We start from the raw sequence: 56,910 nt of genomic DNA, 5'->3' as shown, positions 1-56,910 counted from the left end.
CCTCGTTGAACTCGGCCGTGCCGGTGAGCTGACGAATCGGCCGGACCTCCACGCCGTCCTGGTGCATGGGGATGAGCAGGAACGACAGCCCGTGGTGGCGTTTGCTGCCCGGCTCGGTGCGGACGAGGGCGAAGCACCAATTGGCGACGTGAGCGAGGGAAGTCCAGACTTTCTGGCCGGTGATCACCCACTCGTCGTTGCGGAGCCGGGCTTTCGTGGCGACCGCGGCGAGGTCGGACCCCGCGCCGGGTTCGGAGTAACCCTGGCACCACAGCTCGTCGACGGCGAGGATCTTCGGCAGGAACCGGCGTTGCTGCGCTTCGGTGCCGAACGCGATGAGCGCCGGCCCCAGCAGCTCCTGCCCGAGGTGCCCCACCCGCGCGGGCGCGTCGGCGCGGGCGTACTCCTCGTGGAACGCGACCTGCTGCTCGATCGTCGCACCGCGCCCGCCGTGCGCGGTCGGCCAGCCGATCCCGTTCCACCCGGCGGCGCCGAGTTTCCGTTCCCAGGCCCGGCGTTCCGCGAAGGCTTCGTGTTCACGGCCGGGCCCGCCGAGGCCTTTCAGTTTCGGATCGAGGTGCTCGGCCAGCCAGGTGCGGATCCGCGTCCGGAACTCGTCCACCGCGTTCTCCTCTCTGGCCCCGGGGCTCGTCAGTAGGTTACCCTACCAAGCACTTGCTAGGGAGGTCTGCGATGACGCTGACGGTCCCCGCAGCACTCGACGCGGCCGCGGAGCGGGACCCCACGGGCGAAGCCGTGGCCGACGGCGACGTCCGGCTGACGTGGGCCGCGCTGCGCTCCCGCGTGCGGGTCTTCGCAGGCTTCCTGTCTTCCCACGGCGTTGGCCTCGGTGATCGGGTCGCGGTGTGCTCCCCCAACACTTGGCACTGGGTCGTGGCCGGCCTGGGCGTGCTGTACGCGGGCGCGACCCTCGTTCCGGTGAGCACCCGGTTCACCGCGCGGGAGACGCTGGATGTGCTTTCTCGCGCCCGGGTCTCGGGTTTGGTGATCACGGGCCGGTTCCTCGGCACTTCGCGGCTGGCTGCGTTGGACTCCTTACCACCGCTCGTCGTGCGGGTTCCTGTCGAAGGCGTGGAACCTCCGGTGCCGGGCGTCGTCGAATGGTCCGATGTGGACGGCACTTGCGATGCCGCGGCGGTGACCCCGGACGACGTCAGCGACATCCTCTTCACCTCCGGCACCACCGGCCGCAGCAAAGGCGCCATGAGCGCACACCGTCAAGCCCTCGGGGTGGCGGCCGCGTGGGCTTCGTGCGCCTCTCTGTCCGCACCGGACCGATACCTGGTGGTGAACCCGTTCTTCCACAGTTTCGGTTACAAGGCCGGCATCCTGGCCTGCGTCCTGACGGGCGCGACGATCGTTCCGCAACGCGTCTTCGATGTTGTTACGACGTTGCAGCTGATCGAACAGGAACGCATCACCGTGCTCCCCGGCGCCCCGACCGTCTACCAAATGCTCTTGGACGCCCCCGACCGCTCACGCCGTGACCTGTCCACTCTTCGCCTGGCCGTCACGGGCGCAGCCACCGTCCCCGCGTCGTTGGTGGCCCGCATGCACTCCGACCTGGGCTTCGACACGGTACTCACGGCCTACGGCCTGACCGAAGCCGTCGTCGCCACCATGAGCCGGCCGACCGATCCGCTGGACGTCATCGCCCACTTTTCCGGCCTCCCCACGGCCGGCATGGAAATCCGCCTCGGCGCCCACGACGAGATCCTCCTGCGCGGCCCCAACGTCATGCTCGGCTACCTCGACGACCCGGCCGCCACCGCGTCCGCCATCGACCCCGCCGGCTGGCTCCACACCGGCGACGTCGGGCACTTGTCCCCCGACGGCCACCTCCGCATCACCGACCGCCTCAAGGACCTCTACGTCACCGGCGGCTTCAACGTCTACCCCGCCGAGGTCGAGCAGGTGCTCGCCACCCACCCCGCCATCGTCGACTCCGCCGTCGTCGGCCACCCCGACCCCCGCCTGGGCGAGGTGGGCCGCGCCTACATCGTCCCCCGCCCCGGCGTCGCTGTGTCCGCCGCGGAGGTTCTGGCTTACTGCAAGGAGAACCTGGCGAACTACAAGGTTCCGCGCTCGGTCGAGTTCATGTCCGCCCTCCCCCGCAACCCCTCGGGCAAGGTCCTCAAACGTCTCCTGCGCGACGCCCCACCCGACCCCGCCTCTGCTACGCCCACCACCCCGGTCCCACCACAGGAGCGCCCGCATGCCTGAGTCCTCGCACCGGGCGTGCCGGCCATCACGGCCACGTCGCGCAGACCCGACGTCCTCCAGTCGGCACTTCGCGTGCCTTAAGCGCGGCACGAACACCGCCGCGCCATCCCGAACCGGCCGGCGCGCTGAAACCGCGAAGAGCGCACCCATGACTGAAGCCTCCGACAATCCCTGCGCCTCGATCGCCCTCGTCACGGGACCGGCCCGGCCCACCGCAACGGCGCGAACACCGATGCCGGAAACCCTCCACCAACACCACGGCGCCACCACCCTCGTCACCGTGAACCGGCCGACCCACCACAACCGGCGAAGACCGCACCAATGTCCGAAGACGATCGCGCACACCGTGGCCCGATTCCCTTCTGACTGTGAACCCACCACAGCAACCGGAAATCACAATGGCTGAAGAAGCGCACGAAAGTCGTGTCCTTGTCCCCATTCTCGCCGCGGACCAGGCCCACCACCGCAACCCGGGAGACCACAATGACTGACGACACGCACAAAAGTCATGCCCTCATCCCCATCCTCGCCGGGTACGGGGCCGACCACAGCAATCGGGGAGGACTCACCGATGTCTGAAGTCCTCTACGAACGCCGCGGCCCGACCGCCGTCGTGACCATGAACCGGCCGGAGTACCGCAACGCCCAGAACTCCGCGATGACCTACGCCCTCGACGATGCCTTCACCCGCGCCGTCGAAGACTCCGACGTCAAGGTCATCGTCCTGGCCGGCGCGGGCAACCACTTCTCCGCCGGCCACGACATCGGCTCCCCCGGCCGCGACGCCGACGTCTCGTTCCCCCGCCGCGCAGTGACCTGGTGGGACCACGTCGACGCCCCCGGCGCCGACCAGCGCTTCGCCCGCGAGTCGGAGGTCTACCTCGGCATGTGCCGCCGCTGGCGCGACCTGCCGAAGCCCACCATCGCCGCCGTCCAGGGCGCCTGCATCGCGGGCGCCCTCATGCTCGCCTGGACGTGCGACCTCATCGTCGCCTCCGACGACGCCTTCTTCGCCGACCCCGTGGTCCGCATGGGAATCCCCGGCGTCGAGTACTTCGCCCACCCCTGGGTCCTCGGCCCGCGCGCCGCCAAGGAAGTCCTCTTCACCGGCGCCCGCTTCTCCGCCGACCAGGCCCTGACATGGGGTATGGTCAACCGCGTCGTCCCCCGCGCTGCCCTGGAATCCGAGGCTCTGTCACTGGCCGCCCAGATCGCCGAGATGCCCCGCTTCGGCCTCGCGCTCGCCAAAAAAGCCGTCAACCAAGCCGAAGACCTCATGGGCCTGCGCAACGGCATGGACTCCGCATTCGCCCTCCACCACCTCGCCCACGCCCACAACGCCGAAACCACCGGCGACTCCCTCGGCGGCCACACCGCCCGCTCCATGCGCCACCCCACACCGCCAACGCCCCACGCTGCGCCAACCCCCGCCGCCGACGCCACCTCAGGCGCCAGCAGCCCCGACCCCACAAATCACAGCCCCGCAAGCAACACTGGTCCCACATCCGCAGTCCGCCCTGCCTTAGCCTTCACCACCTCAGCCTTCACCAGCCCGGATTCCACCGACCACGCCACGAATCCCGGCATCTCGAGCAACACCAACCCCGAATCCGCTGGCCACCCCACGGATCACGGCACCGCAAGCAACATCGGTCCTGATTCCTCTGGCCTTCCCCCTGACCACCGCCCTACGGCCGTCGCCAATCCCACCGGCCAGCCCACGGGTCGCCGCAGCGCCAGCAAGACCAGTCCCGAACCCCCTGGCCCTCCCACAGACCGACACCCTCCAGCCGTTACGAATCCCGAACCAGCCGCCCACCCCACGGATCAGCGCAGCGCCAGCAACACCAGTCCCGAATCCTCTGGCCCTCCCAGAGATCACCGCCCTTCAGGCGTCACCAGTCCCGAATCCGCCGGCAGCCCCGCAGATCACGGTGCCGCAAGCAGGACCGGTCCCGAACCCACCGGCCAGCCCACTGGTCGCCGTAGCCCAAGTAACGTCAGCCCCGAATCCGCCGACCGCGCCACGACCCGCAGCAACTCGGCCAGCTTTGGACCCGAGCCCACTGACGGTGCGCCCGAAAGCGGAGCGTGAGCCCAGTGGACCTCGAACCCGGCCCCGCTGCCGAGGCATTTCGCGACGAGGCGCGCGAGTGGCTGGCCACGCACGTGCCGCGCGAGCCCTTGCCCTCGTTCGACACGGCCGAGGGCTTCGCCGCACACCGCGCTTGGGAAGCGGCGCTCGCCGACGCGCGCTGGTCCGTCGTCTCCTGGCCCCGCAAGTACGGCGGCCGCGACGCGAGCCTCCTCGAGTGGGTCCTGTTCGAGGAGGAGTACTACGCCGCCGGCGCGCCCGCGCGGGTGAACCAGAACGGCATCTTCATGCTCGCCCCCACCCTCTTCTCCCACGGCACCCCCGAGCAGCTCACCCGGATCCTGCCCAAAATGGCGCGCTCACAAGAAGTGTGGGCCCAGGCGTGGTCCGAACCGGAAGCCGGCAGCGACCTCGCCTCCCTCCGCAGCACTGCCACCCGCACCGACGGCGGCTGGCTCCTCAACGGCCAGAAGACCTGGAGCTCCCGCGCCGCCTTCGCGGACCGGGCGTTCGGCCTGTTCCGCAGCGAACCCGGCTCGGCGCGCCACCGCGGCCTCATTTACCTCATGGCCGACCTCCGCGCCCCCGGCGTCACTGTGCGCCCCATCTCCCAGCTCGACGGCGAGCCCGGCTTCGCCGAGATCTTCTTCGACGACGCCTTCGTCCCGGACACCGACATCATCGGCACCCCTGGCGACGGCTGGCGCGTCGCCATGACCACCGCCGCCAACGAACGCGGGCTCTCCCTGCGCAGCCCCGGCAGATTTCTTGCCGGCGCACGACGTCTCGCCGACCTCTGGTCCGCCTCAGGCCGCCCCGACGCCACAGCCGCCCAGGTCGCCGACGCCTGGATCGGCGCCCGCGCCTACCAGCTCCACACGTTCGCGACCGTCACCCGCCTCGCCGACGGCACCCAATCCGGCCCGGAAGCCAGCGTCACCAAGCTTTTCTGGTCACACCTCGACCTCTCCCTCCACGAAACCGCACTCGACCTCCTCGGCCCGTCCGCCGAACTCCGCGGCCCTTGGCCCGACGGCTGGCTCTTCTCCCTCGCCGGCCCCCTCTACGGCGGCACCGACCAAATCCAGCGCGGCATCATCGCCGAGCGCCTGCTCGGCCTCCCGAGAGGAGACCGATGAGGTTCACCCTCTCCCCCGACCACCTCGACTTCGCCGCCTCCCTCACGGCCCTGCTCACCACCCTCGACTGCGACACCGCCACCCGCGCCTGGGCCATCGGCAACCCCGGCCCGGGCCTGAAAATCTGGCGCCGACTCGCCGACCAGGGCCTCCAATCCCTCACCATCCCCACTCACCACGGCGGTCTCGCCACCGCCAACCGCCCAGCCGATGATCACACTCCAGCCGGCGCCGGCGGTTCAGGCGCGGACGTCGTCGATGCCGTCGTCGCCTTCGAGGTGCTCGGCCGCTTCTGCCCACCCGGCCCGTGGGCCGACGCCGCGGTGCTGCCGCTGCTCATCGACGACGGAGTGCTGACCTCCGTGGCCACCGGCGAAACGCTCGTATCGCTCTCCTTTCCTCCTCACGTTCCCTTCGCCCTCGACGCCGACCTTGCCGACGCGCGCTACCTCGCCGACGGCCCGCGCCTCCGCACCTTCACACCCGGCGCCGCCCTCTCCTCTCTCGACGCAGCACGCCGCCTGTTCGAACCCGTGCCCGGGACCGACGTCGGCCCCGCGCTCGCACCGGAACGCGCGTTCGATCTCGGCGCCCTCCTCACCGCGGCCCAGCTCCTCGGCGCCGGCCGGTGGCTCCTCGAAGCCTCGGTCAGCCACGCCCTCACCCGAAGCCAGTTCGGCCGCGAGATAGGCCGCTACCAGGCCGTGCAGCACCTCCTCGCCGACGTCGCCACGGCCCTCGAGCTCGCGACCCCCCTCCTCTACGGCGCCGCGGTCACCGGCGAACCCGCCGACGTCTCCGCCGCCAAGACCGCCTGCGGCGACGCCGCCCACCTCGCCGCCCGGACGGCGCTCCAGGTCCACGGCGCCGTCGGCTACACCGCCGAACACCCACTCGGCCTGCGCCTCACGCGCGTGCGCGCCCTCGCCGGCGCCTGGGGCACCCCGGCGGAACACCGCCGACGCGTCCTGGCGGCGATCGCACCGTGACGTTCACACCCGAGCAGGACGACCTCCGCGCCAGCGTCCGCAAGCTCCTCGACCGCGAGGCCGAGCCGTGGCCTGCCCTGTGCGCCCAGGTGGGTGCCGCAGCCCTCACCGTGCCCGAACGGTTCGGCGGGTTCGCCACCGAACCGGCGACCCAGCCGGCAGATCCGGCCGACCCGATCGACCACTCCGGCCCGATCCGCCCGCGCCAGTCGGCCGCTCCAGGCTCTCCGGACAACGCCATCGGCATCACCGAGGTGCAGATCGTCGCGGAAGAACTCGGCCGCGACCTCACCGACGTACCGTTTCTCGGCTCCTCCGTCCTCGCCGTCACCTCCCTCCTCGCCACCACCAACACCAACACGAACGCCACCGAGACCGACTCTCCGGTCCTGGCCCGCCTGCTCCCGGCCCTGGCCGAGGGCATCGTCGGCGCTCTCGCCTGGACCGCCGACGGGCACTGGGACCCTCTGCAGCCCGCCTTCACCGCTGACGAGTCCACAGTGAACGGAACCGCCCACTACGTACTTGACGCCGCCGGCGCCGACGTCCTCCTGGCCGCCGCCCGAACCCCGGACGGACCCGCCCTCTTCGAGGTCGACCCCGCGAACCCCGGCGTCCGGTGCGAACCCGTACCGACGATGGACGAGACCCGCCACCTCGCCACCGTGACGCTCGACCGTGTCCGCGCGCGTCCGCTCGGACGGGTCGACCTCGCACGAGTCCGCGACGTCGCCTGTGCCGTCCTCGCCGCCGAACAGGCAGGCGCCGCAGCCCGGGCACTGGAGCTCACCGTGGAGTACACGCGGCGGCGAGTGCAGTTCGGCCGCCCGATCGGGAGCTTCCAGGCGCTCAAGCACCGAATGGCCGACCTCCACGTGCTGGTCGAGACCGCACGCTCAGCCGCCTACGCCGCGCCGAAGTCACCCCGGCTCGACGCGGTGGCGAAAGTGCACTGCAGCGAGGTGTTCGCCGCGGTCGCCGCCGAGATGATCCAGCTGCACGGCGGCATCGCCATCACCTGGGACCATCCCGCGCACCGGTACTTCAAACGAGCACACGCCACCTCGCAGCTTTTCGGCGCACCCCATCACCACCTTTCGCGCGTCCACCCCTAGCGGGGTAGGGCCACCCCCCGTGCGGGTTCTGGGGTCTGCCGGGTTCTGCTCGACCGGCTTCCCCGAAAAACTCGACGAGGTGACCACAGACAATCTCGTCCTCCCGGCCGCGGCCGGCCCGGGCAGCGACTTCGCCCGCCTTTCCCGTCGCATCACCGACGCGGGGCTGCTCGCGCGGCGCCCCGGCTACTACACGGCCAGGATCGCCGTGGTGGCCACGCTGTTCGCCGGCGGCTGGGTCGCCTTCGCGCTCCTCGGGGACTCGTGGTGGCAGCTCGCCGTCGCCGCGTTCCAGGCCTTCATGTTCGGCCAGATCGCCCTGCTCTCCCACGACCTCGCCCACCGCCAGGTGTTCCGCACGCGACGCCCGACCGAAGCCGCCGGGCTCCTCGCGGGCAACCTGGGCGTGGGCATGAGCTACGGCTGGTGGATGGACAAGCACACCCGCCACCACGCGAACCCCAACCACGAGGAGCTGGATCCCGACGTCGACCCCGACATCCTCGTCTGGTCGAAGGACCAGGCCCGCGCCAGCCGCGGCGTGCCCCGGTTCATCGGGCGGCACCAGGCGTTCCTCTTCTTCCCGCTGCTCACGCTCGAAGGCCTGAACCTGCATTGGTCCGGCATCCGCGCGGTCGCCCGGCCCGGCCTGCGCCGGCGTGGCCTCGAGGCCACTCTTCTGGCGCTGCACTTCGCGACCTACCTCACCGCGCTGTTCGTCGTCCTCCCGCCGGGCTTGGCCCTGCTCTTCTTCGCCGTCCACCAAGGACTGTGGGGTGTCTACATGGGATCGATCTTCGCGCCGAACCACAAGGGCATGCCGACGCTCACCGGCCGCCCCCAGCTCGACTTCCTTCGCAAGCAGGTGCTCACCTCGCGCAACGTCCGCGGCGGCGCGATCGTGGACGTCGCCCTCGGCGGCCTCAACTACCAGATCGAGCACCACCTCTTCCCGAGCATGCCGTCGGTGCACTTGCGACGCGCGCAACCGATCGTGCAGGGCTACTGCGCCGAGCTCGGCATTCCCTACCTGCAGACGAGCCTCGTGGAGTCCTACCGGCAGGCGCTGACCCACCTCCACGAAGCTGGGGCTCCTCTCAGGAAGCGTTCGTAGACTCGGGGGCATGCTCAGGAAAACTGTCTCGGCACTCGGTGACCTCCCGGTGGCCTTCGGCGCGAAGGCCACCGGCGCGCGTGCCGAGCGGATGCGTCGCTCGCCGCAGTACGCCGACGGCGTCTTCCACAACGCCTCACCCACGCGCTCGTCCCCGTCGCCATCGGCCGCCGGCGGCATCCTGCGCGAGCTGCTCTTCGGCGACGACCGCGACCGCCGCAAGCCGACCGGAGAGATCCCGCTCGTGGCCGATGCCGGCGCCGATTCCTCCGAAGGGCTGTTCCTCACCTGGTACGGCCACGCGTCGACGCTCGTGGAGATCGACGGCGCCCGCGTGCTGTGCGATCCGGTGTGGAGCGACCGGGTCTCGCCCGCCGCTTTCGTCGGCCCGCGCCGCCTGCACGCCGCGCCGGTGCCGCTGGACGCCGTCGGCCGAATCGACGCGATCGTGATCTCGCACGACCACTACGACCACCTCGACCTCGCCACCGTGCGCGCCCTGCTCGAGGCGCACGACGCGCCGTTCCTCGTGCCGCTGGGCGTCGGCGCGCACCTGGAGCGGTGGCACGTGCCGGCTTCGCGGATCGTCGAGCTCGACTGGCACGAGGAAGCCGAGGTCGCCGGCATCCGGTTCGTGGCGACGCCGGCCCAGCACTTCTCCGGCCGCGGCATCGGCAATGACAGCACCCTGTGGACGTCGTGGGTCATCGCCGGGCCGCAGCACAGGGTGTTCTACAGCGGGGACACCGGCTACTTCGACGGCTTCGCCAAGATCGGCGAGGAGTACGGCCCGTTCGACGCCACGCTGATCCAGGTCGGCGCGTACGCCCCGCACTGGCCGGACATCCACATGACGCCCGAAGAGGGCATCGCCGCGCACATCGACGTTCGCGGTGGGCTGCTCGTGCCGGTGCACTGGGCCACGTTCTCCCTCGCCATGCACCCCTGGGGCGAGCCTGCGGACCGGGTGTGGCGTGAGGCGAAGGCGAACGACCTCACCCTCGCCGTGCCGAATCCCGGTCAGCGGATCGACGTGGCGAACCCGCCCGCGGTGGACGGTTGGTGGCAGACGCTGGGATGACGCCCTGGGTCTTCGCTCGCCGTCCTTGAGGCGGTGCTCGGGTCTCCGGTGCGAACGAGCTTGTTTACGCGCCACCGAATCGACCTCTGCTGCGTACATCGCTGTTCCGTTCTCTCGTGAATGTGCCGGTGTGCTACTCGAGTGTGTGCTGCTCGAGTGCAGAAATAGTTGCCGCTGAAGGATTTCCGCGCCGAGGAGGACGGGGCGGAGTCGCACCGCGTCCGGCTGCTTTTGATGAATCCGACGTTAGCGTGCCTGAGGCGGCAATCGCCGCCCTTCACCCGAGTGACCACCCGATCGTGCGAACGTGTGTGCGAGTCGATGACACCCGGGGTGCGCCAGACTTGGTGGCAGGGTCCGAAGTTTCCCGGTCACGACGGCAACGCCTCGCTGTCGAACTCGACCCGTTCCGTCACACCTACAACATCCTGCGGCCCCACCAGGCCCTCGCCGACAGGACGCCGCGACAAGCGCACGCACCGGCACGGGGACCCGGTGAACCACCGGGTCCGACCGTCCCGTTGACGGGATCCCTTGCGCATTCAGCGCTTGGTCTCGTACCTGGCCAGGACCACACCGTCGGGAAACGTCCGGGTCTCCAGCAGGGTCAGGTTCACCCAGTTGTCCAGGGCCGTGAAGAACGGCGTGCCACTGCCCACCAGGACCGGCGCAGTGGCCAGCACGTACTCGTCGATCAGCCCGGCCCGCATCGCCGCTGCGGCGAGTGTGGCGCCGCCGATGTCAATGGGGCCGCCGTCCTCGGCCTTGAGCCGGGTGATCTCGGTGACCGCGTCGCCGGCGACCAGGCGGGTGTTCCAGTCGACCGTGCCGATCGTGGAGGAAAACACCACCTTCGGCATATCCCGCCAACGGTGGGCGTACTCGATCTCCGCCGGTGTGACACCGGGTTGCTGGTCGGCGGTCGGCCAGTGGGAACTCATCACCTCCCACAGTTTGCGTCCGTACAGCGCCAGGTCGGTCGCCCCCACCCGGTCGGACCACCACTGGAACAGCTCGTCGCTCGGCACGCTCCAGCCGAGGTCGTCGCCGGGTGCGGCGATGTAGCCGTCCAGGGACACGTTCATGCCAAAGGTCAGTTTCCGCATGGCGCCAGCCTCCCGTGAGTCGGTATTGCGCGTACAGACCGGCACGGCGCCAAAAAATCATCGGTCGGCCACCCGATCGTGCGAACATGTGTTCGAATCGATGACACTAGTGGATCACCGTGGGCATGATGGAACGGTGCTGCTCCAGTGATCCTTACTCGTCGCCCATGTCTGGGCGCCCGCCCGCTGTAGATCCCGCGTCGGCGAGCCGTTCCTGCAGCCTCGCGTGCCGGAACTGATACACCTCGCCGACCTGCCGCAGCACCCCGCGCCGGTGCGCGTCGGCGAGGAAAGCCATGAATCCCCAAGGAATCCGACCCCGCGACGCCAGCCAGAGCCGCGTGAACGCGAACGCGCCCCACGCCCGCGCCAAACACACACTCACACCGACAGAAAGGCCGAACAGACCACCACCCACCACTGCCTGCGCCGCACTCGTCGCGGGCACGAACACCTGACCGCCGATGACCGCGCCGGCGATCCCGTAGGCGACACCACCCAGGTTCGCCACGAGGTACCGCCCCAGCAGCCCGGCGGCCACCCCGCCCGCCAGGCCGAGCACCACGTCGTAGTGCCCGTTCAGCACCTCGAAGGTGGACTCCGCGGGGGTGAGGGCCAGTGCCAAACCGTAGAAGAGACCCAGGGAGACCATGAATGACAACGTGAACGAGAGGGCCGCGGCGCGATCGTGGCGCAGCACGGTCTCCGGGCTGGAGACCCGGTTCGCGTCCAGCGGTGTGCCCAGCCAGACGTGCACGCCGATGGCCAGGCCGAACACGAGCGCGAGCAGGCTGATCACCCAGGCCGGGAGCGACCAGCCGAGGCCGAGGCAGACTCCGATCACGGCGCCCACCGCGAACCGGCGGGCGAAGCGGCCGGCGGTGCCCGCGAACCTCGGTTCCACTCGCAACGGGCCCGGGCGGCGCCCGACGCTGTGGGTGACGCAGCCCGCGATGGCGAAGGAGCCTCCGTAGATCGCGCCGATCACCGGGCCGGCGGCCAGCCAGCCGGTGAGGGCGAACAGCACCGCGGGCGGCAGCCCGAGGTACAGGCCGACGACGAGCCTCGGCACGGATCGGTCCAGCTGCCACCAGGCGAGGTCGCGGGTGTGTTCGTGTTCGAGCCGGCGCGCGAGGAAGGTGAGCCAGCGCTCGGCCTGCGTGGGGTCGTAGTCGCGCGGCCGGTGTGGGCGGGCGAGCTGAGCGGGAGGTGCGGGTTTGCGGGTGTAGACGGCAGGGAGGTACGCGTCGAGGAGGTGCCGTTCGACGGACGCGCGATCCGGAAATCGCGTGGGGTCGCAGAGTTCGCCGGGGTCGGTGGCGGGGTTCGCGTAGGCGGTCCTGGCCAGATCGACCATCAGGGGCGTGCGCAGGGCTTGGGCGAGGGGCCCGGTCGGCTCGCGCCGCAGCCGGCGGACGAGCGGGTCCCAACGGGTCTCGCCGGAGCGTCGGCGGGCGGTGAGGAAGTCGATCGTGTCCTCGATCTCGACCGGCTCGATCTCTACCACCGCGGCGCGGGTCAGGAAGGAGCCCGTTCGGCGGACCGCGAGCTCGTACTCGGCGCTGCGGCAGGTCACCACGAGCGGGCGGCCGGCGCCGACGGCCTGGTCGAGCGCGTCGATCGCGGCGGTGTGGAGGCCGGGCGGGGTTTCGTCGAGACCGTCGAGGACCGGGATGATCCGGCCTTCGAGGACCAGGCGCAGGCCGGCGTCCTCGCCGTAGGCGGCGGTGTTCGCGAGGCCCGGGTACTCCTCGACCAGCTTGCGCGCCAGCCAGGTGTGCAGGTGTTCGCGGTGCGGGTTCCAGGAGGCGAGTGGCAGCAGCACCGGCACGGGCTCGCCCGGTGGCGGGTCGGTGAGCAGACCGAGAGTGAGGAGGATCGCCAGCACGGACTTACCGGCGCCGGGCTCGCCGAGTACCACGAGCTGCCGGGCCGGGACCTGGCGGAACTTCGCGACGAGGTCGGTCAGGTCGCCGCTCAACACGAGGCGGTCCGGGCCCTCGCCGGGCCGGCCGCCGAGCACTGCTGACGCGGCTGCGGCGACCTCGCGCTCGGTGCTCGACCAGTTCAACGGCACGGGCTCCGGCCGCTTGAGCGAGCGCAGCTCGGCTTCGGCTGTCCACTGCCGGGAGATCGCCGCGGCGAGCTCTTTCACCGCGCGGTCGAGCTCGTCCGGCGGTGCGGTGCCGGGCACAGTGGCGGCCAGGCGGTTCTCGCCGCGGAGGATGCGTTCGTGCAGGTCGCGAACGTCGTGGCCGGGGTCGATGCCCAGCTCCTCGGCGAGGTCGGCGCGCAGGCGCTGGAACACCTTGAGCGCGTCCGCCTGCCGTCCGGAGCGGTCGAGCGCGAGCATCAGCTGGGCGTGCGGCCGTTCGCGGAGCGGGTGCTCGGCGACGACCTCGGCGAGTTCGTCGACGACCTCGCGGTGCTGGCCGAGCGCGATCTGCCAGTCGACGCACGACTCGAACGCGTCGAGGCGCTGCTCGTCCAGCCGGGCGGCGCGGCTGACCAGCGCGGGGGTGTCGAGGCCGTCGAGTGCGGGGCCACGCCAGAGTTTGAGCGCGGTGCGGATCTCGCGCACGCCGTCGCGCAGGGCGCCCTGCTCGGCGAAGCGCTTGGCGTCGGCGAGGCCTTTGGTGAAGCGGAGCAGGTCGAGCTGGTCGTCGGCGACGGTGATCCGGTAGCCGGGACCGTCGGTGACGATGAGGCGCTGCTCGGCGTCACCGAGCCGTTCGCGCAGGGCCGACACGCAGTTCTGGACCTGCTTGGTGGCCGTGGCGGGCGGCTCGCCCTCCCACGTGGCCTCGATGAGCCTCGCCATCGGGACGACGGCGTTGGGGGTGAGCAGCAACGTCGCCAACACCCGCTGGTGCCGGGTTCCCGGGAGGGGCAGCCGTCCCCCGGCCGTCCAGATCTCCAACGGCCCCAGCACACAGAAGTCCATCCACGTCCCTCCCCGGACCGTGATCATACCTGCGCTGACCTGCGTGAGGACGGCGTGATGACGACACGAGGACGGAGCTCGGCACGGTTGAGCCATCCGGTCGCCCACTCCGGGGGCGGCCGCTGAAGGGGAGAGAACCGCCATGTCGAAGATCCGTTCCGTCGCCGCGATCGCGGCCGCCATCGCCGGTGTCGCCGCCGGCACCGTGCTCGCCGCGGCGCCGGCCTCCGCCGCGACCGCGCCGTGTCCGGCGAATAACTACTGCTTCTACGAGAACGCGAGCTACACGGGCTGGCACCTGAACTACAACTCCACCCCGTCGGGAAGCTTCAACAAGCCGCCGGCGTCCAGCGGTGACAAGCGCAGCCAGCTGTCGTCGATCATCAACAACGGCAACCGCACCATCTGCCTCTACAACCACCGCGGCGTCCTGGGCGACAAGCTGATCCTCAAGGTCAGCCCGTTCAAGGACTACAAGAACCTCGCCGACATCCCGGGCACCAACGACAAGGCCGACTCCTGGAAGATCAACGCCTGCTGATCCCCCGCTCCGGACCGAGCCGCCGGCGCCGTGAGGGGTGCGCCGGCGGCTCGGTCCGGTCGTCGCGCGAGGTGCGCGTGGCACGCTGGACGGCATGAAGCTCAAGCTCGACCTGCACGACATCTACAACCGCAGCGGCGAGATCGACCGGGCGCTGCGGGCGGTGATCGACGAGGCCGTGGCGAAGAAGGCGCCGCTCGTGGAGATCATCCCGGGCAAGGGATCTGGGCAGCTGAAGAAGCACGTGCTGCGGTTCTTGGAACAGAAGGAGATCAAGGCGCTCTACCACCGCGTGGAGAAGGACAAGGACAACTTCGGGCGGGTGTTCGTGCATTTCAGGTGGAAGTAGGCGCGTTAGAGCCAGTCGTCCGGGCGGGGCCAGGGCAGGAGGGCCGCGAGCGGGTCGGGGACGGGTTCCGTGACGGTGTACTGGCCGCGGTGGAAGAGGAGCGGCCGGGCGTCGGAGGTGTCGCCGAGTGCGGTCACGCGGCCGATGACGACGTGGTGGTCACCGGCGGGGTGCACGGTCTCGAGGGCGCAGTCGAGCCACGTGAGGGCGCCGTGGATCAGCGGAGCCCCGGACGGGGCGGGATGCCAGGCGACGGTGGCGAACTTGTCCTCGCCGCGGCTGCCGAAGGTGGTGCTGATGTCGCGCTGGTGCTCGGCGAGGACGTTGACGGCGAAGCGACCCGTGGCGGCGAGGATCGGCCAGGTGCGCGACGTGCGGGCCACGCAGAACAACGCCAGCGGCGGATCCAGCGACAACGCCGCGAACGACTGACACGCGAACCCTACGGGCGCGGCCCCGTCGTGGCCGGTGACGACGGTGACGCCGGTGCAGAAGTGCCCGAGCACGGCGCGGAATCGAGACGGATCGAGTATGGCGGTCATCCCGGTCTCACCGACGTTTCGGTGGGACGCCAGGTCGCCGGCTGATTCGAGGCATACGTGCGCGGGAGCGGGCGGACAAGGCTGCTCAGCACCGCAGACGCCGGGAGCTCGCGGTGAAGTCGCGAGTCCAGAGGGGCGCTGCGGAGTGGCCGCGCGCGGCGAAGGCTGCGAAGCAACGTGGTCATTGGCAACCGCCCACTAGGTCGCGGCCATGGACCGGCACCGCGGTGCCGCCGCGCGGAGAGAAAACTGCGCAGCGACGCGGTCAACGGCAACCGCCGACGAGGTTGTGGCCCTGGACCGGCACCGTCGGGCCGCCGCGTGGGGAGAAAACTGCGCAGCGACGCGGGCATTGGGGACCGACGCTGAAACCGTGGCGCCACGGGGGCACCGCGGTGCCGGTGCGGGCCGAGAAAACTGCGAGGGGCCGCGGCCGTCGGGAACCGGCGCTGAAGTCCTGACTCCACTGCGATACCGCGGTGTCTCCCCGCGCGGAAAAGATCGCGCGGCAACGCGATCGTCGAGAACCGATGCTGAAATCGCGGCCTCACTGAGACACCGCGATACAGGCCAGGGCTAACAAGCCCGCAGAGCATCGTGGCCATCGGGAGTTGACGCCGAAGTCCTTGCCCCGCAGAGACACCACGGTACCGGCGGCGGCCGAGAGGACCGCGAAGCGCCGTAGCCATGGGGAGCTGACGCTGAAGTCGTGGCCCCGCAAAGACACCGCTATGCCGACGCGGGCCGAGAAGACCGCGAAGCAGCGTGGTCATCGGGAGCCGACGCTGAAGTCGTGGCCCCACAAGGACACGGCGGTGCTTTCGCGGGCGAGCCAGGTGGTGTCGTCGACTTGGCGGCCTTCGCAGCCGTATTCGAGGTCGAAGCCGCCGGGGGTTTTCATGTAGAAGGAGAGCATGAGGTCGTTGACGTGGCGGCCGAGGGTGGCGGACATCGGCACCGAGCGGCGGTGGGCGCGGTCGAGGCAGAGGCCGACGTCGTCGGTGGATTCGACTTCCAGCATGAGGTGGACGATGCCGCTGGGGGTGGGCATCGGGAGGAACGCGAGGCTGTGGTGGCGGGGGTTGCAGCCGAAGAAGCGGAGCCACGCGGGTGGGCCGTCGGCGGGGCGACCGATCAGCTGGGGCGGCAGGCGCATGGAGTCGCGGAGGCGGAAGCCGAGGATGTCGCGGTAGAAGGCGAGTGCGGCGGCGTCGTCGTGGGTGGAGAGGACGACGTGGCCCAGGCCTTGGGGGCCGGTGACGAAGTGGTGGCCGTAGGGGCTGACGACGCGGCGGTGCTGGAGCGCGACGCCGTGGAAGACTTCGAGCGTCGTGCCGGAGGGGTCGGCGAAGGTGATCAGTTCGGCGACGCGGCGGTCGGCCAGTTCGTCGGGAGTGCCTTCCTTGTAGGGCACGGAGGCGGCGGCCAGGCGGGTGCGGATGTCGTCGAGTTCCGCGGCGTTGGCGGCTTCCCAGCCGACTTGCGCGAGGCGGTCGGCGGGGCCTGGGACGATGACGAGGCGGGCGGGGAAGTCGTCCATGCGCAGGTACAACGCGTCGGGGTTGGGGCCGGTGCCTTCGACCAAGCCCAGGACCTTCAACGCATAGACGCGCCAGGCGGGGACGTCGGTCGCTTCGATGCGGAGGTAGCCGAGGGAACTGATGGCCATTACGCCCTCCCGAAGAGATCGGCTGCGACACGGAGATGGCCCAGGGAACCGATCGCCCTCACGCACGCCTCCAAGAAGCCGACGGCAACACGGAGACAGCTCCGGGAACCGATGGCCATCACAGGCTCCCCAAGAAGGCGACGGCGGTACTGAAGCAGCTCAGCGAACCGATCGACATCACGGACTCCCCAGGAAGTCGACGGCGACACGGAGGCGGCCCAGGGAACGGATCGCCATCTCGCTCCGCCGAAGAATCGGAGCGAGGCGGAGACCAAGCGAACTCATCGTCATCACCAACTCCCCAACGAGCCGACGGTGACACGAAAGCCGCCCAGCGAACCGATGGCCATTACGCACTCCCGAAGAGAACGACTGCGACACGGACATAGCCCAGGGAACCAATCGCCGTCATGCATCCCCCACCAAGCCGACGGCGGCACGAAAGCGGCCCAGCGAACCGACCGCCATCACGAGCTCCCCAGGAAGTCGAGGGTGAGGCGGTTGAACTCGTCGAACTTTTCCACCTGCGCCCAGTGGCCGCAGTTGCCGAAGACGTGGAGGTGGGCGTGCGGGATGGTTTTGAGGGCGAGGAGGGCGCCGTCGAGGGGGTTGACGCGGTCTTCGCGGCCCCAGACGAGCAGGACGCGGTGGCGGAGGCGGTGGGCGTCGCGCCAGAGGAGGCCGTCGGTGGGGGACGTGGCGAAGGAGTGGCCGAGGGAGCGCATGGCGGCGAGGGATTCCGGGGTCGAAGCGGCGGCGAAGCGCTCGTCGATCAGGGCGTCGGTGATGAGGGACTGGTCGTGGACCATGATGCGCAGGAAGGCGGCCATGCGGTCGCGCGTGGGGGAAGCGGCGAAGCGGCCGAGGAGGCGCACGCCCTCGGTCGGGTCGGGCGCGAAGAGGTTCACGCTCAGGCCGCCAGCGCCCATCAGGACCAGGCGGCCGGCGCGCGAGGGGTGGTCCAGGGCCAGGCGGACGGCGGCGCCGGCGCCCAGGGAGTTGCCGACGAAGTGGGCGCGGGCGATGCCGAGGGTGTCCATGAGGCCGACGATGGCGTCGGCGCTGTGGCGGAAGTAGTGCGGGTGCTCGGTGGGCTTCGACGAGTCCCCGAAACCCGGCTGGTCGACGGCCAAGGTGCGGTACACCTTGCCGAACTCGGGCAGGGTGCGGCCGAAGTTGGACCACGCCGAGGCGCCCGGGCCGCCGCCGTGGAGGAGGATCACGGTTTCGGCGTGCTCGGGGCCGGCTTCGTGGTAGTGCAGCGAGAGTCCACTCGGGACGGAAACCACAGAACCCATCACACCATCGCATTCTCGACGGGCAGCCCGAAGGCGCCGGTGCCGAACATGACGTATGCGCGCTCGGCGTCGTTGGCCGCGTGGACGCGGCCGGCGTGCGCGTCGCGCCAGAAGCGTTGAATCGGCGTGCCGCGTTGGAGCGCGCGGCCGCCCGAGTTTTCGAAGAGGCGGTCGATCGCCGAGATCGCGCGTTCGGTGCCGCGGACCTGGTCGCGCCGCACACGCAGCCGGGTGGAGAACGGCAGCTTCTCACCGCGGCACGCCAGCTGGTACAGCTCGTCGATGTTGTGCGTGAGCTGCAGCCACGCGGCGTCGATCTCGCTGGCCGCCTCGGCGATGCGGATCTTGGCGAACGGGTCGTCCTGCGCCTTCTCTCCCGCGTACGCCGCCCGCACGCGACGGCCCTGGTGCTCCACGTGCGCGTCGTACGCACCTTGGGCCATGCCGATGATCGGCGCGGTGATCGTGCTGGGGTGCACCGAACCGTAGGGCAGCTTGTACAACGGCCCCGGGTTCGCCTCTTGGCCGGGCGTCCGGCACTTCGACGTGGACACAAAGGACAGTGCTCGGTAAGCAGGCACGAAGACGTCCTCGACCACGACGTCGTTGGACCCCGTCCCCCGCAGGCCCACCGTGTCCCACACGTCCACAAGGGAGTAGTCGGCCTGCGGCAGCAGGTACGTGCAGAAGTCCACCGGAGCATCGTCCGCGAACGCCGGCGCGCCCAGCAGCACCCACGTGCAATGGTCGCAACCGGACGAGAAGCTCCACCGGCCCGACAGCCGGTAGCCGCCGTCGACCACGGTCGCCTTGCCCATCGGCGCGTAGGACGACGAGATCCGCACGTCGTGGTCCTCGCCCCACACGTCTTCCTGCGCCCGCGCGTCGAACAGCGCCAGGTGCCACGGGTGGACGCCGAGGATGGACGCGACCCAGCCCGTGGACCCGCACGCGCTCGCCACGAGCTTCACCGCGGTGTAGAACGTGACCGGGTCGGCTTCCAGTCCACCATACGGCTTCGGCTGCAGCAAGCGAAAGAACCCCGTCTCCTGCAACGCCTTGACGGACTCGATCGGCACGCGCCGCGCGTCCTCGGTCTCCTGCGCGCGTTCCCGCAGCACCGGGAGCAGGTCACGCACCCCCGCGATCACGGCAGCCAGCTCGCTCATCGGCCGTCCTCTCGTTCGACGAGACCAAGACTAGAACACGTTCTCGTTTTTGTCGACGCGGCTCGGCTCCAACGCACTGCTCTTCCCCGCCCGGCGCCCGGAAAACACGCAGTCCGCCAACGAGAGACCGCTCACGTAGGACCTGGAACAGATTCCCACCGCGGTCCGTCCCGCCGCGTACAGACCGCGCACGCCGGCCACCGCGCCGGTGTCCTCGTCGACCACGAGCCCGCCCAGCGTCAGCATCGGACACGGGTAACCAAGACTCGGTTTCACCGACACGTCGATCAGTGAAAACGGCGGAGTGTCCAACGGCCGCGCGAACTCCGCCGGCTTCCCCGTCGGATCCGGGCCGGAGCGATACGCGTCGTACGTCACCCGCAGCCCGGCGGGATCGACCCCGGCCCGGCGCGCAACGTCTTCCAAAGAAGCACCTGTGACGCGACCGCGGCCGAGCAGATACCGAAGCTGCAGCCACGCGAACCACTGCCCCTGCTTGCGCCCGTCTCGGCGAGCCTCGGCGACTACCGACGCGTCGACGAACAGCCAGGCCCGTCCGCCGTGCGCGGTGATCATCCGCTCGCCGATCGCCGCGCCGTACCGGGATTCGTCGATGATCCGCCGCCCGTCGGCGTCGACGAGCAAGCCGCCGAGGAACGCGGCGGGCGGCGTGAGGAACCGCCACGCCGAGATCCGGTCCATCTCCGCAACCCGGCCACCGACCGACAAACCCCATCGAATTCCCGATCCATCGTCGGCCGAGGTCCCCAGCGCGAGGCCGCCGCGATACGCCGGCGCGTGCTCGCGCACCAACGCACGGTTCGCGATGAACCCACCCGCCGCGAGCACCACTCCGCGCCGCGCGACGATCCGCACCTCACGCGAATACCGCTCTTCCAGCCGCTCCACCCGACGGTGCAACGAGCGCCGAAGCGGCGGCACATAAATCCCCGGCTTCGCCGCATACGAAGCCAGCACCGCATGCCGCCGGCGCACCCACGAAGAAGCCAAGCGATCCGCGACAACCCCCGTGACCGCACCAGAAGCGTCGACCACAAGACTGCGCGCCCGCGTCTGCGGCACCACCCGCACGCCCCGCGCCCGCGCCGCCGCGAGCAGCCGTGCCATCAGCAGCTTCCCCGACGTCCCCGGCCCCTTGACGCGATGCCCGCGCGGCGCCGGCGCGGCCGCGTCCCGGAACCCGCCCGACGCCTCGCTCCCCGAGTAGTACAGGTAGTACGCGTCGCTGGGATACGACGTCTTGTAGGGACACAAACTTCCCTCGAACGGCACCCCCAGCCCTTCGAGCCACCGGATCATCTCCGGGCTCGTCTCACAGAACCGCCGCAACGTCCGCGCGGACACGACGCCGTCGGTCTCCAGCCGGAGGTACTCGAACATCGCGTCGACGCTGTCGGAAACTCCGGCGTCGACCTGCTGCGAAGTGCCACCCCCGGCGTAAATCACTCCGCCACTCACCCGGCTCGCGCCACCACCCGAGAACCGGTCGAGGAGCAGCACCTCGGCCCCCGCGTCGGCGGCCTCGATGGCCGCGCACGCGCCGGCCGCGCCGGCTCCGATCACGACGACGTCTGCCACGAGCTCGTCCATGTCGGCCACCCTAGAACTGGAACACGTTCTCGTCTATGGTGACAGAAGCTGCTCCGAACAGGCCAGGAACTCGCGATAACACGTTACATGTGAGGTGGCATGGCGAACGAGTACGACGTGGTGGTCGCCGGCAGCGGCGCCGCCGGGGGATGACCGCCGCGCTCGCCGCCGCCCGCCGGGGTCTCAGCGTGGTCGTGCTGGAGAAGGCGGCGTGCTTCGGCGGCTCGACGGCTCGCTCCGGTGGTGGCGTCTGGCTCCCCGGCAACCACGCGCTCAAGGCGGCCGGCATCGACGATCCCCCTGAGAAGGCGCGCGAGTACCTGGCCGCGATCGTCGGCGACGTCGTGCCCGAGGCCAACCGCGAGGCCTTCCTCAAGCACGGGCCCGAGGTGCTGGACCTCATCACCGACCACACGCCGCTCGAGTTCCGCTGGGTGCCGGGCTACAGCGACTACCACCCCGAAGCCCCCGGCGGACGCGCCCAAGGCCGCTCCGTCGAACCGAAACCGCTCGACGCCAAGCTCCTGGGTGCCGACCTGGCGCACCTGGAGCCGCCGTACAGCGCGCCGCCGCTCGGCGTCCCGATCACCCAGTCGGACTACCGCTGGCTGAGCCTGCTCGCCCGCCACCCGCGCGGCCTCGCCCGCGTCGCCAAGCTCGGCACCCGTTGGCTGGCCGGACGGGTCCGCGGACAGCAGCCGATCGCCATGGGGCAAGCGCTTGCGGCCGGGCTTTTCCTGGGGCTCCGGCGCGCCGGCGTCGACGTCCTCCTCAGCACCCCACTCGTCGAACTCACCACGGAAGACGGCCGCGTCACCGGGGTGCGAACCCCCGGCAAGACCTTCGGCGCCCGGCGCGGCGTGCTGCTCGCGTGCGGCGGCTTCGAGCACAACGAGGAGATGCGCACCAAGTACCAGCGCGCCCCGATCGGCACCGAGTGGACCGTCGGCGCCCCCGCCAACACCGGCGACGGCATCGCGGCCGGCCTCAAGCTCGGCGCCGCCACCGACCTGATGGACGACGCGTGGTGGGGCCCGTCGATCCCCCTCACCGGCGGTCCGTGGTTCGCTCTCGCCGAGCGGTCGCGGCCCGGCTCCCTCATGGTCGACGCGCGGGGCACCCGGTTCGTCAACGAGTCCGCGCCCTACGTCGAAGCTGTCCACGCGATGTACGGCGAAGGCGACGGCCCCGCCGAGCACATCCCGACGTGGCTCGTGTTCGACCAGCGCTACCGGGACCGCTACCTGTTCACCGGCATCGGCCCGAGGCAGCCGTTGCCCGGCCGCTGGTACAAAGCCGGCATCGTGGCGAAGGCGCCGACGATCGAAGAACTGGCCACGAGGATCGACATCGACGCCGAAGCCCTGCGAAGCACCGTCGAACGCTTCAACGGCTTCGCCCGCACCGGCGTCGACGAAGACTTCCACCGCGGGCGAAGCGCCTACGACCACTACTACGGCGACCCCCGCAACCGGCCCAACCCCAGCCTCGGCCCGCTGGCCAAACCGCCGTTCTACGCGGTGAAGATCGTGCCCGGCGACCTGGGCACCAAGGGCGGGCTGCGCACCGACGAACACGCCCGCGTGCTGCGCGAAGACGGCTCCGTCATCCCCGGGCTGTACGCGGCGGGCAACACCAGCGCGGCCGTGATGGGCCGCACCTACGCCGGGCCCGGCGCGACGATCGGGCCCGCGATGGTGTTCGGCTACCTTGCGGCCGAGCGGCTGGCGACCGAAGATCGGACCGGCACGGGAGGCAGCCAGTGACGTCAGCACCGCGAGAGACCGTCCGCACCATCGACGTCGGCGCGCCGCCCACGCGCTTCGCCCGCGGCTGGCACTGCCTCGGTCTCGCCGACACCTTCCGCGACGGGAAACCCCACGGCATCGAGGCGTTCGGCACGAAGCTCGTGGTCTTCGCCGACTCGACGGGCCGGCTCAACGTGCTCGACGGCTACTGCCGCCACATGGGCGGCGACCTCACCCAGGGCTCGGTGAAGGGCGACGACGTCGCGTGCCCGTTCCACGACTGGCGCTGGAACGGCGCCGGCAAGTGCGTCTCGATCCCCTACGCCAAACGGGTTCCGCTTCGCGCGCGGACGCGGGCGTGGCGTGCGCTGGAGGAGAACAAGCAGCTGCTCGTGTGGCACGACCCCGAGGGCTACGCGCCGCCCGACGACGTGGTCATCCCCCGCGTCGAGGGCGCCTTCAGCGACGAGTGGAGCAACTGGACCTGGGACTCGCTCCTCATCGAAAACGCCAACTGCCGCGAGATCATCGACAACGTCGTGGACATGGCCCACTTCTTCTACATCCACTACGCCTACCCCACGTACTTCAAGAACGTGTTCGAAGGCCATGTCGCCACGCAATTCCTCAACACCAAGGGCCGTCCCGACATGGGCATGGCGTCGAACTACGGCGGCGAGGACAATCTGCTGCGCTCGGAAGCCTCGTACTTCGGGCCGTCGTACATGATCAACCACCTGGTGAACTCGTTCCAGGGCTTCGAGATCGAGAACGTGCTCATCAACTGCCACTACCCCGTCACGCCGACGTCGTTCGTGCTGCAGTGGGGGATCATGGTCAAGAAGCTGCCCGGGATCTCCGACGAGCACGCGGACAAGATCGCCGCGCGGCTCGCGAAGGGCATCGGGGTCGGGTTCCTCCAGGACGTGGAGATCTGGAAGAACAAGACCCGCATCGACAACCCGTTGCTGTGCGAGGAAGACGGCCCGGTCTACCAGCTGCGCCGCTGGTACGAGCAGTTCTACGTCGACGCCGACGACGTCACCGAGGACATGACCCGCCGCTTCGAGTTCGAGGTCGACACCAGCAAGGCCAACGAGGCGTGGGCCGCGGAGGTGGCGGAGAACCTGGCGCGGCAGCGCGCGGAGGCGGAAGAGGCAGGCGTGTGACGGCCGAGGCCACGGAGTTCCTCACCGCCGGGCTGCGGCCGCACGAGTGCCGCAGCTGCGGAACGTTCGTGCTGGTGAAGAAGAACAGCCTCGCGCACACGAGCATCCAGTGGACCACCGACGCTTCGCGCAGCTGCCCCGTTTTCGCGGCGCACGTGGCCGCCGGACGGCACCCCGCGTTGCTCGACACGTGCGAGAAGCTGGCCGACAGCATCGCCGGCGCCGTGGCCGACGGGAGCCTCGCCGTGGCGGACGAGTCTCGCAACGGGGCGGTGCGCGGTGGCTGACGTCGTGACGCTGACCGTCGCCGAGGTGATCGTCGAGACCGCCGACGCGCGCTCGATCGTGTTCGCCGTCCCGGAAGAGCACCAAGCCGCCTTCGCCTACGCACCCGGCCAGTTCCTCACGCTGCGGATCCCCAGCGACCGCACGGGGTCTGTCGCGCGCTGCTACTCGCTGTCGAGCGCGCCGCACGAGGGCCGGGTGCAGGTCACGGTGAAACGCACGGGGTTCGGCTCCGGCTGGGTCTGCGAAGAGCTGCGCGAGGGCGCGGAGATCGAGGTGCTGCCGCCGGCCGGGGTGTTCGTGCCGGCGTCGCTGGACGGCGACTTCCTGCTATTCGCGGGGGGCAGCGGGATCACGCCGGTGATGTCGATCCTCAAGTCGGCGCTGCGGCACGGCCGCGGGCAGGTCGTGCTCGTGTACGCCAACCGCGACGAAGCGTCCGTTATCTTCGCGCGGCAGCTCGCCGAGCTCACGACCCGGCACCCGGATCGGCTGACCGTGCTGCACTGGCTCGAAAGCCTGCAGGGCCTGCCGTCCGCGCGCACGCTCGAAACGCTCGCCGCGCCCTACCGCGGCCACGACGCGTACCTCTGCGGCCCGGCGCCGTTCATGGCCGCCGCCAGGACCGCGCTGACCGAGCTCGGGGTTCCGCGCGAGCGCGTCCACGTCGAGAAGTTCCACTCCCTCACCGGGAATCCCTTCGCCCGGGCACTACAACCCGAGTCCCCGGAAGCAGGCGAGACGGCCCGGCTCACCGTCGACCTCGACGGCGAGACCCGCACCCTCACCTGGCCGCGGCAGCGGAAGCTGCTCGACCACCTGCTCGCCGAGGGCCTCGACGCGCCGTACTCGTGCCGCGAAGGCCAGTGCAGCGCTTGCGCGTGCCGCCTGGTGTCCGGTGAGGTGAAGATGCTGAACAACGAGGTGCTGGACGCCGAAGACCTTGCCGACGGGATCGTGCTGGCCTGCCAGTCGCTGCCCGTCACGGACGAGGTCTCCGTCAGCTACGAATAGGGAGTACTCCGTGCCCATCGACCCCACGCTCGCGATCGGTGCCGACCTCGGCGAGGTGCGGTTCGCGTGGACGCCGTCCGACGTGCTGCTCTACCACCTCGCGCTGGGTGCCGGCGCCGACCCGGTCGACGAGCGCGAGCTGCGCTACACCTACGAGCAGGACCTGCGCGTGATCCCCACGTTCGCCACGGTCGCGGTCAACCTGCGCACGTTCACCCCGCCCGCGCTCAAGTTCCCGGGCGTGGACATCGATCTCGCGAAGGTGCTGCACGGTACGCAGGAGATCGAGCTGCACCGGCCCATCCCCGTCGACGGCGAAGGGGTGGCGCACACGCGCATCACGGACGTGTTCGACAAGGGCAAGGCCGCCGTCCTCGTGCAGGAGACGACGGTGGCCGACGCCCAGGGCGATCCACTGTGGACGGCCCGCTCCGGCATCTTCGCTCGCGGCGAAGGCGGCTTCGGCGGCGAGCGCGGGCCGGCGCAGAAGCTCGCGTGGCCCGAGCGTGAGCCCGACGCTGTGCTCGACATTCCGACGCTGCCTCAGCAGGCGCTTTTGTACCGCTTGTGCGGCGACCGCAACCCGCTGCACGCCGACCCCGCGTTCGCGAAGGCGGCCGGGTTCGACCGCCCGATCCTGCACGGCCTGTGCACCTACGGCGTGGTCGCGAAAGCCCTCACCGACGCCTTCCTCGACGGCGACCCCACCCGGATCCGCTCGTTCGGGACGAAGTTCGCCGGCGTGGTCTTTCCGGGCGAACCGCTGCGCACGCGCGTGTGGCGCGAGAACGACCGGCTGCTGGTGACCACGAGCGCTCCGGAGCGTGACGACGCTCCTGTGCTGTCCGACACAGTGCTCGTGCCACGCTGAGCCGACCGCCAGTATTACGGTGTCGGAAAGGACACCGGAACAGGGACGGGACGGCGGATGGCGGACGAGCACGCTCTCGGTCAGCACAGCGGCACCTTCTTCGTGGTCCGCGGGCCGGTGGAGCCGGGTGACAAGCGCGGCCGTGAGCTGGGCTTCCCCACGGCGAACATCGCGCTGCGCAACCAGAGCGGGCAGGTCGGCGACGGCGTCTGGGCCGGGTGGGCCGAGCGCGCGGACGGCACGCACGTGGCCGCCGCGGTGTCCGTCGGACGCCGCCCCACGTACTACGGCGCCGACGGCTACCGGCTCGTCGAAGCGCACCTGCTCGACTTCAAGGGCGACCTCTACGGCGAGACGCTCACGGTCTGGCTCGGCGCGCACCTGCGGGAGCAGCAGAAGTACGAGTCCGGCGAGGAGCTGATCGAGGCCCTCGACGGCGACGTCGCCGCCACGCGCAAGTGGATCGAGGAGAACCCGGCGAGCGAGCTGCCGGACCTCGGCACCCCGCCGCCCGACGGTGAGGTCCGCCGGATCGGCTGACCCGCCCGAGCCTGACCACAGCGAGTCACACGGCGGCGAGCAGCAGGTACCCCATACCCGCACCCATCACCGCGCGGCACACCGTGCGCGAGGTCAGCCCGGGTGCGGCGGCACCGCGGATGCGCACCGCGACCACGCCCGACCGTGCGGCGTCCGCCACGAAGTACACCGCGCCCGCTACGGCGAGCAGGGGCAGCGCGAGCCGGGTGTCCATTGAGGACATCGTGAGCCACGGGCCGTGGACCATGCCGCCGTGGGGCATCGCGCTCACCATGTACAGCATCGCGGCCGCCGACAACGCGTGGTGACCGCAGCCCGAGGTGTGGGCCTGGCCACGCCCGCGCCACCAGGCGAACCCGAACCACGCCGCCGTGAGCACGAACACCGCCTGCCAGCCCGCGGCGGGGATGGGGCCGCCGACGGGCGAGATCATCGCCACCATGGCCACCACGAGCAGCAGCTCGGCGAGGTCGGCGTGGCGCACGCCGGAGCCGAGGCGCGCGTAGTCGAGCCGCACGAGCCGCAGCACGCACGGCAGCGCGAGCACCGCGAAGACCGCAGTGAGCAACCACGCCACCAGCACCGGTGCACTCATGGCGAGCCCGTGAAGACGGTGGATCCGGACATCGTCGTGCCTGCTTTCACGCTGCGTTGCTGATCTCACGTCCACGGTGGCATTCCACGGCGGGTGAGCACCAGCCAGCAAAGAGGTGAAAGCCGTTGCCCCACAAGAGTTACCGGCCCGTCAGAGCTACCGTACGGGGCCAGGGTATGAGTCGCGCTCAGTGACGAGTCAAGACCAGTCCACTGGTCGGGACGCCGGTGCCGGCGGTCACGAGCACGGCCTCGGCGTCGCGCACCTGGTTCACGGCCGTGCCGCGGATCTGGCGCACGGCTTCGGCGATGCCGTTCATGCCGTGGAGATAGGCCTCGCCGAGCTGCCCGCCGTGCGGGTTGAGCGGCAGCGCGCCGGCCAGTGTCAGGGTGTCGCCGGCGATGAAGTCCTTCGCCTCGCCGCGGCCGCAGAAGCCCAGCTCCTCCAGCTGCATCAGCACGTACGAGGTGAAGTGGTCGTAGAGCACCGCCACGTCCACATCGGACGGTCCGAGCCCCGACTGCGCCCACAGCTGCCGGGCCACCACGCCCATCTCGGGCAGCGCCGCGAGGTCGTCGCGGTAATAGCTGGTCATCACGTACTGGTCCGGCCCGCTCCCCTGCGCCGCCGCGGCGACCACAGCCGGCGCGTGGCGCAGGTCGAGCGCGCGCTCGACGCTCGTGACAACCAGCGCCACCCCGCCGTCACTCTCCTGGCAGCAGTCGAGCAGGTGCAGCGGTTCCGCGACCCAGCGCGACGCCTGGTGCTCGGCCAGCGTGATCGGCCGGCCGTGGAACCACGCCGCCGGGTTTCTCGCGGCGTGCGCGCGGTCCACCACCGCCACTCGGCCGAAGTCCTCGCTGGTGGCGCCGTAGTCGTGCAGGTAGCGGCGTGCGACCATGGCGACGGTGGCAGCCGGCGTCGCGATACCCATCGGGTAGTGGAACGCATTGTCCACACCGGACGAGTTCCCCTGCGTCGCGGCGGCGGCCGACACACGGCCGAAGCGCTGTTCGGAGCGTTCGTTGAAGGCCCGGTACGCCACCACCACGTCGGCGACCCCGGTGGCCACCGCCATCGCGGCCTGCTGCACGGTCGCCGCCGCGGCGCCACCGCCGTAGTGGATGCGGCTGAAGAACTCGAGCTCCGGGATGCCGAGTTCCCGGGCCAGCGCGATCTCCGCGCTGCCGTCCATCGTGAACGACACCAGTCCGTCCACTTCGGACGCAGACAGGCCGGCGTCGGCCAGCGCGTGCGTCACGCATTCGGCCGCCAGCCGCAGTTCGCTGCGGCCCGAGTCCTTGGAGAACTCCGTGGCCCCGATCCCGGCGATCGCCGCCGCGCCCGCCAACGTCACGGCGCACCACCGGGCAACGTGAGGGAAACCGTGCCGGTCAGGTGCTCACCCAGGCTGCCGGTGGCGGACACGGCCACCTCGACCTCGAGCCCCGAGCGCGAGACCACGTGGCCGGTGAACGTGAGCGTGTCCCCCGCGTAACACGGCACACCGAGGCGGATCTTGATCGACCGGATCACTGCCTCGGGCCCGGCCCACTCGCTCACGAACCGTTGCACCAGACCGGTGTCGGTGAGGATGTTGAGGAAGATGTCCCGCGAACCCCTCGCGACGGCGGCGTCGCGGTCGTGATGCACGTCCTGGAAGTCGCGGGTGGCGAGCGCGGTGCTGACCACGAACGTCGTGGTCGCCGCGATCCGCAACGCCGGCAATACGTCACTCATCGCGCCACCCGCCACGCCGGCAAGGTCAGCTCGTCGTCCACCCGCACGAACGCGGCGACCACCGGCAGCCCGACCCGCACCTCGTCCGGCGCCGCGTCGAGCAGCTCGGCCATCACGCGCACGCCTTCCTCCAGCTCCACCAGCGCGACCACGAACGGCAGCCGCTTGCCCGGCACCGGCGGGTGGTGGTGCACGACGTAGCTGTAGACCGTGCCGCGCCCGCTCGCCACGGCGTACTCCGGCGTCGCCGCCAGCGAGCCGTCCGGCGGCATCGGCCCCGGCGGGTGGCGCAGCACCGAGCCCCAGCGCTGGATGCGCAGCTCGCCCTCCCGCAGGCCGGCCCAGAAGAACTGCGTGTCCCGGCTGATCACCGGGCGCAGCGCGGGCGCGGGCGGCTCGGCGGATACCGGCCGGAACTTCAGCACCCGGAACACCATGTCCGCAACGGCTTCGCCGTCCACCGTCCAGCGCATCACCGTGGTCACGAACCAGCCCTCGCCCAGCGCCGTGCGCTTGGGTCCGGTGACGTCCGCCAGCTCCGTCGTCACCGCCACCCGCTCGCCCGGCCGCAGGTACCGGTGGTACGTCTGCTCGGAGTTCGTGGCGACGATCGAGGTGTACCCGGCCTCGTCGAGCACCGCGAGGATCGCGCCCATCGGGTCGTCGTCCGCGCGCACGCCGTGCAGGCCCGGCATCGTCCACACCTGCGCCATCGCCGGCGGCGCCACGAGTCCCTTGTGGACACTCGGGAACGATGCGTCGGTGTACACCGGATTGGTGTCCCCGATCGCCTCCACCCAGTTGTGCACCATCGCCTGGTTCACCGGATCCCGCGCGAGCCGCGGCGCGCACGGCCCCGCGGCGGCGATCTTCGCGGCGGCTTCCTCGATCGTCGTCATCGCGGCACCCTCGGCAGTCCCAGCCCGGCGGAGGCGATCAGCTCGCGCTGGATCTCGCTGACGCCCCCGCCGAACGTCAGCACCAGGTTCCGTTTGGCCAGCACGTCGAGCCATTCGGCGAGCTCGGCCGTCTCCGGGTCGGCGAGGTCGCCGTGGCGTCCCACGAGCTCTTCCAGCAGCCGTCCGATCCGCTGGATGCGCTCGGAGGCGAACACCTTCGTCGCCGACGCGTCGGCCACCGCGACCGGGCCCGTCCCGGAGGAAACCTGCCAGTTGAGCAGTTCATTGACCCGCGCCACCGCGAACGTCTCGGCCAGCACCGCGCGCACGTCCGGCAGGTCGAGCAGCGGCAGGCCGTCCGGGGTGCGACGGGCGGCGGCCCACGCCCACACGCGGTCGTGCAGGCCGCCGATCCGCCCGGCCGGGCCGAGCATCACGCGCTCGTGGTTGAGCTGTGTGGTGATCAGCCGCCAGCCCTCGTTCTCCCGGCCCACCAGCAGGTCCGCCGGCACGCGGACGTTCTCGTAGTAGGTGGCGTTCACGTGGTGCGCGCCGTCGCAGGTGATGATGGGCGTCCACGAGTAGCCGGGGTCGCGGGTGTCCACGATGAGGATCGAGATCCCCTTGTGCTTCGGCGCGTCCGGCGAGGTCCGCGCGGCGAGCCAGACGTAGTCCGCGTCGTGGCCGCCGGTGGTGAAGATCTTCTGGCCGTCGACCACGTACTCGTCGCCTTCGCGGATCGCGCGCGTGCGCAGCGAGGCCAGGTCCGTGCCCGCCTCGGGTTCGGTGTAGCCGATGGCGAAGTGGATCTCGCCCGCGAGGATCCGCGGCAGGAACCGCGCCTTCTGCTCCTCGGTGCCGAACTCCTGCAGCGTCGGCCCGACGGTCTGCAGCGTCACCGACGGCAGCTGCACGTCGGCGCGCGCGGCCTCGTCCACGAACAGGTGCTGCTCGATCTCACCGAACCCCTGGCCGCCGTACCGCTTCGGCCAGCCGACGCCGAGCTTGCCGTCGCGGCCCAGGCGCCGCACGAGGGCGCGGTACACCGGCCCGTGGCGCTCCCGCAGCAGCGCGCGGCGTTCCTCGGGCGTCAGCAGGCCCGCGAAGTACTCCCGCAGCTCGGTGCGCAACGCCTGCTGCGCGGCCGTCAGCTCGATGTGCGTGCTCACCCGGCCACCCGCTCCCCCAGCCGGCCCAGCCGGTGCGCGGCGCCGCCGAGCGCCCGGCCGAGGTCCGTCACCGCCGCGGAGTAGCGGTGCAGCGGGTACTCGCGGTCGACGCCGAGGCCGCCGTGCAGGTGGTGGCATGTCGCCAAGGCCGCGGGCGCCTGGTCGGTGAGCCAGTAGGCGGCGACGTCGAGTTCCGTGTCGGCGTCGAGGCCCGCCGCCAGCCGCCAGCCGGCCGACGTCGCGGCCAGGTGCACGGTCCGGGCGGCCACGTAGACGTCGGCGATCTGCTGGGCCACGGCCTGGAACGCCGCCAGCGGACGGCCGAACTGGGTGCGCTGGGCGATGTGCTGCGAAGTCAGGGCCAGCGCGCCGGCCAGCAGCCCGTCGCCCAGTGCCAGCGCGCCCGCGAGCGCGAACCGGTGCAGCGTGGCGACGGCGTGGCCGGGTGAACGGTCGCGCAGGAACTCCGTGTCGGCCAGCCGCACCCCGGCCAGCCGCACGGTGTACTCGGGCGCGCCGCTGGAGCTGTGCGTGCGGAGGAGCTCGACGCCGTCGGCGTGCGGATCGACCAGCGCCACCGCGGTACCACCCGGCAACGCCACCGGAGTGAGGATCCGCGTGGCGTCCGCGGCGCACGGCACGCCCGTCTTGACGCCGGTGAGCTGCCACACACCGTCGGCGGCCTCACCCAAGGTGCCGGGCACGGTCGTGAGCGGCGCGGACGGCTCGTGCAGCGCCGCGGTGAGCACCTCGTCTCCGGCCGCGACCGGCGGCAGCAGCCGAGCGCGTTGGCGCGGGGTGCCGAGCGTCTCGACCGGCAGCACACCCAGCGCCAGCACGGCGTACGCGGGTACGGCGGCGGCCGCGCGGCCCACTTCGGTCAGCACCGCGGCGACCTCCGCGACCCCGAGCCCGTCGCCCCCGAGGTCCGCGGGCAGGGCGAGCGCGAGCAGCCCGGCGCCGGCCAGCGCGCGCCACTGCTCGCCCGGGTCGGCGGATTTGCCGAGCACCCGCGCGGTCAGCGCGGCGATCTCGGCCTGCGTATCGTCTGGGGTGAAGTCCACGCCGGTCCCTCCCTCCGGATGGCCGCCACAAGTGGAACACGTTCTAGTCTTAACCGGAAGGGGCGGGATCGGCAACCCCCGGTGGCCTCGGCGACCGGGTACTCCAGAAGCGGAACAGGCCGTCGAGCGAAGAGGGGTGCCGGGTCGACGTGGGTGCAGAACAGGTTCTTCTAGGCGCGCTGAGCGACGTCGGCTGGCAAGCGACCCGGAAGCTGGCCACGATCCCGTCCACGGCCGGAGTACCGGACCCGGAGCCGCTTTCGCTGCCGGGCCGCGGCCAGACCGTGGTGGTCGACGTCGGCCCGCGCCAGGCGCCCGCGATCATCCTGCTGCACTCGGTGGCCTGCACCGGCCTGCTGACCTGGTACCCGGTGCTGGAGCGGCTTTCCGCGCACTACCGCGTGGTCGTGTTCGACCAGCGCTGGCACGGGCAGGGCATCCGCTCCCACGAGTTCACCCTGCAGGACTGCGCCGACGACGTGGTGGCGGTGGCGGACGCGCTCGGCATCGACCGGTTCATGATCGCCGGCTACTCGATGGGCGGCATGGTCGGGCAGATGGTCGCCTACCAGCAGCGCGAGCGCGTGAGCGGGCTCGTCCTGTGCTCCACGGCGAGCTACTTCCGCCGCGGCGTGCGCCAGCGCGTGGCGCTCGACCTGTTCGGGCGCACGCTGCAGCTCATGCGCGACCAGGCCAAAATCGGCCTCGTGCCGGGCGAGCCGCGCCGCGAACGGCTCGCCCGCCTGGAGGACCACCGGTGGGCGCTCGCCGAGTTCCGGTCCACGAGCCCGTGGGCCATCGCCGTCGCACTCGACGAGATCGGCCGCTTCGACTCGGCGCCGTGGCTGCACACGCTGCGCGTGCCGACGTCGGTGGTCGTGACCAGTCGAGACGGTTTCATCGCCCCGGCGCACCAACGGTCGCTGGCGCGGCGCATCCCGGGCGCGGCGACGTACGAGATCCCCGCCGGGCACACGGCGTGCGTGCTCGCGGCGAACCAGTTCGTGCCCGCACTGATGGCGGCGTGCACGTCGGTGCACGCGGCGATCGCCGACGAGGAAACCGGCCGGGTGCGCGAAGAGGAACCCGACTCGGCGTGAGGGTCAGTGGTTCGTGAGGCCAGTAGTTCTGAGGCTCAGTAGCTGGAAACCAGGTCCGCGGGGCTGAGGTCGAGGCGGTAGGGCACCTCGAGGTGCGCGATCTCGTCGCCGGTGACCTCGGCGTCGAGCACGTATTCGGTGCCCTCCAGGCGAAAACAGCTGAGCGTGGGCTCGTTGGGCTCGATGACCCAGTAGAACGGGCAGCCGGCCGCGGCGAGGCGGGCGGGCTTGAGGTGGCGGTCGATGTAGCGGCTGGACGGGGAGACGACCTCCACCGCGAGCACGGGCACGCCCACGAGCGCCCGCTCGGTGAAGGTCTCGCGCCGGCCGACCACCACGTCGGGGATCATCACGGTGAACTCGTCGAGCACGACGTCGACCGGTGCGGGGAGCACCTCGCAATCCGCGGGGCACACCGGGCTGAGCGCCGCGAGCAGACGCGCGACGACCCTCTGGTGCAGCGGACGCGGGGACGGGCTCACCAGAAGCGTCCCGTCCACCAGTTCGTATCGATGGCGTTCATCCGTGATCGCCTCCAGGTCCCGACGGGTGAGACGGTCGCCGTGTGCGAACGACGGGACTGTCATCATGCTGCCCCCAGGACGGGCCGATCGGAAAACGACTACGCCAGCGTAGACGTGCACACGCGGCAGCGCGAACCGTCCTCCGGCGTGGTGGAAACCCGGGCGGCCTATTCTTCCGCGCGCCGTCAGGCGTTCGCCGTCACGTACGGTCACGGAAATGCGGCGAAACAGACCCGGACAGCCCAGGAGAACCCCGTGCGACAGGGCCGTTCGAGTTATGTGAGCGAATTCTCGGAATGGCCATTCCAGGTAGGGTAATACGACACCAATGGATTACCCCGTGGACGCCTGAGCTGGGCCAAACCCGATGTTTCGTGACGCCGTAATCGTGTCCCCCTCGGCTCTACATCACGGTATCATTGCGCGAACCGGCAGTGCGGGAAACCCCGATTAAGGTGAACTTCACCATTCCGCACCGCGTTCGCTCTCCGTGATTAACCGGCTGGACCGGAAAATCACGCATTCTGACCCGACGTTCGCACGCGTCAGCACACTTCGGTGGTGGTCATGCCTGCCCCGTCCGCACCCAGCCGGCCCGTCTCCCTCTTCCGCCTCGACGGCACCGGCGCCGAGCCCGACCTGCTGGTGTCGCTCAAACCCGAGCAGGTCACCACCGACACGACGGTGGACCTCTCCGGCACGCGCGCGCGGCTGGTCGCTGGCGCGTTCCACACCGAGATCCCGCAATGGCTTCCGCACGCGAGCGCGTTGACCGGGAGCGAGCTCGACCTGTCGTCGACGCTGCCGTTCGCCGTGCTGCTCGTGCCGCGTCCACCTTGGACATACGCGGTGTCCTGGGGCGCCGGGCACCTGGTGCTCAACGACGAGTACGTGGAACAGGGTTTCGGGCTGCTGTTCGGGATCCGCCGCCTCGACCCGTTCGATCTCGGGCTGGTGTCGAGCGCCGCGCTCGACGTGTCGGCGCGCGCCACGCAGATCTCGATCCCGGGCGGTGGCGAGCTTTCCGCGTTCCGGCTGGAGCCCTATGGCGACCTCGTGAACCGGCTGGCCGGGTCCGCGGACCTGACCGACCTCACCTACGGGCGGGTGACCGGCAAGCGCTACCGGATCCGCGTCGGCAACTCGCTCTACGTACCGCTTGCGAAGGAACCACAGGCCTTTCTCGCGGATCTCGACGCGGTGGGTGCCGTCGTGGACGAGCCCGACGCGTCCTCGGCGCTGCGGTTCGTGGCGCAGACGCGGCCGCTCGACCGCCACCACCGGCTCGTGCCGACGCTGGAAGCACGGCTGGCCGAAGCGCTCGGCGGCGGCACCGACGCGCCGCTCGGCCTGGCATGGCCCGCGACCGCGGTGAACGACGCCGAGAACGCGGGCTCGTTCCGCATCACCGGCCTGGGTTCCGGCGGGCCGCTGCACGTCGAGTCGCGGCTGGAGCTGGAGCACCTCACCGGCCGGCTCGCGCAGCTGCCCGAGGACAAGCGCGTGAAGGCTCTGCGCGCCGGGCGCGTGGTCACCTGCGCCGACGAGGCCGGCGAGGAGGAGACCGGGTCGCCCGTGCAGGTCGCGAAGTGGCTCGTGTTCGAGACGACGATCGGCCACACGCGTTACGTGTTCCACCAGGGCCGCTGGTACCGCATCGGCGAGACGTACGTGGAGCAGATGCGCGAGCAGGTCTCGCAGCTGCTGGCGCGCAAGTACGAGTGGCCGGACCTCACGTGGAAACCCACCGGCGAGCCCGACGACGAGAACCGCTACTGCCGCCAGGTCGCGACGCTCGACGGCTACGTCTGCCTCGACCGTGACACCGCGACCACACCATTGCACCCGCGGTTCGAGCTGTGCGACCTGCTGGGCCCGGGCAACGAGCTGATCCACGTGAAGTGGCTGGGCCGCGCGACGGCCGCCAGCCACCTCTGCACCCAGGCGCTCGTGTCGGCCGAGGCGCTGCACGACGAGCCGGAAGCGTTGGCGCAGCTGGCCGAGAAAGTGTCTACTTCGGACGAAGGTCGCGTGCTGACCGAGGCGCCGGACACCGTCGTCCTTGCCGCCGCGGGCCGCGCGTGGAACGTCGACGAGCTGTTCACGCTGTCGCAGGTCGCGCTGCTGCGGCTCGACCGGGCGGTGCGCAGCCTGCAGGCGACGTTGAAATTCGCCGACATTCCGTACAAGGCCAAGAAGAAGACGGCCGCTCAGCCGGCGAAGCGCCGCCGGAAGGCCTGAGCGGCAGGCAGTTGCGCCCCGGCCCGGCTACGCTGGGAGTTCCCCGACGAACGGTGCCGCCGATGACTGCCGATCCCGCGATCCGCGCCCGGATCGAAGAGCACTGGCACGCCTCCGAGGCCGGCGACATCGACACCGAGCACGCGATCTACGCCGTAGACGCGATCCTCGACTACCCGCAGTCCGGCGAACGCTTCCGCGGCCGCGACCGGATCCGCGCGCAACGCGGCGGGCACCCGGCCGAGCGCCACTTCACCATCAGCCGGATCACCGGCGGCGGCGACCTCTGGGTGAGCGAGTGCGTGATCACCTACGACGGCTCGTCCACCCATTCGGTGAGCATCATGGAGTTCACCGACGGCTTCGTCACGCACGAGACCAGTACTTCGCGGATCCCTTCCCCGCGCCCGAGTCGCGGGCGGCCCTGGCCGAGCGGATCCCAAGCTGACGTCAGGCCGGCCTGGCCTTGAGCAGCTCCGTCATCGCCTCGGGCAGGGCCTCGGCCAGCGGCCAGAGGTCCTTCACGAGCTCCTTGGCGCCGAGCAGGCCGACGCCGACCTTGCCCTCGTAGGAGAAGACGGTGACGTTGAGCCCGGCGCCGTGGAAGACCGGGCCGAGCGGGTAGAGGCCGGTGACGCGGGCACCGAGCAGGTAGAGCGGCATCTGCGGGCCGGGCACGTTGGAGATGATCAGGTTGTGCACCACCGGGTGGCGCTCGGCCAGCCGCAGCGAGGAGTAGGCGCGCACGCCGAGGCCGAACACCGTGGCCGGGGAGAACTGGGCCCAGTCGGCGAGCATGTCGGCGTCGATGTCGTAGTGGTGGTCCTTCGACAGTCGGTTGGCCTCGGCGAGGAAGAACACCCGCGCGGCCGGGTCACCCAGGTGGGTGGGCAGTGAGGCGAAGAACGCGGACACCTTGTTGCTGCCGTGGTCACGTTCGGTGCGCTCGTGCACCGACACCGGCACGGTCGCCACCAGCGGGTCTTCCGGCAGCTCGCCGCGGCCGAGCAGGAACTGCCGCAGCGCGCCGGAAACGAGCGCCAGCACCACGTCGTTGACCGTGACACCGAAGGCGTTCTTCACGCGCTTCACGTCGGCGAGGTCCACTTGGGCGAAGGCGACGCTGCGGTGACCGGTGATCGTGCCGTTGAGCGAGGTGCGAGGCGCGGTGAAGGGAACCGGCATTCCTTTGCCGCGCAACGTCTTGCCGAGCCAGCGCGGCACCAGCTCCACCAGCTCGGGCAGCAGCTTCGCCATCTCGAACGGCCGGTGCGCGAGGCCTTCCAGGCTTTCGCGCAGGATCTCGACGCGCGTGGGCAGGCCGCTGTTGTGCTGCTTGTCCCGCGGGATCTCCGGCAGCGGCGCCTCGGGTTCCAGGCCCGCGAGGTAGGTGATCAGGCTGGCGCCGCCGACGCCGTCGATGCTCGCGTGGTGCATCTTGATGAGCACCGCGATGCCACCGTTCGACAGGCCCTCGATCACGTAGAACTGCCACAGCGGGTGCGCGCGGTCGAGCTGCTGGCCGGCGATGTGGGCGCACAGCTCGGCCAGCTCGCGGTCGTCGCCGGGCGCCGGCACGCCGATGCGGTGCAGGTGGTTGTCGAGGTCGAAGTCCTCGTCCTCGACCCACACCGGGTGGCTGAGGTTCCAGAGTGGATTGTGCAGTTTGCGGCGGAATTCCGGAATCAGCGCGACGCGCTCGGCCAGCCGGCGCTGCAGCTCGGCGAACGAGTAGCCGCCGGGGATGGTGGACCCGTCGAGGGTGAGCAGCCCGCAGACGTGCAAGACCTGCGCAGGGGTCTCCAGGTAGAGGAAACTCGCATCCAGGCCGCTCAGTCTCTGCATGTCGCCAGGGTAAGGCAGAACCACGAACGGGGCGGGCCGCGGCGGTAGCATCGGGAAGGTGAAACCGGCCTTCCTCACTCGCCGGGCCGCGCAGCTCGGCCTCACCGCCGTCGCCCTTCGCCCGCCGCGCAACCGTGTCACGTCGATCCCCGTGTTCTTCGGCGCGTGGCTCACCGACGAGCTGGCTCCGCAGCTGCTGGCGCTCACCGCGTTGGACACCGCGCAGCACCTGGTGCGGCACGGGCGGCGGTCGTCGAAGGCGGGGCTGGCCTTGGCCGCGCTGTCGGCGGCGGGGCTGGGCTCGCTCGTGGCGACGGCGCAGAAGGCCCGCGGCGAGGTCGAGTCGGCGCTCACCGAGGCACTCGGGCCGGACTACTCCACGCGGCTGGAGCGTCCGCCGAGCTCGCGCGACCTGGCGACGCCGTGGGGCCAGCTCGTGCTGCCGTTCCGCGGACGCGACCCGGAGGTCGTGCGTGAGCGCAACATCCCGTACGCGCCGGGTGGCAAGCGGTTCCTGCTCGACGTCTTCCGGCCCGCGAAGCCGGTGACCGGCGCGCCGGTGCTGCTGCAGATCCACGGCGGCGCCTGGACGATCGGCAACAAGGACGAGCAGGGCCAGCCCCTGATGCACCACCTCGCGCGCCGCGGCTGGGTGTGCGTGGCGATCAACTACCCGCTCGCGCCCGCCCACCGCTGGCCCGCGCACGTGGAGGCCGCGAAGCGCGCGCTGGTGTGGATCCGGTCGAACATCGCTTCGTACGGCGGGGACCCCGGTTTCGTCGCCGTCACGGGTGGTTCGGCGGGCGGGCACCTCGCCGCGCTGCTCGCGCTGAGCCAGAACGACCCGGCCCTGCAACCGGACTTCCCCGACGCCGACACCAGCGTGCAGGCCTGCGTGCCGCACTACGGCGTCTACGACATCGCCGCCACCAGCGGCGCGGCCGAGAGCCAGTACCGGCTGGAGAGCCTGCTGGCCCGCCGCATCTTCTCCCCCGACCGCGACCCGGTGACCTACCTCGACGACTACGTCGCCGCCTCCCCGCTCGACCGCGTCTCCGAGTCCGCGCCGCCGTTCTTCGTGATCCACGGCCGCAACGACTCCCTCGTGCCCGTCGAGGAGGCCCGCGAGTTCGTCGCCCGGCTCCGCGCGGTTTCCCGGCAGCCCGTCGCCTACGCCGAACTCGCGGGCGCGCAGCACGCGTTCGACATCTTCCCCTCGATCCGCAGCGCCCACGTCGTCCGGGGCGTGGAACGGTTTCTCGACCACACCTACCGGGCGTGGGCCGCGGCGGACCGGTAGCTCACGGTTCGAGCGGCGCATCTGTGTCGGCGAGGCGGTCGGCGTCGATCGGGCGCTCGGCGCGGATCAGGGCCTTGCCGCCGCCGTCTCCCCGCCGCAACGGCAACACCCCGTCCCGCGCGACCCTGCGAACGCGGCAACGGCCCCCACGCTCCGGCCTACCGACCGTCGTGCGAGGGCCGCCGCACTGCCGGAAAGCTCAGGGTTCGAGCGGCGCGTCCGGATCCGCGAGGCGGTCGGCGTCGATCGGGCCCTCGGCGCGGATCAGGGCCTTGAGCTGGTCGCCGACGTCCCAGACGTTGACGTTCATGCCGGCCAGCACGTGGCCGTCGCGGAGCCAGAAGGCGATGAACTCGCGCGCCTCGACGTCGCCGCGGAAGACGACGCGGTCGTAGGCGCCCGGGTCGACGTGGCCGTGGTACTCCATGCCCAGGTCGTACTGGTCGGTGTAGAAGTACGGGAGCTCGTCGTAGGTGGCGTCCTGGCCGGCCATCGCGGCGGCGGCGACGGCGGGCTGGTTGAGGGCGTTGGCCCAGTGCTCCACGCGCACGTGCTTGCCGAGCAGCGGGTGCAGCGCCGAGGCGATGTCGCCGGCGGCGAAGACGTCCGGGTCGGTGGTGCGCAGGGACGAGTCGACCACCACGCCGTTGTCCACGGCCAGGCCCGCGGCCTGCGCGAGCTCGACGTTGGGCGCGGCGCCGACCGCGACGAGCACGGCGTCGGCGGCGATCTCCGTGCCGTCGTCGAGGCGGACGCCCGTGGCCTTGCCGCCCTCGGTGGTGATGGCCTCGACGTGCACGCCGAGGCGCAGGTCGACGCCGCGGGCGCGGTGCAGGTCGGCGAAGACCGTGGCGACCTCGCGGCCCAGCACGGCCAGCAGCGGCAGCTCGGCGACCTCCAGCACGGTCACCTCGGCCCCGGCCTCGCGCGCGGCGGCCGCGACCTCCAGGCCGATCCAGCCCGCGCCGATCACGGCCAGGCGCGTGCCGGCGGTCAGCGTCTCCTTGAGCTGCGCGGAGTCGCCGAGGCGGCGCAGGTAGTGCACGCCCTCGGCGTCGGCGCCCGGGATCGGCGGGCGACGCGGGCTCGAGCCGGTGGCCAGCAGCAGCTTGTCGTAGCCCACGGTCTCGCCGCCTTCGAGGCGGACGACGTGGTTGTCGCGGTCGATGGCGGTGGCCGTGACGCCCAGGCGCAGGTCGACGTCGTGCTCGGCGTACCAGCCCTCCTCGTGCACGAACACGCTCTCGCGCTCGGCCTTGCCGGCGAGGAAGTCCTTGGACAGCGGCGGGCGCTCGTAGGGCCGGTCGGGTTCGTCGCCGATGAGCGTCACCCGTCCGGTGAACCCCTGTGCCCGCAAAGCCTCCGCGGCCTTGGCGCCGGCCAGCCCCGCGCCGACGATGACAAAACCCTGCTCTGGCAAAGGAAACAACTCCTTTATGCGTTGACGCCCGTGAGTGCGAAGAACTCCTGGCGGGAGCGGGCATCCTCCCGCAACGTGCCCAGCAGTGTCGAGGTGACCGTGCTGGAGCCGGTGGCCTGCACGCCGCGAAGCGTCATGCACGTGTGCTCGGCCTCGATGACCACGCCGACTCCCTTCGGGCTCAGCTGCTCGCCCAGCCAGCCCGCCACCTGCTTCGTGAGCCGCTCCTGCACCTGCGGCCGGCACGCGAAGTGCTCGACCACTCGCGCGAGCTTCGACAGGCCCAGGATGCGGTCGCCCGGCAGGTAGCCCACGTGCGCGACGCCCGTGAACGGCAGCAGGTGGTGCTCGCACACCGACCGTACGGGGATGTCGCGGGCCAGCACCAGCTCGTCGTAGCCCTCGTCGTTGGGGAACGTGGTGAGGTCGAACGAGCGCGGCGTGAACAGCTCCGCGTACGCGCGCGCCATGCGCTCGGGGGTGCCCTGCAGGCTCTCCGTGTCCAGGCTGACGCCGAGCGCCCGCAGGAAGTCGCCCGCGGCGCGCGCGGCGGCGGCGAGATCGATGCCGGGGTCGGGTTCGTGAACGACGTGCAGAGCAGAGCCGGAGCGCATGGGGACCCCTCGGGGTTCGGCGGATTTTCGTCCATGAATATTGGTCTTATTGCCGTCCTTGGTCAAGGTGACCAGTTCAACAGGGTGAACCGATGCTTGCGGACACGTTTGTGGGCGTTATCGTGGACCTGTGACGACTGAGCCCGCCGCTCCCGCGATCAAGGCCGTGGCCGCGCTGGAGGAGGACCTGCGCCGCGGGATGTACGCGTTCATCCGCGGCGCGGCGCGACCCGTCACGCGCGACGAGGCGGCCGCGTCGGTCGGGATCTCGCGCAAGCTCGCCGCGTTCCACCTCGACAAGCTCGTGGACGCCGGGTTGCTGCGCTCGCGCTACGAGGCCGTCGGCGGCATCCGCAAGGTCGGCCGCACCCCGAAGGTGTACGAACCGGCCGACATCGACTTCGCCGTCACCATCCCGCCGCGCCGCCACGGCGTGCTCGCCGACATCCTCCTCGACGCCGTCGTCACCGAAACCGAAGGCGAGTCCGCCCGCGTCGCCGCCCTGCGCGTGGCCGCCGAGCACGGCGAGGACCTGGGCGCCACCGAACGCGCCTCCCTGCGCCCCGGCCGCCTCGGCGCCGAACGCGGCCTGACGCTCACCGAAACCGTCCTCGCCCGCCAGGGCTTCGAGCCGCGGCGCGAAACACCGACGTGCGTACGGCTGCGCAACTGCCCGTTCCACCCACTGTCGGGCAAGGCGCCGGACCTGGTGTGCGGGATCAACCAGGCGTACCTGGGCGGGGTCGTCACGGGCCTGGAAGTGCCCGGCGTCGACGCGGTGCTGATCGATCCCGCACCCGGCGGCTGCTGCGTGGAGCTGCGGGCGGATCAGCCCGGCGGGTAGGCGACGTCGAGAGGGTCGGCGGACGGTGGGCCGTCCAGGTGCCAAGCCGGGCCGGTGCGGAGGAAGCGGTGGTCGCGGCCGTAGCGGAGTTGTGCGCATGGCTGCAGCAAGCCGCCACCCGGTCTGGAAACGGGCCGGGCCCGCGCAGCGTGTCGGACCTGGGGCGCCCGACACCGCCGCGGGTGCCGGTCGATCCGCGGCACGGCTGGAGCTGCGGGCGGATCAGCCCGGCGGGTAGGCGACGTCGAGAGGGTCGGCGGACGGTGGGCCGTCCAGGTGCCAGGCCGGGCCGGTGCGGAGGAAGCGGTACCAGCGGTGGTCGCGCCCGTAGCGGAGTTGCAGGGGGCCTTGGGTCACGCGGTTGCGCCAGGTCGTGATGGGGTCGGGGAGGCCGGAGTCCGAGAGGCAGGTGCTGGCGGCCGCGAGGGGGCCTGGGCCCGGGGACCAGGTTTCGCGCACGACGGCCAAGCCGCCGCGGCCGGCTTCGCGCCAGGAGTGGGCCCACGCGGTGAGGTCGGGCAGCGTGACGCCGGCGGCGTGGGCCAGGGCGGGGAGTTCCGAGGGCGGGCGGGCGGCGGCGCGGCGGGCCAGGTCTTCGTCGAACGTCAGGTCGGCCGCGGTGCCGCCGGAGAGCAGCAGGTCGCGGGCGAGGGAGGCGGCGTCGGCGGCGAGGGTGCCCAGGGCGGCCGACGTCCAGCCCGTGGCGGCCGGCGGGTCGAGGTCGAGGACGGCGGGTGGGCCGGCCACGTCGGGCACGGGCGGCAACCGCGGCACGGCCGTGACGCGGCGGGCGTACGCGCGTTTCGGGGTGAGGCCGGGGTCGTGGACCTTCGTGCGCGGCGGGCGGTCCGGGGCGCGCAGCGTGCGCAGCCGGGCGAGGACTTCGTCGCGCGGGCGGCCGCGGAGCTTGAACAGCACGAACGGGTCGGTGTCGACCTCGTCGGCCACGACGTAGTACACGGCGGCGACGTGTTTGCACGGGTTCGCCGAGTCGGGGCACGAGCAGCGCGGCTTCAAGTCACCCGGACCGGGGAGCAGGTCGGCGCCCGCCTCGCGGGCCTGGGCGGCCAGCTCCTCGGGCAGCTCGCCGTCGAGCAGGGCGGCGGTGTGGCCGAGGCGGCGGCCGACGACGTCGAGCAGCGTGTCCCACTGCTCGGGCGAGAACTCCTTCATCCGGATCGTCACGTGGTACGGCTCGGGCCGGCTCCCCCGCACACGCGCGATGACCTCGCCGGCGGCGACGTGCAGCTCGCTCACGGTGTCCTTGCGCGCGTACGTGCGCCCGCGCGGCAGGCGGTTCGGGTCGACGCTCGCCCGCTGCTCCAGCGCCTCCACCCAGGCGCGGCCCCACCAGGTGTTGCCGAAGGTCCTGCGCGGGGGCATCACCCACCGCCGAGCCGGACGAGGTCGGCGAGCTGGTCGTCGGACAGCTCCGTGATCCAGTCCTCCCCCGCGCCGACCACGGCCTCGGCCAGCCCGCGCTTCGCCTCGAGCACCGTGGCGATGCGCTCCTCCAGCGTGCCCTCGGCGATCAGCCGGTGGACCTGCACGGGCCGGTCCTGCCCGATCCGGTACGCGCGGTCGGTCGCCTGGTCCTCCACGGCCGGGTTCCACCAGCGGTCGTAGTGGATCACGTGCGTGGCGCGCGTCAGGTTGAGCCCGACGCCGCCCGCCTTGAGCGACAACAGGAACACCGGCACCTCGCCGGACTGGAACGACGCCACCAGCTCGTCGCGCCGCTTCGGCCCGACCTCGCCCGACAGCAGCGCGACGGGCAGCCCGCGGTCGGCGAGGCGGCGTTCGAGCAGGCGGCACAGCTGCACGTACTGGCTGAACACGAGCACGCTGTCGCCCTCGTCGAGGATCACGTCGAGCAGCTCCTCGAACGCGGCGAGCTTGCCGGAGCGTCCGGTGAGGACTCCGCCGCTCTCCTTGAGGAACTGCGCGGGGTGGTTGCAGATCTGCTTGAGCTCGGTGAGCAGCTTGAGCACCTGCCCGCGCCGCTGCACGCCCTGCGACGCGCGGATCTCGGCCAGGTTCTCCCGCACCACGGCCTCGTACAGGGTGGTCTGCTCGGCCGTGAGCGGCACGAACCGGTCGGTCTCGGTCTTGCGCGGCAGCTCCGGCGCGATGTCGGGATCGGTTTTCTTGCGTCGCAACAGAAAGGGGCGCACGGTCGTGGCCAGCCGCTCCGTGGCGGTCTGGTCGCGGTCGCGTTCGATGGGCCGCGCGACGGTGCGGCGGAAGCGGTCGAGCGGGCCGAGCAGGCCCGGTGTCGTCCAGTCCATCAAGGACCACAGCTCGGTGAGCCGGTTCTCCACGGGCGTGCCGGTGAGCGCCACGCGCGCGGCGGCCGGGACCTTCCGCAGCTCTTTCGCCGTGGCGGACAACGGGTTCTTCACGTGCTGGGCCTCATCGGCGGCGACGAGACCCCAGTCCACTTCGGACAGTGACGCGCGGTCGCGGCGGACCACGCCGTAGGTGGCGAGCACGACCTCGTCGGGCAGCAGGTCGTCGAGGTGACGGCCGCCGCCGTGGAAGCGGCGCACGCGCACGTCCGGCGCGAACCTGGCGAACTCGCGTTCCCAGTTGCCGAGCAGCGACGTCGGGCAGACCACCAGCGTGGGCCCGGCTTTCAGCGCGCAGCGGTGCAGGTGCAGGGCGATGAGCTGGATGGTCTTGCCCAGTCCCATGTCGTCGGCGAGGCACGCGCCGAGACCGAGGCCGGTCATCGTGGCCAGCCAGCCGACGCCCGCGAGCTGGTACGGGCGCAGCGTCGCCGCGAGTCCGTCAGGCGGGCCGACCGGCTCGGGGCTGCGCTCTTTGAGCCGTTCGACGAGGCCGGCGAGAGCGGGCTGGGCGGCGAATTCGACCGTTTCGCCGTCGAGTTCGAGCTCGCCCGTGAGCGCCGCGGCGAGCGCTTCGGCGCCGGTGAGCTTGCGGTTGCGCTTGGCGCGCATGCGGGCGAGCAGGCGCGGGTCGAGCTTCACCCACTGGCCGCGCAGGCGGACGAGCGGCCGCTTGGCTTCGGCGAGCGCGGCGACTTCCTCGTCGGTCAGCTCGGCGCCGCCGAGGGACAGGCGCCAGCGGAACTCCAGCAGGCCGTTCAACGGGAACGCGGGACCGGCCTCGCTGGCCGGCGCCTGCGTCGCGCTCGCCTTCGCGCGGACTTCGCCGGCGAAGAGATCCTTGGGCCACAACACTTCGATGCCGGCGCCGCCCAGGTCGCGGCCGCCGGGGCCGAGCAGGTCGACGACGTCGTCGTCGGACAGCGCGAGCTCCGTCGGCGCGGCTTCGGCGAGCACGCGTCCCAGCGGCGGCCACGCTCGCGCGCCGCGGCGCAGGCCGAGCAGCAGCTGGGTTTCCACCTGGTCACCGAGGCGGTGCAGCACGGCGTCGGGCGCGTCCCAGAGCGTCGCGGCTTCGACGACCAGGCTCGGCTCGAGCGCGGACCGCACGGCCAGGACGCCCGCGAACTGCTCGTCTTCGCGGGCTTCGACCCGCAGGATCAGCTGCGCGCCGTGGGGCCCGCGGGCGTCCAGCTCGGTGAGCCACGCCGCCCCGTCCGGCCCGACCAGCGTCGGCTCGGCCTCCGCGAACGCCGGCCCACCCGCCCCGACCGACGCCGCCGGGCTGCGCACGAGCACGTCGGCCGCCGCGTCCCACAACGCCCGGACCAGCGACTCCGGCGAGTGCAGCCGGATCCGTTTCACCCCGGACAACGGCAGCGCATGCGCCTCCGGCGGCAACGCCGACGCGAGCCCCCGCAGCAGCTCCTCATCGGCGGCGTCCAGCGGCCCCACCCGCCACGACCCCACCCCGCCGGCCGTGAGCGCCGGCCGCAACCGCCCGCGCGCCACCAGGTTCACCCCGGCGTTCACCACGGCCGACCACGCGGCGATCGCCGGGCTCACGTCGTCGGGCACCACCAGCAGCCGCGGGATCGCCCGCGCCAGCGGGACCAGCCGCGCGTCCACCTTGGTGCGCGCGAACTTCTTGTCGTCGGGCAGCACGAGCTCGATCGCGGTGTCCCCCGCGACCTCGTCGCCCCACAACGCCAGCACACCCTCCCGCGGCGGGTCCGAGGGAAGGTAGGTGGCCTGGGTCAGCGCGCCGAACTCCACGCCCAGCACCGTAGGGCAGGGGTACGACAAACGGCTCAGCGCGGCAGGCCCAGCACCCGCTCGGCCACCGCCGAGAGCAGGACCTGGGTGGTGCCGCCGGCGATGGAGAGGCAGCGGGTGAGCAGGAACTCGTGGGACGGCGGGGTGTCGGGGAGCAGGTCGGGGGCCAGGTCCAGGGCGAACTCCGCGACGGCCTGCCGGTGGCGGACGCCCAGGAGTTTCGCGACAGCCGACTCGGCGCCGGGGCCTTGGCCGTCGAGGCGGCGGAGGGTGGCGCGCAGGTCGAGCACGGAACAGGCGCTGCCGGAGCCGATCAGGGCGCCGAGGCGGTCGAGGGTGGATTCGCCGGGGGCAAGGCCCGCGCCACGATGCCCTTCCGAGCCGGGCCGGCCGCCCGCAGCGACCGCGCCGCCCGGGCCACCGTGCCCAGTCGCGCCGATCCGGTCGCCCAGTCCGCTCGGGCTGCCCGCCCCGCTCGGGCTGCCCAGGCCACTCGGGTCGCCCGCGCCGCCCAGGCCGCTCGGGTCGCTCGGGTCGCCCAAGCCGCTCGGGTCGCCCAGGCCGCTCGGGTCGCCGTGCCCACTCGCGCCGATCCGATCGCTCTGGCCGCCCGCACCGCTCGGGCTGCCCAGGCCGCTCGGGTCGCCCAAGCCGCTCGGGTCGCCCAAGCCGCTCGGGTCGCCCAAGCCGCTCGGGTCGCCCGCACCGCTCGGGCTGCCCAGGCCGCTCGGGTCGCCGGGGCTGCTCGGGCCGTCGAGCTCGCCCGCGCCGAGCCCGAGGCCGATCTCGGACAGCAGGGCCTCCACGCCCTCACCCGCCGCGGAGCCCTTGCCCAGGGCGACGCGTTCGCCGGCCAGCGTGGTGCGGGCCAGGCGCCAGCCGTCGCCCGGGGAGGCGACGACGTCGGCGTCCGGGACGAAGACGTCGTCGAGGAAGACTTCGTTGAAGACGCTCGCGCCGGTGATCTCGCGCAGCGGGCGGGTGGTGATGCCGGGCGAGCGCATGTCGACGAGGAAGTACGTGATGCCCTTGTGCTTGGGCGCGGCGGGGTCGGTGCGGGCCAGGCAGATGGCCCAGTCGGCCTCGTGGGCGAGCGACGTCCACACCTTCTGCCCGCTGAGGCACCAGCCGCCGTCGACGCGGCGGGCCGCGGTGCGCAGGGAGGCCAGGTCGGAGCCCGCGCCGGGTTCGCTGAACAGCTGGCACCACGTCAGTTCGCCGCGCAGGGTGGGGCCGGTGAAGCGGGCGCGTTGCTCGTCGGTGCCGTGTTCGAGGATCGTCGGGATGGCCCACGCGCCGATCACCAGGTCGGGCCGGCGCACGCCCGCGCGCGTCAGGGCGGCGTCGATGCGCAGCTGTTCGGCGGGGCCGGCGCCGCGGCCGTGAGGCGCGGGCCAGTGCGGTGCCAGCAGCCCCGCGTCGGCCAAGGCGACGCGACGGCGGTCTTCCGGCAGAGCGGCGATCTCCCCTACGAGCGCGGTGAGCTCCGGCGAGTCGTCCACGGCCACATCCAGCGTGCGCCGCTCCCCGGCCAGCGCGAGGCGAGCCGCGCGCTGCCGCCACCGCGCGGAGCCGCCGAGCCAGTGCCGCAAGGCGAGTGCGCGACGCAGGTACAGGTGCGCCGGGTGTTCCCACGTGAAGCCGATGCCGCCGAGGACCTGGATGCAGTCCTTGGCGTTGTCCACGGCCGCGTCGAGCGCCACCGCCGCCGCGCTCGCCACCGCGATCGCGTGCTGCGAAGAGAAAGCAGTCGTCGCAGCGTCCCAGGCCAGCGCCTCGGCTGCTTCGGCGCGGCACAGCATCTCGGTGCACAGGTGCTTCACCGCCTGGAACGCCCCGATCACCTGCCCGAACTGCTCCCGAACCCGCGCGTACTCGACCGCCGTCGTCAGGCACCACCGCGCGACGCCCGCCGCCTCCGCCACGGCCAACGTCACCGCGAAGTCCCGCGCGTCCGGCAGCTCCAGCACGTCCGCCACCGGCACCCGGTCGAAGTGCACCCGCGCGAGCGGACGCGAGAAATCGAAGGGCGCCAACGGTTCCACGCGCACCCCCGCCGCACCTGGCGGCAGTAGCACGTGACCACTCGGCACGGGCGCCAGCAGCCACGACCTCGCGTCGGCACCCGGGACCGCGCCCGAACAACCGTGCAGGAAGCCGTCGGCACACGGCGCTTCGAGCAGCACGGCCACGCGCGCGCCCCCGTCCGCGATCGCCTCCACCAGATCCCTACCGCCGAGCAGCAACCCGGCCAGGGCCGTGCTCAGCAAGGGGCCCGGGACCAGCGAAGAAGCCGCTGCGGCCAGCCCCGCCGCCAGGTCCGCGACCGAGCCTCCGGCACCGCCCACCGACGGCGGCAACGCGACCCCGAACAACCCCAGGTCGGCGAACCGCGCGGGCACCTCCGCGCCGACCTTCTCGGCCGCGCGCACGGCCGCGACCGGATCGTGGGCCCGGGCCCAGTCGTGGATCGCGGCGGCCAGCGCCGCCTGTTCGCCGGTGAGCGCGACCGCCATCGGGGCCTCCTCGCGTACGGGACTACTCGCGAGTGTAGAACGTGTTGCAGTTTTTCGGCCAGCGGGTCGGTAGTTGAACGTTTCGCCAGGGAAGGTACGCTGAACGCAGAACTGGAACGAGTTCCGCAAGACAGGAGAAGGCCGATGCCGGGCAAGGCGAAGGCTCCGGCGGCGAAGGCGCGCACCGGACTGGGCACGATCGGCGAGGAGCTCGGCTCCGCGGCGCAGCGCGATCGCCGCCGCCGCATCATCGACGCCACGCTCGCGCTGGCCTCCAAGGGCGGTTACGACGCCGTGCAAATGCGGGCCGTCGCCGAGAAGGCCGACGTCGCGCTGGGCACGCTCTACCGCTACTTCCCGTCGAAGATCCACCTGCTCGTGTCCGGCCTCGCGCGGCAGTTCGAGCGCGCGCAGGAGAAGCTGGAACGCGCCGCGATCCCGGGTGAGACCCCTGCGGAGCGGCTGATGTTCGTGCTGGGCCGCAACACGCGGCTCATGCAGCGCGACCCGCACCTGACCGAGGCGATGGTGCGCGCGTTCATGTTCGCCGACACGTCCGCCGCGGCCGAGGTCGAGCTCGTCGGCCGGCTCATGGAGGACATGTTCGCCCAGGCCATGGGCATCGCCGAGCCGACGGAGTCCGATCGCGACATCTTCCACGTCGTCGCCGACGTGTGGATGGCCAACCTCGTGGCGTGGGTGACGCGGCGGGCATCGGCCGCCGACGTCGCCCACCGCCTCGAGCTTTCGGTGCACCTGCTGCTGGACAAGTAGGGCCCGCACGCGGCGGGCCGCACTCGCGGCTCAGGCAGTGAGCTTCGGCAGCACTTCCTTGCCGAACACGTCGAGGAACTGGTCCTGGTTGCGCCCGACGTTGTGGATGTAGATGCGGTTGAAGCCGGCGTCGACGTACTTCTGCAGCGCCGCGCGGTGCTCGTCGGGGTCGGAGGACACGACCATGCGGCCCTCGAAGTCCTCGCGGCGCACGAGCTTGGCCATCTGCGCGAAGTCGAACGGGGAACGCACGTCGGCCTTCGGGAACTTCATGCCGCCGTTGGGCCACTGGTCCATCGCGTTGGCCCACGCGGTCTCGTCGTCCTCGGCCCAGGACAGGTGCACCTGCAGCAGCTTCGGCATGTCGTCCGGGTTCTTCCCGGCCTTCTTCGCGCCGGCGTTGAAGTTGTCCAGGATCCCGGCCAGCTTCTCGATCGACGCGCCGGGGGTGATCAGCCCGTCGGCCAGCTCACCGGTCTTGCGCGAGGTGTAGGGCCCGGCCGAGGCGATGTAGACCGGTGGCGGGGTGTCGGGCAGGGTCCACAGGCGGGTGGTGTGCAGCTTGAAGAACTCGCCGTTGTGCTTGACGTCCTTGCCGGTGAACAGCTTCCGGATCACCTCCAGGGCCTCGAACATCCGCCGCACGCGCTCGGGTGCCTCGGGCCAGTAGCCGCCGATGATGTGCTCGTTGAGCGCCTCACCCGACCCGATCCCCAGCCAGGTCCGGCCCGGATAGGTCGCCTCCAGCGTCGCCGCGGCCTGGGCCACCATCGCCGGATGCAACCGGAACGACGGGCACGTCACCCCGGGACCCAGGTCACCGGTGGTGTTCTCCGCCAGCGACGCCAGCATGCTCCACACGAACGACGACTCGCCCTGCTGCGGAACCCACGGCTGGAAGTGATCCGCCGCCATCTGCCCCGAGAAGCCCCGCTCCTCGCCCGCCTTCGCCAACCGAATCGACTCCCGCGGCGAGAACTGCTCCAACGCAGCCGCAAGACCGATCTGCACGTCACTCACGCGTCTTCCGCTCCTTCACCGGTACTTTTCGACGACCTCGACGAGGGCGTCGAGCCTCTCGAGGGTCTCCGCTTCGGGCCGCGTGCCGAGCAGGAGCGTGATGCGCTCCACCCCGGCCTCGGCGTAGGCCTCCAGCAGAGCCTCGTTCTTGCTGCCCACCGCGAACATCGACACCGGTGTCCCGGGGGCGAACTCGTCGCGCAGGGCCATGAGCTTCCCGACCCGTTCGGGCACGACCACGGAGTTCGGCATCCACACGCCGCCGTGGCGGGCCGCCCGCCGCGCCGCGTGCCGGCTGTTGCCGCCGACGTAGATCGGCGGATGCGGCTTCTGCGCCGGCTTCGGATAGGCGACGGCGCGGTCGAAGTGCGTGAACTCGCCGTGGAAGGTCGCCGCCTCGGCCGTCCACAGCTGCTTCATCGCGTCGAGCCGCTCGTCGAGCAGCCGGCCGCGCGTGTCGGGATCGGTGCCGTGGTCGCGCATCTCCTCGAGGTTCCAGCCCGCGCCCACGCCGAACACCACCCGTCCGCCCGACAGGTGGTCGAGCGAGGCGACCTCCTTGGCCGTCTGGATCGGGTCGCGCTGCGCCAGCAGGGCGACGCCGGTGCCCAGCAGCAGCGTCGAGGTCACCGACGCGGCGGCTGTGAGCGCCACGAACGGGTCGTACATCCGGTAGTACATACGCGGGAGCTCCCCGCCCGCCGGATACGGCGACTGCCGGTCGGCGGGGATGTGCGAGTGCTCCCCGACGAACAGCGAGTCGAACCCGCGCTCCTCGACCCCGCGCGCGAGCGCGTCGGGCCGGATGCCCTCGTCCGTGACGAAGCTGAAGATCCCGAACTTCATGAGATCATCGAACCACGGGTCACCGGTGGTCCGCCGCGAGCCGCGCGAGGTCGTCGAGGGCGGCGAGCGTTTCGGCTTCGGGCAGGGTCGGCAGCATGAAGGTGTAGCGCTCCACGCCGGCTTCGGCGAAGCGCTTCACCGCGTCCGCGTCGGGAGCGCCCCCGAAAACGGTGAACGGCACGTCCGTGCGGCCCTGCTCGGCGAGCCACTCGCGCACGCGCTTGATCTCGTCGGACGGCGTCTGCTGGCGCGGCAGCCAGGCGTCGCCGAGGCGGGCGAGCCGGCGCAGCGCGGCCGGGCTCTCGCCGCCGACGTAGATCGGCGGGTGCGGCGTCTGCACGGGCTTCGGCCAGGCGAAGATCGGGTCGAAGTCGACGTGCTTGCCGTGGTACTCCGCCTGCTCCTCGGTCCAGATGGCCTTGAGCGCCTCGATCTGCTCGTCGATCAGCGCGCCACGAGTGGTCGGGTCCGTGCCGTGGTTGGCCATCTCCTCACGGTTCCAGCCCACCCCGACACCGAACGCCACCCGCCCGCGCGACACCAGGTCGAGTGACGCGACCTCCTTGGCCGTGTGGATCACGTCCCGCTGGATCAGCAGCGCGATGCCCGTGCCCAGCACGAGGTTCGACGTGTTCACGGCCGCCGCGGTCAGCGCGACGAACGGGTCCAGCGTGCGCTTGTACTTCTCGGGCAGGTCGCCCCCACCGGGGTAAGGACTCTCCCGGCTCACGGGGATGTGCGAATGCTCGGCCAGGAACAGCGAGTCGAAGCCCCGCTCCTCCAGCGCCTCGCCCAGCACGTCGGGGCGGATGCCTTCATCGGTCACGAACGTGGAGATCCCGAAGTCCATGCCTCGTTCTACCCGCTGCGGCGGCGGCCTATTCCCGGTCTGGTTGAACCCTCACCGGATCGGTCTCATCTCACGCCGGGCCGGACCGTCGACGACGCGACGCCGGCCGGGCTCGAGGTAGACGAGCCGGGCCGGGTCCGCGCGCAGGTCCGGCGGCGGACCGCCGGACGCGCGGAACCCGGCCCGGTACTCAGACGTTGCGCCGGTACTGGCCGCCGACCTCGAAGAACGCGTCGGTGATCTGGCCGAGCGAGCAGACCCGCGCGGCGTCCATCAGCACCCCGAACAGGTTGCCGCCGCGGGTCGCCGCCTCGCGGAGGGCCTTGAGGGCCTGCTGGGCGTCTTCGGCGTGGCGGTGCTGGAAGTCGGCGAGGCGGTCGAGCTGGGACTTCTTCTCGTCCTCCGTGGCGCGGGCCAGTTCGACCTCGACGTCGTCCTCGCCCGCGTGCGGGTTGCGGAAGGTGTTGACGCCGATGATCGGCAGCGAGCCGTCGTGCTTCTTGCGCTCGTAGAGGATGGACTCGTCCTGGATCTTGCCGCGCTGGTAGCCCGTCTCCATCGCGCCGAGCACGCCGCCGCGTTCGGAGATGCGGTCGAACTCGACCAGCACGGCTTCCTCGACCAGGTCGGTCAGCTCGTCGATGATGAACGAGCCCTGCAGCGGGTTCTCGTTCTTCGACAGGCCCCACTCCTTGTTGATGATCATCTGGATCGCCATCGCGCGGCGCACCGACGACTCGCTCGGTGTGGTGATGGCCTCGTCGAATGCGTTGGTGTGCAAGGAGTTCGCGTTGTCGTACAGCGCGCACAGGGCCTGCAGCGTGGTGCGGATGTCGTTGAAGCTCATCTCCTGCGCGTGCAGCGAGCGGCCCGAGGTCTGCACGTGGTACTTGAGCTTCTGCGAACGCTCGTTGGCCCCGTAGCGCTCGCGCATCGCCACGGCCCAGATCCGCCGCGCCACGCGGCCGAGCACCGAGTACTCCGCATCCATCCCGTTGGAGAAGAAGAACGACAGGTTGGGCGCGAAGTCGTTGATGTCCATGCCGCGCGCGAGGTACGACTCGACGTAGGTGAACCCGTTGGACAGCGTGAACGCCAGCTGCGAAATGGGGTTCGCCCCGGCCTCGGCGATGTGGTAGCCGGAGATCGAGACGGAGTAGAAGTTGCGCACCGCGTGCTGGATGAACCACTCCTGGATGTCGGCCATCATGCGCAGGCTGAACTCCGTGGAGAAGATGCAGGTGTTCTGCCCCTGGTCCTCCTTGAGGATGTCGGCCTGCACGGTGCCGCGCACGTTCTTCAGCGCCCACGCGCGCAGCTCGGCGGCCTCGTCGGCCGACGGCTCGCGGCCGTGCTCGGCGCGGAAGGCGTCGAGCTTCTGGTCGATCGCGGTGTTGAGGAAGAACGCGAGGATCGTCGGGGCCGGGCCGTTGATCGTCATCGACACCGACGTGTTCGGCGCGGTGAGGTCGAAGCCGTCGTAGAGCACCTTCATGTCCTCGATCGTCGCGATCGAGACGCCCGAGGTGCCGACCTTGCCGTAGATGTCCGGGCGGGTGTCGGGGTCGTGGCCGTAGAGGGTCACGGAGTCGAAGGCCGTGGACAGGCGCTTGGCCTCGGAGTCGGCCGAGAGCAGCTTGAACCGGCGGTTGGTCCGGAAGGCGTCGCCCTCGCCGGCGAACATGCGTGCCGGGTCCTCGCCGTCGCGCTTGAACGGGAACACGCCGGCCGTGTACGGGAAATACCCGGGCAGGTGTTCGCGACGAAGGAACGAGAGCAGCTCACCGGATTCGGTGTAGCGCGGCAGGGCGACGCGCGGGATCCGGTTGCCCGACAACGTGTCGCGCCACAGCTGCGTGCGCAGCTCCTTGTCGCGGACCTTCACCACGAGCTCGTCCTCGCGGTACTCCTCCGCCAGCGCGTGGAACCGCTCCAGCAGCTTGGTGGTCTCGCCGTCCACATCGGACTCGGCGGCGGCGAGCAGTCCGTCGAGCGCGTCGGTGGAAGCATCCACTTCGGACAGAGCAGCCTTCGCGGCGGCCAGGTGCTCGCGCTTGCGCACGGCGGCCACCTGCTTCCCGGTCTGCTCGTGGTATCCGCGCACGGTCTCGGCGATCTCCGAGAGGTAGCGCGCCCGGTTGCCCGGGATGACCGTGCTGGCGTCGGTGGACACCTTGCCCTCGACCGCGGGCAGCACGCCGGCCGACACCGACAGCCCGCGCTCGGCGAGCTGGTCCCGCAGGTTCTGGTACAGCGCGGTCACGCCGTCGTCGTTGAACTTCGCGGCGCTCGTGCCGAACACCGGCATGTCCTCGGGAGCCTTGTCGAAGGCCTCGCGGTTGCGCACGAGCTGACGCGCGACGTCACGGCGGGCGTCCTCGGCGCCGCGGCGCTCGAACTTGTTGATGGCCACCACGTCGGCGAAGTCGAGCATGTCGATCTTCTCCAGCTGCGACGCGGCGCCGAACTCCGGCGTCATCACGTACAGCGACTCGTCCACGTAGTCGACGATGCCCGCGTCGCCCTGGCCGATGCCCGGCGTCTCCACGATCACGAGGTCGTAGCCCGCGGCCTTGCACGCGAGGATCGACTCGCGCAGCCCGGCGGGGATCTCGCCGCTGGTCGTGCGGGTCGCGATGGAGCGGAAGTACACCGGAGAGCCGTCGAGGCAGTTCATCCGGATGCGGTCGCCGAGCAGCGCGCCGCCACCCTTGCGCCGCGACGGGTCCACGGCGAGCACCGCGATCCGCAGCTTGTCCTCCTGGTCGAGGCGGAAGCGGCGGATGAGCTCGTCGGTGAGCGACGACTTGCCGGAACCGCCGGTACCGGTGATGCCGAGCACGGGCACGTGGCGCTTCTCGGCGGCCTCGGTGATGGCGGCGAGCCACCCTTCGGGCAGTTTTTCACGCTGCAGCTGGGTGATCACCCGCGCGAGCGCCGGCACGTCGCCGGAGAGCAGCTTGTCGACGGACACGGGCGGCTGCTCCGAGAGGTCCACGTCGCAGGCCTTGATCATCGAGTTGATCATGCCCGGCAGGCCCATCTCGTAGCCGTCCTCGGGCGAGAAGATCCGCGCCACGCCCCGCGAGTGCAGCAGGTCGATCTCCTCGCGGACGATCACGCCGCCCCCGCCGCCGAACACCTTGATGTGCCCCGCGCCGCGTTCGCGCAGCAGCTCCACCAGGTAGGAGAAGTACTCGACGTGGCCGCCCTGGTAGGCGGAGATGGCGATGCCCTGAACGTCTTCGGTGATGGCGGCGGTGGCCACCTCGTCGACCGAGCGGTTGTGCCCGAGGTGCACGACCTCGGCACCCTGCGACTGCAGGATCCGCCGCATGATGTTGATCGAGGCGTCGTGGCCGTCGAACAGGCTCGACGCGGTGACGAACCGGACCGGGTTCTCGGGGCGGTAGAGGTCGCTGCTCATCCTCCCAAAATACTTGGACTTCCTACTATTGGAAACCCGAGCGGCGGTGACGCAAGTCTCAAGCGACTTCTGCACGCGGTTGACAGGAGCCAGCTGGGAGCTATATTCAACCTACAAGTTAATCAACCAAGCGATTGAGTACCGATGGCCACTGATCAGCTCAGCACCACCTTCGCCGCGTTGGCTGACCCCACGCGGCGGGCCATCCTCGCCCGGCTCGCCCAGGGCGACGCGACGGTGAACGAGCTGGCCGAGCCGTTCAAGGTGAGCCTGCAGGCGGTGTCGAAACACCTGAAGGTGCTGGAAGCGGCCGGGCTCATCACCCGCGGCCGGATGCGCCAGTGGCGCCCGTGCCGGCTCGAGACGAAACCGCTCGTGGTCGTGGCCGACTGGGTCAACGAATACCGGCAGTTCTGGGAGGCGGGGTTCGACCGCTTGGACGAGCACCTGCGGCTCCTGCGGGAGCCCCGGAAGGAGACCGAGCAATGACGCAACGGGACCTGACCATCACGCGCGTGTTCGACGCCCCGCGGGAGCTGGTGTTCCGCGCGTGGACGGAGCCGGAGCGGCTCGCGAGCTGGCTCGGCCCGGAGAAGTTCGCCGCCTCGGGAGTCACGATCGACCTGCGGCCCGGCGGCGCGTGGCGCGCGCGGATCCACAGCGCCGAGTACGACGTCGAGCGCTGGATGCAGGGCGCCTACCGCGAGATCAGCCCGCCCGGGCGGCTCGTGTTCACGTTCTCGTGGGACCAGCCCGACGACGTGGTCGGCGAGACGGTCGTGACGATCACGTTCACCGAGGCCGGCGACAAGACCGAGATGACGTTCCACCAAGCGCCCTTCCCCACCGAGGAAGAGCGCGCCGGCCACCAGGACGGCTGGAGCTCCACGTTCGAAAAGCTCGCCCACCACCTCGAGGAGGTCCGATGACCACCGCACTCCCCCGTGTCGTGTCCGCCGAGGACTGGCAGGCCGCGCGCGATGCCTTGCTGGCCAAGGAAAAGGAACTGATGAAGGCGGCCGACCACCTCACGGCCGAGCGCCGCCGGCTGCCGATGGTGCGCTTCGACAAGGCGTACGAGTTCACTTCGGCCGAGGGCAAGAAGAGCCTGCTGGACCTGTTCGACGGCCGGCGTCAGCTGATCGTCTACCACTTCATGCTGCACCCCGGCGACGAAGCGGGCTGCCCCGGCTGCTCGATGGTCGTGGACAACGTGCCGCACCTGGCGCACCTCAACGCCCGCGACATCACGTTCGTCGTCACCGCGCCCGCGACGCTGCCCGAGATCGAGCGGTACAAGGCCCGCATGGGCTGGGACCTGCCGTGGGTCTCGGCGAACGGCAGCGACTTCACCGAGGACTGCGG

The 56,910-nt window shown here is 71.2% G+C and carries 47 protein-coding genes and 2 pseudogenes (2 of these 49 only partly in view); 24 read left to right on the top strand and 25 right to left on the bottom strand.

Translation table 11 applies throughout. The annotated features are described in order from the left end of the window. Positions 1 to 622, bottom strand: the 5' portion of a protein-coding gene (locus ACQPXB_RS13400; RefSeq protein ID WP_432851858.1) for an acyl-CoA dehydrogenase family protein. 494 nt of this gene lie to the left of the window's left edge; the window shows 622 of its 1,116 coding nt (coding positions 1-622); its start codon is at positions 620 to 622; the stop codon falls past the left edge of the window. Between the two features lie 71 nt (positions 623 to 693). On the opposite strand from ACQPXB_RS13400, the gene ACQPXB_RS13395 reads away from it, so the two are divergent. From ACQPXB_RS13395 to ACQPXB_RS13365, 7 genes and pseudogenes are all read left to right on the top strand, one after another. After that, positions 694 to 2,244, top strand: a complete 1,551-nt coding sequence (locus ACQPXB_RS13395) for a FadD3 family acyl-CoA ligase (RefSeq protein WP_432851856.1) — start codon at positions 694 to 696, stop codon at positions 2,242 to 2,244. 571 nt (positions 2,245 to 2,815) lie between these two features. Next, positions 2,816 to 3,634 (top strand): annotated as a pseudogene (locus tag ACQPXB_RS13390) (enoyl-CoA hydratase); the annotation flags it as partial. 710 nt (positions 3,635 to 4,344) lie between these two features. Beyond that, positions 4,345 to 5,478: an acyl-CoA dehydrogenase family protein gene (locus ACQPXB_RS13385; protein WP_432851854.1), complete on the top strand. Its 1,134-nt coding sequence runs from the start codon at positions 4,345 to 4,347 to the stop codon at positions 5,476 to 5,478. Beyond that, positions 5,475 to 6,467, top strand: a complete 993-nt coding sequence (locus ACQPXB_RS13380) for an acyl-CoA dehydrogenase family protein (RefSeq protein ID WP_432851853.1) — start codon at positions 5,475 to 5,477, stop codon at positions 6,465 to 6,467. Before ACQPXB_RS13385 ends, ACQPXB_RS13380 begins: the two co-directional genes overlap by 4 nt. Next, entirely contained in the window at positions 6,464 to 7,582 is a 1,119-nt protein-coding gene (locus ACQPXB_RS13375; protein WP_432851851.1) for an acyl-CoA dehydrogenase family protein, read from the top strand. Before ACQPXB_RS13380 ends, ACQPXB_RS13375 begins: the two co-directional genes overlap by 4 nt. A gap of 79 nt (positions 7,583 to 7,661) precedes the next feature. Continuing rightward, complete coding sequence (locus ACQPXB_RS13370) at positions 7,662 to 8,696, top strand: fatty acid desaturase family protein (protein WP_432851849.1); 1,035 nt, start codon at positions 7,662 to 7,664, stop codon at positions 8,694 to 8,696. 10 nt (positions 8,697 to 8,706) lie between these two features. Further along, entirely contained in the window at positions 8,707 to 9,777 is a 1,071-nt protein-coding gene (locus ACQPXB_RS13365) for an MBL fold metallo-hydrolase (RefSeq protein WP_432851847.1), read from the top strand. A gap of 542 nt (positions 9,778 to 10,319) precedes the next feature. Here the strand turns inward: ACQPXB_RS13365 and ACQPXB_RS13360 are convergent. Both ACQPXB_RS13360 and ACQPXB_RS13355 read right to left on the bottom strand, forming a co-directional pair. After that, the gene (locus tag ACQPXB_RS13360) at positions 10,320 to 10,883 is read right to left on the bottom strand and encodes a dihydrofolate reductase family protein (RefSeq protein WP_432851845.1); all 564 of its coding nucleotides are present in this window, start codon (positions 10,881 to 10,883) and stop codon (positions 10,320 to 10,322) included. Between the two features lie 154 nt (positions 10,884 to 11,037). Next, positions 11,038 to 13,827, bottom strand: coding sequence for a BTAD domain-containing putative transcriptional regulator (locus tag ACQPXB_RS13355; protein ID WP_432851843.1), 2,790 nt, complete (start codon positions 13,825 to 13,827; stop codon positions 11,038 to 11,040). 142 nt (positions 13,828 to 13,969) lie between these two features. Here ACQPXB_RS13355 and ACQPXB_RS13350 point away from each other — a divergent pair, with 142 nt between their 5' ends. Together ACQPXB_RS13350 and ACQPXB_RS13345 are read left to right on the top strand one after the other, a co-directional pair. Beyond that, a complete protein-coding gene (locus ACQPXB_RS13350) occupies positions 13,970 to 14,368 on the top strand; it encodes a peptidase inhibitor family I36 protein (RefSeq protein ID WP_432851841.1) in 399 nt (132 codons plus the stop codon). A gap of 94 nt (positions 14,369 to 14,462) precedes the next feature. Next, a complete protein-coding gene (locus tag ACQPXB_RS13345) occupies positions 14,463 to 14,717 on the top strand; it encodes a Smr/MutS family protein (RefSeq protein WP_220238245.1) in 255 nt (84 codons plus the stop codon). A gap of 5 nt (positions 14,718 to 14,722) precedes the next feature. On the opposite strand, the gene hsaB is transcribed toward ACQPXB_RS13345, so the two are convergent. The 5 genes from hsaB to ACQPXB_RS13320 form a co-directional block, all read right to left on the bottom strand. Continuing rightward, entirely contained in the window at positions 14,723 to 15,259 is a 537-nt protein-coding gene (hsaB, locus tag ACQPXB_RS13340; RefSeq protein WP_432851838.1) for a 3-hydroxy-9,10-secoandrosta-1,3,5(10)-triene-9,17-dione monooxygenase reductase subunit, read from the bottom strand. Between the two features lie 769 nt (positions 15,260 to 16,028). Then, positions 16,029 to 16,928, bottom strand: a complete 900-nt coding sequence (gene hsaC / locus ACQPXB_RS13335) for an iron-dependent extradiol dioxygenase HsaC (RefSeq protein WP_432851836.1) — start codon at positions 16,926 to 16,928, stop codon at positions 16,029 to 16,031. A gap of 467 nt (positions 16,929 to 17,395) precedes the next feature. After that, a complete protein-coding gene (hsaD, locus tag ACQPXB_RS13330; RefSeq protein ID WP_432851834.1) occupies positions 17,396 to 18,226 on the bottom strand; it encodes a 4,5:9,10-diseco-3-hydroxy-5,9,17-trioxoandrosta-1(10),2-diene-4-oate hydrolase in 831 nt (276 codons plus the stop codon). Further along, entirely contained in the window at positions 18,226 to 19,395 is a 1,170-nt protein-coding gene (hsaA, locus tag ACQPXB_RS13325) for a 3-hydroxy-9,10-secoandrosta-1,3,5(10)-triene-9,17-dione monooxygenase oxygenase subunit (RefSeq protein ID WP_432851832.1), read from the bottom strand. The genes hsaD and hsaA overlap by 1 nt, the downstream gene beginning before the upstream one ends. 30 nt (positions 19,396 to 19,425) lie before the next feature. Then, the gene (locus ACQPXB_RS13320) at positions 19,426 to 21,006 is read right to left on the bottom strand and encodes an FAD-binding protein (protein ID WP_432851831.1); all 1,581 of its coding nucleotides are present in this window, start codon (positions 21,004 to 21,006) and stop codon (positions 19,426 to 19,428) included. A gap of 99 nt (positions 21,007 to 21,105) precedes the next feature. Here ACQPXB_RS13320 and kstD point away from each other — a divergent pair. From kstD to ACQPXB_RS13290, 6 genes and pseudogenes are all read left to right on the top strand, one after another. Then, positions 21,106 to 22,772, top strand: a pseudogene (kstD, locus tag ACQPXB_RS13315) (3-oxosteroid 1-dehydrogenase). After that, positions 22,769 to 23,923: a Rieske 2Fe-2S domain-containing protein gene (locus ACQPXB_RS13310; RefSeq protein WP_432851829.1), complete on the top strand. Its 1,155-nt coding sequence runs from the start codon at positions 22,769 to 22,771 to the stop codon at positions 23,921 to 23,923. Before kstD ends, ACQPXB_RS13310 begins: the two are co-directional and overlap by 4 nt. Next, positions 23,920 to 24,210 (top strand): hypothetical protein, encoded by a 291-nt coding sequence (locus ACQPXB_RS13305; RefSeq protein ID WP_432851827.1) that lies wholly within the window; start codon positions 23,920 to 23,922, stop codon positions 24,208 to 24,210. Before ACQPXB_RS13310 ends, ACQPXB_RS13305 begins: the two co-directional genes overlap by 4 nt. Next, positions 24,203 to 25,222, top strand: coding sequence for a 2Fe-2S iron-sulfur cluster-binding protein (locus ACQPXB_RS13300; protein ID WP_432851825.1), 1,020 nt, complete (start codon positions 24,203 to 24,205; stop codon positions 25,220 to 25,222). The genes ACQPXB_RS13305 and ACQPXB_RS13300 overlap by 8 nt, the downstream gene beginning before the upstream one ends. A gap of 10 nt (positions 25,223 to 25,232) precedes the next feature. Beyond that, positions 25,233 to 26,093: a MaoC/PaaZ C-terminal domain-containing protein gene (locus ACQPXB_RS13295; RefSeq protein WP_432851823.1), complete on the top strand. Its 861-nt coding sequence runs from the start codon at positions 25,233 to 25,235 to the stop codon at positions 26,091 to 26,093. 57 nt (positions 26,094 to 26,150) lie between these two features. Beyond that, entirely contained in the window at positions 26,151 to 26,633 is a 483-nt protein-coding gene (locus ACQPXB_RS13290) for a riboflavin kinase (protein WP_366583446.1), read from the top strand. 25 nt (positions 26,634 to 26,658) lie between these two features. Here the strand turns inward: ACQPXB_RS13290 and ACQPXB_RS13285 are convergent, their stop codons facing one another. From ACQPXB_RS13285 to ACQPXB_RS13260, 6 genes are all read right to left on the bottom strand, one after another. Beyond that, entirely contained in the window at positions 26,659 to 27,228 is a 570-nt protein-coding gene (locus ACQPXB_RS13285; RefSeq protein WP_386956333.1) for a DUF5134 domain-containing protein, read from the bottom strand. Between the two features lie 187 nt (positions 27,229 to 27,415). Beyond that, positions 27,416 to 28,585 (bottom strand): lipid-transfer protein, encoded by a 1,170-nt coding sequence (locus ACQPXB_RS13280; RefSeq protein WP_432851820.1) that lies wholly within the window; start codon positions 28,583 to 28,585, stop codon positions 27,416 to 27,418. Next, positions 28,582 to 28,968, bottom strand: a complete 387-nt coding sequence (locus tag ACQPXB_RS13275; protein WP_432851818.1) for an acyl dehydratase — start codon at positions 28,966 to 28,968, stop codon at positions 28,582 to 28,584. Before ACQPXB_RS13275 ends, ACQPXB_RS13280 begins: the two co-directional genes overlap by 4 nt. Continuing rightward, positions 28,965 to 29,867: a bifunctional MaoC family dehydratase N-terminal/OB-fold nucleic acid binding domain-containing protein gene (locus ACQPXB_RS13270; protein WP_432851817.1), complete on the bottom strand. Its 903-nt coding sequence runs from the start codon at positions 29,865 to 29,867 to the stop codon at positions 28,965 to 28,967. Before ACQPXB_RS13270 ends, ACQPXB_RS13275 begins: the two co-directional genes overlap by 4 nt. Then, a complete protein-coding gene (locus ACQPXB_RS13265) occupies positions 29,864 to 31,036 on the bottom strand; it encodes an acyl-CoA dehydrogenase family protein (RefSeq protein ID WP_366583451.1) in 1,173 nt (390 codons plus the stop codon). The genes ACQPXB_RS13270 and ACQPXB_RS13265 overlap by 4 nt, the downstream gene beginning before the upstream one ends. Next, entirely contained in the window at positions 31,033 to 32,100 is a 1,068-nt protein-coding gene (locus ACQPXB_RS13260) for an acyl-CoA dehydrogenase family protein (RefSeq protein ID WP_432851814.1), read from the bottom strand. Before ACQPXB_RS13260 ends, ACQPXB_RS13265 begins: the two co-directional genes overlap by 4 nt. A gap of 149 nt (positions 32,101 to 32,249) precedes the next feature. Here ACQPXB_RS13260 and ACQPXB_RS13255 point away from each other — a divergent pair, with 149 nt between their 5' ends. Then, positions 32,250 to 33,200 (top strand): alpha/beta fold hydrolase, encoded by a 951-nt coding sequence (locus ACQPXB_RS13255; RefSeq protein ID WP_432851812.1) that lies wholly within the window; start codon positions 32,250 to 32,252, stop codon positions 33,198 to 33,200. A gap of 35 nt (positions 33,201 to 33,235) precedes the next feature. Here the strand turns inward: ACQPXB_RS13255 and ACQPXB_RS13250 are convergent, their stop codons facing one another. Beyond that, on the bottom strand, positions 33,236 to 33,790 hold the full coding sequence (locus ACQPXB_RS13250) for a Uma2 family endonuclease (protein WP_432851810.1): 555 nt from the start codon (positions 33,788 to 33,790) through the stop codon (positions 33,236 to 33,238). 501 nt (positions 33,791 to 34,291) lie between these two features. Here ACQPXB_RS13250 and ACQPXB_RS13245 point away from each other — a divergent pair. Next, positions 34,292 to 35,965, top strand: coding sequence for a TIGR04141 family sporadically distributed protein (locus ACQPXB_RS13245; RefSeq protein ID WP_432851808.1), 1,674 nt, complete (start codon positions 34,292 to 34,294; stop codon positions 35,963 to 35,965). Between the two features lie 62 nt (positions 35,966 to 36,027). Beyond that, the gene (locus tag ACQPXB_RS13240) at positions 36,028 to 36,435 is read left to right on the top strand and encodes a nuclear transport factor 2 family protein (RefSeq protein WP_432851806.1); all 408 of its coding nucleotides are present in this window, start codon (positions 36,028 to 36,030) and stop codon (positions 36,433 to 36,435) included. Here ACQPXB_RS13240 and ACQPXB_RS13235 read toward each other — a convergent pair. Beyond that, positions 36,416 to 37,810 (bottom strand): WS/DGAT/MGAT family O-acyltransferase, encoded by a 1,395-nt coding sequence (locus ACQPXB_RS13235; protein ID WP_432851804.1) that lies wholly within the window; start codon positions 37,808 to 37,810, stop codon positions 36,416 to 36,418. The two genes, ACQPXB_RS13240 and ACQPXB_RS13235, sit on opposite strands and share 20 nt — an antisense overlap. A 58-nt stretch (positions 37,811 to 37,868) precedes the next feature. Here ACQPXB_RS13235 and ACQPXB_RS13230 point away from each other — a divergent pair, with 58 nt between their 5' ends. Continuing rightward, entirely contained in the window at positions 37,869 to 39,110 is a 1,242-nt protein-coding gene (locus tag ACQPXB_RS13230; RefSeq protein WP_366583457.1) for an alpha/beta hydrolase, read from the top strand. Between the two features lie 199 nt (positions 39,111 to 39,309). On the opposite strand, the gene ACQPXB_RS13225 is transcribed toward ACQPXB_RS13230, so the two are convergent. Both ACQPXB_RS13225 and folE read right to left on the bottom strand, forming a co-directional pair. Beyond that, the gene (locus ACQPXB_RS13225) at positions 39,310 to 40,530 is read right to left on the bottom strand and encodes an NAD(P)/FAD-dependent oxidoreductase (RefSeq protein WP_366583458.1); all 1,221 of its coding nucleotides are present in this window, start codon (positions 40,528 to 40,530) and stop codon (positions 39,310 to 39,312) included. 14 nt (positions 40,531 to 40,544) lie between these two features. After that, positions 40,545 to 41,144 (bottom strand): GTP cyclohydrolase I FolE, encoded by a 600-nt coding sequence (gene folE / locus ACQPXB_RS13220; protein ID WP_220238222.1) that lies wholly within the window; start codon positions 41,142 to 41,144, stop codon positions 40,545 to 40,547. Between the two features lie 199 nt (positions 41,145 to 41,343). Here folE and ACQPXB_RS13215 point away from each other — a divergent pair, with 199 nt between their 5' ends. Then, complete coding sequence (locus ACQPXB_RS13215) at positions 41,344 to 41,988, top strand: helix-turn-helix transcriptional regulator (RefSeq protein ID WP_366583517.1); 645 nt, start codon at positions 41,344 to 41,346, stop codon at positions 41,986 to 41,988. 222 nt (positions 41,989 to 42,210) lie between these two features. Here the strand turns inward: ACQPXB_RS13215 and ACQPXB_RS13210 are convergent, their stop codons facing one another. From ACQPXB_RS13210 to ACQPXB_RS13200, 3 genes are read right to left on the bottom strand one after another with little or no spacing between them, the layout of a single operon-like run. Next, entirely contained in the window at positions 42,211 to 43,371 is a 1,161-nt protein-coding gene (locus ACQPXB_RS13210) for an SWIM zinc finger family protein (RefSeq protein WP_432851801.1), read from the bottom strand. Further along, positions 43,371 to 46,112 (bottom strand): DEAD/DEAH box helicase, encoded by a 2,742-nt coding sequence (locus ACQPXB_RS13205; protein ID WP_432851799.1) that lies wholly within the window; start codon positions 46,110 to 46,112, stop codon positions 43,371 to 43,373. Before ACQPXB_RS13205 ends, ACQPXB_RS13210 begins: the two co-directional genes overlap by 1 nt. 35 nt (positions 46,113 to 46,147) lie before the next feature. Then, positions 46,148 to 48,628 carry an acyl-CoA dehydrogenase family protein gene (locus ACQPXB_RS13200; protein WP_432851797.1) on the bottom strand — a complete coding sequence of 827 codons (2,481 nt, stop codon included), beginning with the start codon at positions 48,626 to 48,628 and terminating at the stop codon, positions 46,148 to 46,150. A 144-nt stretch (positions 48,629 to 48,772) separates the two neighbouring features. Here ACQPXB_RS13200 and kstR point away from each other — a divergent pair, with 144 nt between their 5' ends. Then, positions 48,773 to 49,402 (top strand): cholesterol catabolism transcriptional regulator KstR, encoded by a 630-nt coding sequence (kstR, locus tag ACQPXB_RS13195; RefSeq protein WP_366583462.1) that lies wholly within the window; start codon positions 48,773 to 48,775, stop codon positions 49,400 to 49,402. A 30-nt stretch (positions 49,403 to 49,432) separates the two neighbouring features. On the opposite strand, the gene ACQPXB_RS13190 is transcribed toward kstR, so the two are convergent. The 4 genes from ACQPXB_RS13190 to icmF form a co-directional block, all read right to left on the bottom strand. Beyond that, a complete protein-coding gene (locus tag ACQPXB_RS13190; protein WP_366583463.1) occupies positions 49,433 to 50,422 on the bottom strand; it encodes a TIGR03557 family F420-dependent LLM class oxidoreductase in 990 nt (329 codons plus the stop codon). 15 nt (positions 50,423 to 50,437) lie between these two features. Continuing rightward, entirely contained in the window at positions 50,438 to 51,268 is an 831-nt protein-coding gene (locus tag ACQPXB_RS13185; RefSeq protein ID WP_366583464.1) for an LLM class F420-dependent oxidoreductase, read from the bottom strand. Positions 51,269 to 51,287: 19 nt separating this feature from the next. Beyond that, positions 51,288 to 52,118 (bottom strand): LLM class F420-dependent oxidoreductase, encoded by an 831-nt coding sequence (locus ACQPXB_RS13180; RefSeq protein WP_432851795.1) that lies wholly within the window; start codon positions 52,116 to 52,118, stop codon positions 51,288 to 51,290. A gap of 190 nt (positions 52,119 to 52,308) precedes the next feature. Further along, positions 52,309 to 55,545, bottom strand: a complete 3,237-nt coding sequence (gene icmF, locus ACQPXB_RS13175) for a fused isobutyryl-CoA mutase/GTPase IcmF (protein WP_432851793.1) — start codon at positions 55,543 to 55,545, stop codon at positions 52,309 to 52,311. Between the two features lie 144 nt (positions 55,546 to 55,689). Between icmF and ACQPXB_RS13170 the strand changes: the two genes are divergently transcribed. The 3 genes in view from ACQPXB_RS13170 to ACQPXB_RS13160 are tightly spaced (each overlapping or abutting the next) and all read left to right on the top strand, a layout consistent with a single transcriptional unit that may run on beyond the window. Then, positions 55,690 to 56,034 carry an ArsR/SmtB family transcription factor gene (locus ACQPXB_RS13170; protein ID WP_432851791.1) on the top strand — a complete coding sequence of 115 codons (345 nt, stop codon included), beginning with the start codon at positions 55,690 to 55,692 and terminating at the stop codon, positions 56,032 to 56,034. Next, on the top strand, positions 56,031 to 56,474 hold the full coding sequence (locus ACQPXB_RS13165) for an SRPBCC family protein (protein WP_432851789.1): 444 nt from the start codon (positions 56,031 to 56,033) through the stop codon (positions 56,472 to 56,474). The genes ACQPXB_RS13170 and ACQPXB_RS13165 overlap by 4 nt, the downstream gene beginning before the upstream one ends. Further along, a protein-coding gene (locus tag ACQPXB_RS13160; RefSeq protein WP_366583469.1) for a DUF899 domain-containing protein crosses the window boundary here: on the top strand, positions 56,471 to 56,910 show its 5' portion. Its footprint extends 211 nt past the window's final position; only the first 440 of its 651 coding nucleotides appear in the window; the start codon lies at positions 56,471 to 56,473; its stop codon lies beyond the right edge, outside the window. The genes ACQPXB_RS13165 and ACQPXB_RS13160 overlap by 4 nt, the downstream gene beginning before the upstream one ends.

It is taken from the genome of Amycolatopsis sp. CA-161197, assembly GCF_050942255.1.
In the GTDB taxonomy this organism is placed as follows: Bacteria; Actinomycetota; Actinomycetes; order Mycobacteriales; family Pseudonocardiaceae; genus Amycolatopsis.
This window is presented reverse-complemented; position numbering and strand designations above follow the sequence as displayed.

Excerpts from the sequence above, each read along its gene's own strand:
- ACQPXB_RS13395 (WP_432851856.1), top strand. The coding sequence starts at position 694 with ATGACGCTGACGGTCCCCGCAGCACTCGACGCGGCCGCGGAGCGGGAC.
- ACQPXB_RS13380 (WP_432851853.1), top strand. The coding sequence starts at position 5,475 with ATGAGGTTCACCCTCTCCCCCGACCACCTCGACTTCGCCGCCTCCCTC.
- ACQPXB_RS13365 (WP_432851847.1), top strand. The coding sequence starts at position 8,707 with ATGCTCAGGAAAACTGTCTCGGCACTCGGTGACCTCCCGGTGGCCTTC.
- ACQPXB_RS13360 (WP_432851845.1), bottom strand. The coding sequence starts at position 10,883 with ATGCGGAAACTGACCTTTGGCATGAACGTGTCCCTGGACGGCTACATC.
- ACQPXB_RS13355 (WP_432851843.1), bottom strand. The coding sequence starts at position 13,827 with ATGGACTTCTGTGTGCTGGGGCCGTTGGAGATCTGGACGGCCGGGGGA.
- ACQPXB_RS13350 (WP_432851841.1), top strand. The coding sequence starts at position 13,970 with ATGTCGAAGATCCGTTCCGTCGCCGCGATCGCGGCCGCCATCGCCGGT.
- ACQPXB_RS13345 (WP_220238245.1), top strand. The coding sequence starts at position 14,463 with ATGAAGCTCAAGCTCGACCTGCACGACATCTACAACCGCAGCGGCGAG.
- hsaB (WP_432851838.1), bottom strand. The coding sequence starts at position 15,259 with ATGACCGCCATACTCGATCCGTCTCGATTCCGCGCCGTGCTCGGGCAC.
- hsaC (WP_432851836.1), bottom strand. The coding sequence starts at position 16,928 with ATGGCCATCAGTTCCCTCGGCTACCTCCGCATCGAAGCGACCGACGTC.
- hsaD (WP_432851834.1), bottom strand. The coding sequence starts at position 18,226 with ATGGGTTCTGTGGTTTCCGTCCCGAGTGGACTCTCGCTGCACTACCAC.
- hsaA (WP_432851832.1), bottom strand. The coding sequence starts at position 19,395 with ATGAGCGAGCTGGCTGCCGTGATCGCGGGGGTGCGTGACCTGCTCCCG.
- ACQPXB_RS13320 (WP_432851831.1), bottom strand. The coding sequence starts at position 21,006 with ATGGACGAGCTCGTGGCAGACGTCGTCGTGATCGGAGCCGGCGCGGCC.
- ACQPXB_RS13290 (WP_366583446.1), top strand. The coding sequence starts at position 26,151 with ATGGCGGACGAGCACGCTCTCGGTCAGCACAGCGGCACCTTCTTCGTG.
- ACQPXB_RS13285 (WP_386956333.1), bottom strand. The coding sequence starts at position 27,228 with ATGAGTGCACCGGTGCTGGTGGCGTGGTTGCTCACTGCGGTCTTCGCG.
- ACQPXB_RS13275 (WP_432851818.1), bottom strand. The coding sequence starts at position 28,968 with ATGAGTGACGTATTGCCGGCGTTGCGGATCGCGGCGACCACGACGTTC.
- ACQPXB_RS13270 (WP_432851817.1), bottom strand. The coding sequence starts at position 29,867 with ATGACGACGATCGAGGAAGCCGCCGCGAAGATCGCCGCCGCGGGGCCG.
- ACQPXB_RS13250 (WP_432851810.1), bottom strand. The coding sequence starts at position 33,790 with ATGATGACAGTCCCGTCGTTCGCACACGGCGACCGTCTCACCCGTCGG.
- ACQPXB_RS13245 (WP_432851808.1), top strand. The coding sequence starts at position 34,292 with ATGCCTGCCCCGTCCGCACCCAGCCGGCCCGTCTCCCTCTTCCGCCTC.
- ACQPXB_RS13240 (WP_432851806.1), top strand. The coding sequence starts at position 36,028 with ATGACTGCCGATCCCGCGATCCGCGCCCGGATCGAAGAGCACTGGCAC.
- ACQPXB_RS13235 (WP_432851804.1), bottom strand. The coding sequence starts at position 37,810 with ATGCAGAGACTGAGCGGCCTGGATGCGAGTTTCCTCTACCTGGAGACC.
- folE (WP_220238222.1), bottom strand. The coding sequence starts at position 41,144 with ATGCGCTCCGGCTCTGCTCTGCACGTCGTTCACGAACCCGACCCCGGC.
- ACQPXB_RS13215 (WP_366583517.1), top strand. The coding sequence starts at position 41,344 with ATGTACGCGTTCATCCGCGGCGCGGCGCGACCCGTCACGCGCGACGAG.
- ACQPXB_RS13210 (WP_432851801.1), bottom strand. The coding sequence starts at position 43,371 with ATGCCCCCGCGCAGGACCTTCGGCAACACCTGGTGGGGCCGCGCCTGG.
- ACQPXB_RS13200 (WP_432851797.1), bottom strand. The coding sequence starts at position 48,628 with ATGGCGGTCGCGCTCACCGGCGAACAGGCGGCGCTGGCCGCCGCGATC.
- kstR (WP_366583462.1), top strand. The coding sequence starts at position 48,773 with ATGCCGGGCAAGGCGAAGGCTCCGGCGGCGAAGGCGCGCACCGGACTG.
- ACQPXB_RS13185 (WP_366583464.1), bottom strand. The coding sequence starts at position 51,268 with ATGAAGTTCGGGATCTTCAGCTTCGTCACGGACGAGGGCATCCGGCCC.
- ACQPXB_RS13180 (WP_432851795.1), bottom strand. The coding sequence starts at position 52,118 with ATGGACTTCGGGATCTCCACGTTCGTGACCGATGAAGGCATCCGCCCC.
- icmF (WP_432851793.1), bottom strand. The coding sequence starts at position 55,545 with ATGAGCAGCGACCTCTACCGCCCCGAGAACCCGGTCCGGTTCGTCACC.
- ACQPXB_RS13170 (WP_432851791.1), top strand. The coding sequence starts at position 55,690 with ATGGCCACTGATCAGCTCAGCACCACCTTCGCCGCGTTGGCTGACCCC.
- ACQPXB_RS13165 (WP_432851789.1), top strand. The coding sequence starts at position 56,031 with ATGACGCAACGGGACCTGACCATCACGCGCGTGTTCGACGCCCCGCGG.